This window comes from Agromyces lapidis (assembly GCF_009749405.1).
In the GTDB taxonomy this organism is placed as follows: Bacteria; Actinomycetota; Actinomycetes; order Actinomycetales; family Microbacteriaceae; genus Agromyces; species Agromyces lapidis.
In genome coordinates this window covers 338874-380086 of record NZ_WBIQ01000007.1, presented here as the reverse complement: position 1 = coordinate 380086, position 41213 = coordinate 338874, and the positions used below count along the sequence as shown (strand labels likewise).

The 41213-nt window shown below is 70.5% G+C and carries 45 protein-coding genes and 1 pseudogene (1 of these 46 only partly in view); 20 read left to right on the top strand and 26 right to left on the bottom strand.

Annotated elements, in window-relative coordinates:
* The 6 genes and pseudogenes from GQQ93_RS12770 to trxB form a co-directional block, all read left to right on the top strand.
* Positions 1 to 696 (top strand): IS256 family transposase (locus GQQ93_RS12770; protein ID WP_157424594.1); only part of this gene is annotated, 696 nt, incomplete at its 5' end.
* A 56-nt stretch (positions 697 to 752) separates the two neighbouring features.
* Positions 753 to 998: a putative PEP-binding protein gene (locus GQQ93_RS12765; protein WP_212277331.1), complete on the top strand. Its 246-nt coding sequence runs from the start codon at positions 753 to 755 to the stop codon at positions 996 to 998.
* Positions 999 to 1008: 10 nt separating this feature from the next.
* Positions 1009 to 1899: a metalloregulator ArsR/SmtB family transcription factor gene (locus GQQ93_RS12760; protein WP_157424593.1), complete on the top strand. Its 891-nt coding sequence runs from the start codon at positions 1009 to 1011 to the stop codon at positions 1897 to 1899.
* An 82-nt stretch (positions 1900 to 1981) separates the two neighbouring features.
* Complete coding sequence (locus GQQ93_RS12755; protein ID WP_157424592.1) at positions 1982 to 2389, top strand: arsenate reductase ArsC; 408 nt, start codon at positions 1982 to 1984, stop codon at positions 2387 to 2389.
* A gap of 2 nt (positions 2390 to 2391) precedes the next feature.
* Positions 2392 to 2857 (top strand): annotated as a pseudogene (locus GQQ93_RS12750) (low molecular weight phosphatase family protein).
* A complete protein-coding gene (gene trxB / locus GQQ93_RS12745) occupies positions 2850 to 3839 on the top strand; it encodes a thioredoxin-disulfide reductase (RefSeq protein WP_157424591.1) in 990 nt (329 codons plus the stop codon). The pseudogene GQQ93_RS12750 and the gene trxB overlap by 8 nt, the downstream one beginning before the upstream one ends.
* A gap of 35 nt (positions 3840 to 3874) precedes the next feature.
* On the opposite strand, the gene GQQ93_RS12740 is transcribed toward trxB, so the two are convergent.
* The 5 genes from GQQ93_RS12740 to GQQ93_RS12720 form a co-directional block, all read right to left on the bottom strand.
* Positions 3875 to 5266, bottom strand: a complete 1392-nt coding sequence (locus GQQ93_RS12740) for an MBL fold metallo-hydrolase RNA specificity domain-containing protein (RefSeq protein WP_246192311.1) — start codon at positions 5264 to 5266, stop codon at positions 3875 to 3877.
* Between the two features lie 5 nt (positions 5267 to 5271).
* Entirely contained in the window at positions 5272 to 5781 is a 510-nt protein-coding gene (locus tag GQQ93_RS12735) for a universal stress protein (protein WP_246192310.1), read from the bottom strand.
* 16 nt (positions 5782 to 5797) lie between these two features.
* Entirely contained in the window at positions 5798 to 6193 is a 396-nt protein-coding gene (locus GQQ93_RS12730) for a hypothetical protein (RefSeq protein ID WP_246192309.1), read from the bottom strand.
* Between the two features lie 148 nt (positions 6194 to 6341).
* Positions 6342 to 6983, bottom strand: a complete 642-nt coding sequence (locus tag GQQ93_RS12725; protein ID WP_157424589.1) for a response regulator — start codon at positions 6981 to 6983, stop codon at positions 6342 to 6344.
* Positions 6984 to 6996: 13 nt separating this feature from the next.
* A complete protein-coding gene (locus GQQ93_RS12720; protein WP_170296195.1) occupies positions 6997 to 8628 on the bottom strand; it encodes a sensor histidine kinase in 1632 nt (543 codons plus the stop codon).
* Between the two features lie 233 nt (positions 8629 to 8861).
* Between GQQ93_RS12720 and GQQ93_RS12715 the strand changes: the two genes are divergently transcribed.
* Genes GQQ93_RS12715 through GQQ93_RS12705 form a run of 3 tightly spaced genes read left to right on the top strand, consistent with a single transcriptional unit; the run spans position 8862 to position 11044 of the window.
* Positions 8862 to 9707, top strand: coding sequence for a universal stress protein (locus GQQ93_RS12715; RefSeq protein ID WP_157424587.1), 846 nt, complete (start codon positions 8862 to 8864; stop codon positions 9705 to 9707).
* An 11-nt stretch (positions 9708 to 9718) separates the two neighbouring features.
* Positions 9719 to 10549, top strand: a complete 831-nt coding sequence (locus GQQ93_RS12710) for a universal stress protein (protein WP_157424586.1) — start codon at positions 9719 to 9721, stop codon at positions 10547 to 10549.
* A gap of 51 nt (positions 10550 to 10600) precedes the next feature.
* Positions 10601 to 11044, top strand: a complete 444-nt coding sequence (locus tag GQQ93_RS12705; protein WP_157424585.1) for a pyridoxamine 5'-phosphate oxidase family protein — start codon at positions 10601 to 10603, stop codon at positions 11042 to 11044.
* Here GQQ93_RS12705 and GQQ93_RS12700 read toward each other — a convergent pair.
* The 3 genes from GQQ93_RS12700 to GQQ93_RS12690 all read right to left on the bottom strand — a co-directional run bounded on the left by GQQ93_RS12700 (position 11019) and on the right by GQQ93_RS12690 (position 14139).
* A complete protein-coding gene (locus GQQ93_RS12700) occupies positions 11019 to 11615 on the bottom strand; it encodes a DUF305 domain-containing protein (RefSeq protein ID WP_170296194.1) in 597 nt (198 codons plus the stop codon). The two genes, GQQ93_RS12705 and GQQ93_RS12700, sit on opposite strands and share 26 nt — an antisense overlap.
* A 34-nt stretch (positions 11616 to 11649) precedes the next feature.
* Positions 11650 to 12462: a universal stress protein gene (locus GQQ93_RS12695; RefSeq protein ID WP_170296193.1), complete on the bottom strand. Its 813-nt coding sequence runs from the start codon at positions 12460 to 12462 to the stop codon at positions 11650 to 11652.
* A 159-nt stretch (positions 12463 to 12621) separates the two neighbouring features.
* Entirely contained in the window at positions 12622 to 14139 is a 1518-nt protein-coding gene (locus tag GQQ93_RS12690) for a SulP family inorganic anion transporter (RefSeq protein WP_157424582.1), read from the bottom strand.
* 163 nt (positions 14140 to 14302) lie between these two features.
* Between GQQ93_RS12690 and GQQ93_RS12685 the strand changes: the two genes are divergently transcribed.
* Positions 14303 to 14707: a MerR family transcriptional regulator gene (locus GQQ93_RS12685; RefSeq protein WP_157424581.1), complete on the top strand. Its 405-nt coding sequence runs from the start codon at positions 14303 to 14305 to the stop codon at positions 14705 to 14707.
* Here GQQ93_RS12685 and GQQ93_RS12680 read toward each other — a convergent pair whose 3' ends face one another.
* Entirely contained in the window at positions 14708 to 15895 is a 1188-nt protein-coding gene (locus GQQ93_RS12680; RefSeq protein ID WP_157424580.1) for a Na+/H+ antiporter NhaA, read from the bottom strand. It abuts the gene before it with no gap.
* Between the two features lie 91 nt (positions 15896 to 15986).
* Between GQQ93_RS12680 and GQQ93_RS12675 the strand changes: the two genes are divergently transcribed.
* The 3 genes from GQQ93_RS12675 to GQQ93_RS12665 are packed head-to-tail and all read left to right on the top strand — an operon-like array spanning position 15987 to position 18522.
* Complete coding sequence (locus GQQ93_RS12675; RefSeq protein WP_170296192.1) at positions 15987 to 16742, top strand: TetR/AcrR family transcriptional regulator; 756 nt, start codon at positions 15987 to 15989, stop codon at positions 16740 to 16742.
* Positions 16743 to 16784: 42 nt separating this feature from the next.
* Entirely contained in the window at positions 16785 to 17729 is a 945-nt protein-coding gene (locus tag GQQ93_RS12670) for an ABC transporter ATP-binding protein (RefSeq protein ID WP_157424578.1), read from the top strand.
* Positions 17722 to 18522, top strand: coding sequence for an ABC transporter permease subunit (locus GQQ93_RS12665; RefSeq protein WP_157424577.1), 801 nt, complete (start codon positions 17722 to 17724; stop codon positions 18520 to 18522). Before GQQ93_RS12670 ends, GQQ93_RS12665 begins: the two co-directional genes overlap by 8 nt.
* Positions 18523 to 18562: 40 nt before the next feature.
* Here the strand turns inward: GQQ93_RS12665 and GQQ93_RS12660 are convergent, their stop codons facing one another.
* From GQQ93_RS12660 to GQQ93_RS12645, 4 genes are all read right to left on the bottom strand, one after another.
* Positions 18563 to 19336 carry an ABC transporter permease gene (locus GQQ93_RS12660; protein WP_157424576.1) on the bottom strand — a complete coding sequence of 258 codons (774 nt, stop codon included), beginning with the start codon at positions 19334 to 19336 and terminating at the stop codon, positions 18563 to 18565.
* Positions 19333 to 20076, bottom strand: coding sequence for an ABC transporter ATP-binding protein (locus GQQ93_RS12655; RefSeq protein WP_246192307.1), 744 nt, complete (start codon positions 20074 to 20076; stop codon positions 19333 to 19335). The genes GQQ93_RS12660 and GQQ93_RS12655 overlap by 4 nt, the downstream gene beginning before the upstream one ends.
* Positions 20069 to 20635: a TetR/AcrR family transcriptional regulator gene (locus GQQ93_RS12650; protein WP_157424575.1), complete on the bottom strand. Its 567-nt coding sequence runs from the start codon at positions 20633 to 20635 to the stop codon at positions 20069 to 20071. Before GQQ93_RS12650 ends, GQQ93_RS12655 begins: the two co-directional genes overlap by 8 nt.
* Positions 20636 to 20703: 68 nt before the next feature.
* The gene (locus GQQ93_RS12645; protein ID WP_157424574.1) at positions 20704 to 23106 is read right to left on the bottom strand and encodes a hypothetical protein; all 2403 of its coding nucleotides are present in this window, start codon (positions 23104 to 23106) and stop codon (positions 20704 to 20706) included.
* Positions 23107 to 23245: 139 nt separating this feature from the next.
* Between GQQ93_RS12645 and GQQ93_RS12640 the strand changes: the two genes are divergently transcribed.
* Positions 23246 to 25072, top strand: a complete 1827-nt coding sequence (locus GQQ93_RS12640; RefSeq protein ID WP_157424573.1) for a helix-turn-helix transcriptional regulator — start codon at positions 23246 to 23248, stop codon at positions 25070 to 25072.
* A 41-nt stretch (positions 25073 to 25113) separates the two neighbouring features.
* On the opposite strand, the gene GQQ93_RS12635 is transcribed toward GQQ93_RS12640, so the two are convergent.
* Complete coding sequence (locus GQQ93_RS12635) at positions 25114 to 25905, bottom strand: metal-dependent hydrolase (protein WP_170296191.1); 792 nt, start codon at positions 25903 to 25905, stop codon at positions 25114 to 25116.
* A gap of 68 nt (positions 25906 to 25973) precedes the next feature.
* Here GQQ93_RS12635 and GQQ93_RS12630 point away from each other — a divergent pair, with 68 nt between their 5' ends.
* The gene (locus GQQ93_RS12630; protein ID WP_157424571.1) at positions 25974 to 26471 is read left to right on the top strand and encodes a glutathione peroxidase; all 498 of its coding nucleotides are present in this window, start codon (positions 25974 to 25976) and stop codon (positions 26469 to 26471) included.
* Positions 26472 to 26565: 94 nt separating this feature from the next.
* Entirely contained in the window at positions 26566 to 27069 is a 504-nt protein-coding gene (locus GQQ93_RS12625; RefSeq protein WP_157424570.1) for a hypothetical protein, read from the top strand.
* 100 nt (positions 27070 to 27169) lie between these two features.
* Here GQQ93_RS12625 and GQQ93_RS12620 read toward each other — a convergent pair whose 3' ends face one another.
* From GQQ93_RS12620 to GQQ93_RS17950, 6 genes are all read right to left on the bottom strand, one after another.
* Positions 27170 to 28555: a dihydrolipoamide acetyltransferase family protein gene (locus GQQ93_RS12620; RefSeq protein WP_157424569.1), complete on the bottom strand. Its 1386-nt coding sequence runs from the start codon at positions 28553 to 28555 to the stop codon at positions 27170 to 27172.
* Positions 28552 to 29574: an alpha-ketoacid dehydrogenase subunit beta gene (locus tag GQQ93_RS12615; RefSeq protein ID WP_157424568.1), complete on the bottom strand. Its 1023-nt coding sequence runs from the start codon at positions 29572 to 29574 to the stop codon at positions 28552 to 28554. The genes GQQ93_RS12620 and GQQ93_RS12615 overlap by 4 nt, the downstream gene beginning before the upstream one ends.
* Entirely contained in the window at positions 29571 to 30698 is a 1128-nt protein-coding gene (gene pdhA / locus GQQ93_RS12610) for a pyruvate dehydrogenase (acetyl-transferring) E1 component subunit alpha (RefSeq protein ID WP_157424567.1), read from the bottom strand. The genes GQQ93_RS12615 and pdhA overlap by 4 nt, the downstream gene beginning before the upstream one ends.
* A 109-nt stretch (positions 30699 to 30807) precedes the next feature.
* Positions 30808 to 31302 (bottom strand): Lrp/AsnC family transcriptional regulator, encoded by a 495-nt coding sequence (locus GQQ93_RS12605; RefSeq protein WP_157424566.1) that lies wholly within the window; start codon positions 31300 to 31302, stop codon positions 30808 to 30810.
* A gap of 8 nt (positions 31303 to 31310) precedes the next feature.
* Entirely contained in the window at positions 31311 to 32144 is an 834-nt protein-coding gene (locus tag GQQ93_RS12600) for an oxygenase MpaB family protein (protein WP_157424565.1), read from the bottom strand.
* Positions 32144 to 33310, bottom strand: a complete 1167-nt coding sequence (locus tag GQQ93_RS17950) for an aggregation-promoting factor C-terminal-like domain-containing protein (protein WP_212277330.1) — start codon at positions 33308 to 33310, stop codon at positions 32144 to 32146. The genes GQQ93_RS12600 and GQQ93_RS17950 overlap by 1 nt, the downstream gene beginning before the upstream one ends.
* 79 nt (positions 33311 to 33389) lie before the next feature.
* Here GQQ93_RS17950 and GQQ93_RS12590 point away from each other — a divergent pair, with 79 nt between their 5' ends.
* Together GQQ93_RS12590 and GQQ93_RS12585 are read left to right on the top strand one after the other, a co-directional pair.
* A complete protein-coding gene (locus GQQ93_RS12590) occupies positions 33390 to 34562 on the top strand; it encodes a glycoside hydrolase family 3 N-terminal domain-containing protein (RefSeq protein WP_246192306.1) in 1173 nt (390 codons plus the stop codon).
* A gap of 112 nt (positions 34563 to 34674) precedes the next feature.
* Positions 34675 to 35238 carry a YceI family protein gene (locus GQQ93_RS12585; RefSeq protein WP_157424564.1) on the top strand — a complete coding sequence of 188 codons (564 nt, stop codon included), beginning with the start codon at positions 34675 to 34677 and terminating at the stop codon, positions 35236 to 35238.
* A 100-nt stretch (positions 35239 to 35338) separates the two neighbouring features.
* On the opposite strand, the gene GQQ93_RS12580 is transcribed toward GQQ93_RS12585, so the two are convergent.
* Positions 35339 to 36448, bottom strand: a complete 1110-nt coding sequence (locus GQQ93_RS12580) for a winged helix DNA-binding domain-containing protein (RefSeq protein WP_170296190.1) — start codon at positions 36446 to 36448, stop codon at positions 35339 to 35341.
* A 114-nt stretch (positions 36449 to 36562) separates the two neighbouring features.
* Between GQQ93_RS12580 and GQQ93_RS12575 the strand changes: the two genes are divergently transcribed.
* Positions 36563 to 38161, top strand: a complete 1599-nt coding sequence (locus tag GQQ93_RS12575) for an ABC-F family ATP-binding cassette domain-containing protein (protein ID WP_157424562.1) — start codon at positions 36563 to 36565, stop codon at positions 38159 to 38161.
* Positions 38162 to 38194: 33 nt separating this feature from the next.
* Here the strand turns inward: GQQ93_RS12575 and GQQ93_RS12570 are convergent, their stop codons facing one another.
* The 3 genes from GQQ93_RS12570 to GQQ93_RS12560 are packed head-to-tail and all read right to left on the bottom strand — an operon-like array spanning position 38195 to position 39611.
* Positions 38195 to 39034 (bottom strand): SURF1 family cytochrome oxidase biogenesis protein, encoded by an 840-nt coding sequence (locus tag GQQ93_RS12570; RefSeq protein WP_157424561.1) that lies wholly within the window; start codon positions 39032 to 39034, stop codon positions 38195 to 38197.
* The gene (locus GQQ93_RS12565; RefSeq protein WP_157424560.1) at positions 39031 to 39288 is read right to left on the bottom strand and encodes a hypothetical protein; all 258 of its coding nucleotides are present in this window, start codon (positions 39286 to 39288) and stop codon (positions 39031 to 39033) included. The genes GQQ93_RS12570 and GQQ93_RS12565 overlap by 4 nt, the downstream gene beginning before the upstream one ends.
* The gene (locus GQQ93_RS12560) at positions 39285 to 39611 is read right to left on the bottom strand and encodes a DUF3099 domain-containing protein (protein ID WP_157424559.1); all 327 of its coding nucleotides are present in this window, start codon (positions 39609 to 39611) and stop codon (positions 39285 to 39287) included. The genes GQQ93_RS12565 and GQQ93_RS12560 overlap by 4 nt, the downstream gene beginning before the upstream one ends.
* Positions 39612 to 39746: 135 nt before the next feature.
* Between GQQ93_RS12560 and GQQ93_RS12555 the strand changes: the two genes are divergently transcribed.
* Positions 39747 to 40457, top strand: a complete 711-nt coding sequence (locus GQQ93_RS12555; RefSeq protein WP_157424558.1) for a beta-ketoacyl-ACP reductase — start codon at positions 39747 to 39749, stop codon at positions 40455 to 40457.
* A gap of 90 nt (positions 40458 to 40547) precedes the next feature.
* Here GQQ93_RS12555 and serB read toward each other — a convergent pair whose 3' ends face one another.
* Both serB and glgC read right to left on the bottom strand, forming a co-directional pair.
* Positions 40548 to 41210, bottom strand: a complete 663-nt coding sequence (gene serB / locus GQQ93_RS12550; protein ID WP_157424557.1) for a phosphoserine phosphatase SerB — start codon at positions 41208 to 41210, stop codon at positions 40548 to 40550.
* On the bottom strand, positions 41207 to 41213 hold the end of the coding sequence (gene glgC / locus GQQ93_RS12545; protein ID WP_157424556.1) for a glucose-1-phosphate adenylyltransferase. The gene runs 1241 nt beyond the window's last position; only the last 7 of its 1248 coding nucleotides appear in the window; the start codon falls outside the window, past its right edge; the stop codon is at positions 41207 to 41209. Before glgC ends, serB begins: the two co-directional genes overlap by 4 nt.

Below are 41213 nucleotides of genomic sequence, written 5' to 3'. Positions count from 1 at the left end.
GTGTTGATCGCGACCGGCGTCAACGCCGACGGCCGACGTGAGGTGCTCGGGCTGCGCGTGGCGACCAGTGAGACCGGCCCGGCGTGGAACACGTTCTTCGCCGACCTCGTCGCCCGCGGGCTGACCGGGGTGCGGCTCGTGACGTCCGACGCCCATCAGGGGTTGAAGGACGCGATCGCGGCGAACCTGCCCGGCGCAACCTGGCAGCGCTGCAGAACGCACTACGCAGCGAACCTGATGAGCGCGACGCCGAAGAGCATGTGGCCGGCCGTGAAAGCGATGCTGCACTCGGTCTACGACCAACCCAACGCCCAAGCGGTGCACGCCCAGTTCGACCGGCTCCTGGACTACGTCGACGGCAAACTCCCCGACGCGTTCGAGCACCTCGACGCAGCACGGGCCGACATCCTCGCGTTCACCGGCTTCCCCGAAGGGCTCTGGGCGCAGATATGGTCCAACAACCCGAACGAGCGCCTCAACCGTGAGATCCGCCGCCGCACCGACAGCGTCGGGATCTTCCCCAACCGCGACGCGATCATCCGCCTCGTCGGCGCCGTCCTTGCCGAGCAGACCGATGAATGGGCCGAAGGCCGCCGCTACCTCGGGCTCGACATCCTCGCCAGAAGCCGCCTCACCCTCGTCCCCGACACCCGAAACGAGGTAAGCACCGACACCGTCCTCGAACTCAGCGCCTAACCCATCAGAACGAAGGACACCGCGCTACACCACCACCAGGGACTTGACCGGTCGCGATGGCGATACGTGCAGCCCACGCGGCGGGGATCAAGGTGGGCATCTGCGGTCAGGCGCCGAGTGACTACCCGGACTTCGCCGAGTTCCTGGTTCGTGAGGGCATCGATTCGATCTCGCTCAACCCCGACAGCTTCCTGCGTACGGCTGCCCGCGTCGCGGAGGTCGAGCGAGCGCTCCAAGCGTCACCGCGAAGCGGTTCAGACGATCGCTTCACGGGCTACCCGAAGGCGCGCAAGGTGAAATAGACTTGGGTCTATGAATCCGCGGCCGTCGGCGACGAACGAGCTTCGCCTCGTCGGAGACCCGACCCGGGCACGCATCCTCTCCCTGATCCTCGGGAGCGATGACCAGCGCGCCCTCGTCGGCGACCTCGCCGTGAAGCTCGAACTGAAGCAGCCGACCGTCAGCCATCACGTCAAGGCCCTCTTCGACGACGGCGTCCTGGAGCGCCAGCCGGATGGCCGGCGGGTCTGGTACTCGGTCGCACCAGCGCATCGCGACTGGCTCGTCGACCTTCTGGCGGGCGACCCCGGCGAGATCGCCGACGGCGCACTCGACCGAGTGGTCGGCAACCTCAGTGAACGGTTCGCCGGGACGTTCAACCCCGAGACCATCGAGCAGTACGTGCGCGAGAGTCGCGATCTCCTGATGGCGCGGGAAGGCAGTGGTCAGCACCTCGCCTCCCTCACGGCTCGATTCGCCGCCGAGCGGCTGGAGGCGCTCGCGGCTTCGAAGTCGGAGTACGACGGCGGTGTCCCGGAAGTGCTCTTCGTGTGCGTGCACAATTCTGGCCGCTCGCAGATGGCATCTGCGATTCTTCGTCAGCTCGCAGGCGAGCGGATCGCGGTCCGCACCGCAGGATCGGCGCCGGCCGCGGGCGTGCGCGGAACCGTCGTCACGGCACTCGACGAGATCGGCGTGCCGCTCGGTGGCGAGTACCCGAAGCCGCTGACCGATGAAGTCGTCCGAGCGGCGGACGTCGTCGTGACGATGGGGTGCGGCGACGTGTGCCCCATCTATCCCGGGAAGCAGTACCTCGATTGGGACCTCGAGGATCCTGCCGGGCTGCCGTTGGCAGGAGTGCGGGCCGTGCGCGATGCGATCGAGAGTCGTGTACGCCAACTTCTTCGTTCGCTCACGACCTGAACGGAATGCGAACACTTCCAATCTCGGCCGTCCGATGCATAGATGGTGGTCTATCATTGGAGAAGGAAGTGAGGAAACAACAATGACCACGAAACCCAGCGTTCTCTTCGTCTGCGTGCACAACGCCGGCCGCTCGCAGATGGCAGCCGGCTACCTGCAGGCGCTCTCAGGCGGTCGTGTCGAGGTGCTCTCGGCAGGCTCGGCACCGAAAGACCAGATCAACCCGGTCGCCATCGAGGCGATGGCCGAGGAAGGCATCGACATCGCCGCCAACGTGCCGAAGATCCTGACCACGGAGGCGGTCCGAGACTCCGACGTCGTGATCACGATGGGCTGCGGCGATGCCTGCCCCGTCTTCCCCGGCAAGCGCTACGAGGACTGGGAGCTCGAAGATCCGGCCGGCAAGGACCTCGAGACCGTGCGGCGCGTTCGCGACGACATCCGGAGCCGCGTGGAAGCCCTCCTCGCCGAGATCGCTCCCTCCGCGTAGTCATGTCCGACCTCAACACCGCCGGACGACGTGGATTGTCCGGCATCGGCTATCCGGAGCGATATCTGCACGACCTGTCGCTCCAGCTCGCTGAGCGCTTCGACGGAACGTTCAACGCTGAGACGGTCGAACGATACGTCCTGGAGTCGTACACGGCGCTGCTCCGCACCGCGACGGTCAAGGCGCACCTCGCGACCCGTGTCGCCCGTTTCGCAACCGACCGGATGACGGCTCTCGCCCAGACGAAGGGTGCCGTCGCCCGCGAAGTACCCGGTGCAGGCTGCCGACGTCGTGGTCACGATGGGCTGCGGCGACGCATGCCCGATCTACCCGGGCAAACGGTACTTGGACTGGCACCTCGACGACCCGGAGCATCTCACCCTCGACGAGGTGCGCCGGGTCCGCGACGAGATCCGCACCAACATCGAACAACTGCTGCAGACCCTGGAGAACGAATCCGATGAGTGACCAGACCATCGAGAACGTCGTCGTCATCGGCTCGGGACCCTCCGGCTACACGGCTGCGGTCTACCTCGCCCGTGCCGGACTCGCGCCGGTCGTGCTGGCGAGCTCCGTCGAAGCGGGCGGCGCCCTCGTCACGACGACCGAGGTGGAGAACTTCCCCGGCTTCGCCGAGGGGATCATGGGAACCGAGCTGATGGAACAGATGCGGCAACAGGCGGAGCGATTCGGGGCCCGCGTCGTCTACGACGACGCCACCGAAGTCGAACTCGCCGACGATGTCAAGACGATCCGCACCATCAACGGCGTCGAGTACCGGGCGCACGCCGTCGTGCTCGCCATGGGTTCCGCCTACCGAAAGCTCGGCGTCGAAGGTGAAGAGCGGCTCACCGGTCGCGGCGTGTCCTGGTGCGCCACGTGCGACGGCTTCTTCTTCCGAGGAAAGGACATCGCCGTCGTCGGTGGCGGCGATTCGGCGCTCGAGGAGGCGATGTTCCTCACCCGCTTCGCCGACTCCGTCACCCTCGTGCACCGCCGTGATTCACTGCGGGCCTCGCGCATCATGCAGGAACGCGCGCTCGCCAACCCGAAGATCCGCACCTACTGGAACGCCGAAGTCATCGCTGCGGAGGGCGCCGACGGGCTCGAACGCCTCCGACTCCGCGACACCACGACCGGTGAGGATGCCGCGCTCGACGCGACCGGTCTCTTCATCGCGATCGGCCACGACCCGCGCAGCGCGCTCGTCGCCGGCCAGGTCGACCTGGACGACGACGGCTACGTGAAGGTGCTGCATCCGTCGACGCGTACGAACCTCGAGGGCGTCTTCGCCTGCGGCGACCTCGTCGACAAGCGCTATCGGCAAGCCATCACTGCCGCGGGCACCGGATGCGCGGCCGCGCTCGATGCCGAGCACTACCTGGCGGCGCACGGCCTCGCCGACCCGGTCGAAGAGCAGGCGGCCATCATTCTGGAGGCTCCGCGGTAGACAGTGGTGCCGGTGCGGCATCCACCCCGAGCCGATCACGCGTCGGGCGCGGCGTCCTCCTCCGACGGAAGCGCAACCTGTTCCAGGTGCTCGGGCACCCGAGCCCGCCAGCCGAGTTCGCGCTTGATGCGCGCGCGAAGTGCGTCCGCAGCTGCGGCTTCTCCATGGGTGACGTACACCTGCCGTGGGTGCTCGGTCACGGCACCCATCCATCTGATGAGCCCGTCGGCATCGGCGTGAGCGGACATGCTGTCGAGGTCGACGACCTCGGCGCGGATCGGCACGTCGCGGCCGAAGATGCGGAGCGAGGCGGCGCCGCCGAGGAGCGCTGATCCACGAGTTCCGCCGGCCTGGTAGCCGGTGAGCACGATCGCGTTGCGCGGATCCGAACCGTAGGCCGCAATGTGATGCAGGATCCGTCCGCCGGTGAGCATGCCGCTCGCGGAGATGATGATCATCGGGCCGCCGCGCAGGTTCAGCAGCTTGGAATCGTCGACGGTGTGCACCTTGGTCGCCAGTGAATACATGCGATCGAGCTCCGCCGGATCCAGTCGGTGCTCGTCGGGGTGGCGTTGATAGATCGTCGCGACGTCGACGGCCATCGGACTGTTCAAGAAGACGGGGATGTCGGGCAGTCGACCCCGATCGCGGAGGCGCGAAAGGTGCAGCAGCACGGTCTCCGTGCGGCCGACGGCGAACGCCGGGATCAGGACGACCCCGTTCTGCCCGGCGACCCGGTGGATGACCTCGCCCAGTGCCGCCTCGGGGTCGCTGTTCGCATGGTGGCGGTCACCATAGGTCGACTCGGTAACGAGCACGGATGCCGGCTCCAGCGGTCGCGGCGGCCGCATCAGCGGGTCATCCACCCTGCCGAGGTCACCCGTGAACCGCACCGTTCGACTGCCCACGCGAAGATGCACGCCCGCGGCGCCGAGAATATGCCCGGCGGGAAGGAAGGTGAACTCCAGGTCCTCGGCGATCCGATGCGGTCGGTCGAAGTCGACGACGCTGAAGCGGTGGAGCGAATGCTCGGCATCCGCTGCGGTGTAGAGCGGCCGGGGCGTGCGGTGCGAGGACCACCGCCCTCTGGACGCGTGTCTGGCTTCCTCCTCGAGCAGGTAGCCGCTGTCGGGCAGCATGACTCCGCTGAGCTCGGCTGTGCCGGGGGTCGCATAGACGGGGCCGTTGAAACCGTCGCGCACGAGCGCGGGCAGGTAGCCCGAATGATCGAGATGCGCGTGCGTGAGCACGACCGCGTCGATCGAAGCCGGCGGCACGGCGAACTCGGCTCGATTGCGCTCTCGCAGCACCTTGTAGCCCTGGAACAGGCCGCAGTCGACGAGGATCCGTGAGCACTCGGTCTCGATCAGGTACCTCGAGCCGGTCACGCTGTCGGCGGCGCCGAGGAACTGCAGGGAGTCGTTCACCGTGCTCACCGTCCATGCACGACGAGCACCGGGCAGTGCGCGTGCTCGGCGCATGCGGCGCTCACCGAACCGAGGAGGAGGCCCACGAACCCACCGTGGCCACGGCTGCCGAGCACGATCATCTCCGCATATCGGGACTCCGCGATGAGCACCTCGGTCGGTCGGCCCCGTCGCGTGCGCAAGGTGAGCCAGTCGGGAGGCGCCTCATCGAACGATGCGAGTGCCGCCTCTCGGACGATTCGCTTCGCATCGTCCAGCGGGCTCCAGTCGAGCGCCGGGGAGAAGCCGCCGTCCATGAACGTCGGATAGTCCCAGACCGACAGGACGTGCAGCGGCAGGTTGAGCGCCGGCGCGAGCCCGGCGGCGTAGCGGACAGCGGCGACGGAGGAATCGGAGCCGTCGACTCCGACGACGATTGCGGGTGATCCCGGCGGCTCCTCATCGAGGTCTGGGGGATCCGGGTCGATCAGGATCTCTGGCATGTCTGCATCCTCCGGGGAGACGACACCCGACACCGGGCCCAAGGTCACATCATGCCGAGGCCCGGGCTGCGCCGGATCGGGGGCGGGCCGGGCGTCGCAGGAGCCCGAGCAGGAGCAGCACGAGGCCGAGCTCGAACGCGCCCGCGGCGAAATACACCGCCTGCAGCCAGCTGAACGGGATCAGGACCATCTGGACGAAGATCCAGACGAGGATCGCGTAGGCCGCCATGGCCGACATGAAGGTCGCGAGCGGTCGCGCGCGCAGCAGGAATACGAACGCGAGCGCCTGCAAGCCGCCGACGACTCCGGCCAGGACGAGGCCGGGCGCGGCGTACGAGTCGAACCAGGATCCGTCGAGGTACTCCGCGGGAGGCGTGATCGCCATGGCGAAGGTCGGATCGACCGAACCGAGCACGAGTGCGAGTCCGCCGATCAGCGCGGTCACGGCCACGAATGCCTGAGTGACCAACAAGGTCCGGCGCGCTCCGCGGTGGTTCTCCATCCGCCCATCATTCTGGACGGCAGCGACGCGAAACGGACCGAAGGTCCCGCGCATCCGAACCGCAGCTGAGGTCTGGAGAGGTGTCTACGCATCACAGGCGCGGGTCGTGCCGCTCGAACTCGTAAACCGCGGCCTGCGTTCGTCGCTCGAGCCCGAGCTTGCGGAGCAGCCCCGAGACGTAGTTCTTCACCGTCTTCTCCGCGAGCGACAGGCGATCGCCGATCTGCCGGTTGGTGAGCCCCTCGGCGATCAGCGCGAGCACCTGTCGCTCTCGCAGGTTGAGCGAGCCGAACCGGGGGTCGTCGCGATCCTCCGCGGGCGTCGGCGGAGGGCGAAGCCTCGAGATGAGCACGGGGGAGAGGAGGGAGCGCCCGGCAGCGACCGCGCGGATATCCTCGACGAGACGGGTGCCGGCGATCGTCTTGAGCACGTAGCCCGAGGCGCCGGCGAGCACCGCCGCGATCGCCGCCTCGTCGTCGTCGTACGCGGTGAGCATGAGGCAGCGGACCTCGGGGAACCGGGAGCGGATCTCTCGACAGAGCGTGATTCCGTCGTCATCGGGCAGCCGGACGTCGAGCAGCGCGACATCGGGTGAGAGCGCTGCGATACGCGCGAGCGCGCGACGAGCGTCGGGTGCCTCGCCGACCACCTCGAGGTCGTGCTCGCGCTCGAGCAACTCGGCGACCCCGCGCCGGACGATCTCGTGGTCGTCCACGAGGAACACCTTCGTCATGCCTCGTCCTCGCTCACCCGTCATGATCCTCCCCGAGCGGAGCGGACCACACCGCGGCCGTGCGGCCGGGTTCGGATGCGATCAGGAACGTGCCGCCGAGCGACTCCGCCCTGGCCGAGAGATTGGCGAGGCCGCTCCGCTTGCCGTCCGGCGCGATGCCCACTCCGTCGTCCTCGACCGATATCCGGACGTGGCCGAGCTCCGCCGTCACCCGAAGCTGGATGCTCGATGCCGACGCGTGCTTCGCGGCATTCATGAGCAGCTCTCGCACGACGGCGGTGACGTGCTCGGTGAGCGGTCCGGTGACCAACAGGTCCACAGGGCCGACGAAGCTCACCGCGACCGGCTGGGGCAGCCCGTTCGAGCACGCCGCGGCGATCTCGAGCACCTGGTGGCGCACCGACTGGCTGCGCTCATCACGCGGGGTCATGGCGAAGATGATCGTGCGGATGTGCGCGATGCTCTCGTCGAGCGTCGCGACGGCCGCCTGGAGCCGTGTCGACATGCCGGGGTCTGGAACGGACTCGGCGATCGCCTGCAACTCCAGTCCTGTGGCGAACAACTGCTGAATGACGTGGTCGTGGAGGTCGCGCGCGATGCGCGAGCGGTCGTCGACGAGCAACGCCCGCTGCCGCTGCTCGCGTGCGCGGGCGAGTTCGATCGACAGGGCGACCCGCCCGGCGAGATCGTCGGCGAGATCGAGTTCCGCGGTGCTGAACGCCGCCCGACCGGGCCTGCGCGCGACCGCGAGCACGCCCCAGGTCGTCGACCCGCTGCGGAGCGGGAGGAACATCACCGCTCCGGCGCCGCCATCCGCATCGACGATGGCGAAGGCGTCGGGGTCGGGATCGTGTCTGGCTCCGCGCCGGGTGCGGGGATCGCCGTGCTCGAACACGACGGACGCGGCGGTGCGCATCGCGGGGAGGAGGAGCCCCGCCAGATCTTCCGCGCCGTCGCCGCGTGCCTCCGCGACGTGCACCGTCAGGGGTTCCGCGCCTCGCAGCACCACGCACACCCGGTCGGCAGTGGTGCGCCCGATGAGTTCGTCGGCGAGCAGCGACAGGGCCGACTCGCTCGACGACTCGAGCAGGGTCGAGGCGATCTGCGCGGATGCTGCCGCCCACTGCTGTCGGAGCCGGGTCTCCTCGAACAGCCGGGCATTGGCGATGACGAACCCGGCGGTCGCGGCGAGCGCAGTGACGAGCTGCTCGTCCTCTTCGGTGAAGGCTCCGCGCCGCGGATTGGTGAGGTAGAGGTTGCCGTACACCTCGGACCGAATGCTGATCGGCACGCCGAGGAACGCGTCCATCTGCGGGTGGGCGGCGGGAAACCCGACCGAGCGCGGGTGATCGGCGAGGTGTTGCAGGCGAATCGGCATCGGGTCGTCGATGAGGGCGCCGAGCACGCCGCGTCCCTCGGGCAGGTGCCCGATCGCCGCCGCATCGCCTTCCGGCATCCCGACATGGATGAAGGATTCGAGTCCGTCGCGATCGGTGGCGATGACCCCCAGCGCGCCGTACTCGGCGTCGACGAGTTCGACGGCGGCACGGGCGATGCGCTCGAGGACGACGGGGAGCGTCTCGAGCTCGACCACCGCCTGGGTGGCCTTCAGGAGCGCCTGGAGCCCCGCTTGGGTGTGCGTCATGGACTCGGCTCGGGCGTCGAGTCGGTGCAGGGCCTGCCCGAGGCCCGAGAGCTGTCGGCCCAGGGGTGGTGACGGTCGTCGATTCGCACGGCACCTCCGCAGTGATGCACGCAGGCTACCACCGCGCCGGCGCTGCGGCATCCGAGTGCGTGGGACCTATGGCCCGGGCGGCGGAGGCGAGTCGCGCGAGCCTGTGAAGGCGAGCTGATGCAGGCTGCAGGGAGGGGTGTCTCGTGGCGACGGGGATCTTGGTCGGGATCGACGGCTCGATCGCGAGCCGGGCCGCGGTCGTCTGGGCGATCGAGGCGGCTCGCGCAACCGACGCCGAGGTCTCCTTGCTCCTCGTCGTCGACGATGAGTGGGGTACGGTCGGAGGCAGTGCGGTCGCGGAGTTGCAGTCGGAGGCCGCCGCGCTCACCGCTCGCGAACTCGAGTACGCCCGGGAACATGCCGGCGAGGTTCGAGTATCGGCGGAGTACACCGTCGGGTCACCGATGCTCGTCCTCGCGACCGAGGCCGCGGAGTACTCGACCATCGCGATCGGCACGCACAAGGTCGGTTCGTTCCATGGGCTCGCGCTGGGCACGCGGGCGATCCAACTCGCGGCGACGTCGCCGGTGCCCCTCGCGGTCGTGCCGGTGGCGTCGGGCGGACATCGCAGCGGGGTGGTGGTCGGCATCAGCGGCGCACCCGGAGAGGCGAGCGTCATCCGTGCTGCCATCGCCGAAGCCCGACGCCGGAACCAACCACTGGTGCTCATTCGAGCGAACGCCACGTCGGCCGCCATCAGCGCCGAAGCGGTCGACTGGGCAGTTCGGCTCGCCGAGGGCCTCGGAGTCCCGTCCGGCATCACCGTGAGGCGCGCGAGCGGCTCCGCGGGGGAGGCGCTCGCTTCGATGTCCGGGCGCGCGACCCTCACGATCGCCGGGCGACCGACGCAGGCCGGAGCACGCGGATTCCGGCCGCTCGGGCGGACGGTCGGAGATCTGGTCATGAATCTCGGCGGGCCGATACTCATCGTCCCGTTCCTCCTGGACAGCAGCCGGGCAGCAGCGAGTGATCCCGCGCAGGGAAAGTAAGGAGTGGCGTCATGTTCGAGCGCATCGTGGTCGGGATGGACGATTCACCGGCATCCGCGCATGCAGTGGAATGGGCGGCCGCGCTCGCGGTTGACGCGCAGCTGCTGCTCGTCCACGTCGAGCGCGATCGGGAGAGTGGGAGCGAGTACCTCAGCGCGACCTCGGACCGAGCAGGGGCTCGGGTCCGGGTGATGGACGAGGCCGAGCGGATCCGCTCAGCGCATCCAGGGATCCACGTGGTGACCTCCACGGAACAGGGGCCGGTGGTCGACCTCCTGCGCACGTTCCTTCGCCCAGGCACGCTGCTCGTCGTCGGGCGCGGTCAGGGGCATGCCGGACGCTGGTCGGCGGGGGTGCGACTCGCCGGCACGCACGGAGGCGGCGCGGTGGCGGTGGTGCCCGACGCGCCGAGCCAGGATGCCGCACTCGGGGTCGTCGCGGGGATCGACGGCTCGGTCCTGAGCCATGAGGTGCTGCGGATCGGCGCAGATCTCGCTGCCGCCACACGACAACCGTTGACCCTGCTGCACGCGTGGACCGCGCCCAAGATGTGGGAGCAGGATCTCGGCGCCTATGCGGGCGAGTTCGCCGAGTACGAGCAGATGCATCGCGACACGCTCGCCGAGGCCGTCGACAGCGGGATCGAGTACGGTGCGACCCCGCAGGCGCGGCTGGTGCACGGGCTGTCGGTCGATGAGCTGCTCGCGGCGTCGGAGCACGCCTCCGCGCTCGTGGTCGGCAGCCACAGCGGCAGCGCGGTCGCCCGCTTCCTGCTGGGCTCGGTGAGCCACGAGCTGCTGCTGCGCGCGCGGATCCCGATGTTGGTCGTGCTTCCTTCGTGAGCCCGGACGTCTTCAACCGCCCGTCGAACACCCACTGAGGAGCGGATCGATATGACCGACGAAGCGCAGCGACCGCCGATGCGCGAGATGCGATCGGCCGAGTGCTGGCAGCGGATCACCGAGGCGCCCTACGGACGGATCGCGACCGCTGCCGCAGGCGAGCTCGACGTCTTCCCGGTCAACCATGGAGTGGACCGGTACAGCATCGTGTTCCGCACCGCGGCCGGCACGAAGCTCTTGGCGCTGACGGTTCAGCGCAAGGTGGTGTTCCAGATCGATGGGGTCGACGGGGACGAGGCGTTCAGCGTCGTCGTGAAGGGCGACGCGGAGCAGATCGATCGGGCGCCCGAGCTGGAGGCGGCCGAGCGGCTCGGCGTTCGGTCGTGGGCGCCCGGCGAGAAGAACCGCTGGGTGCGAATCACTCCGCGCGACATCCAAGGGCGTGCCTTCGCACTTCCTCGGCCGGGCCCTACTCGTCCAGCATCTGCTTCATGAGCTCGATCTCGGCCGTCTGGCTCTCGACGATGGCCTCGCCGAGTGCCCGCACGTCGGGGTTGTCGGAGTTCAGGATCATCCGGGCCATCAGGAGCGCACCTTCGTGGTGCTCGATCATGCCCTCGAGGTAGAGCTGGTCGAACTCCGCAGCGGACGCGTCTTCCAGGGCGCGCATCTCCTCATCGCTGAGCATTCCACCCATGCCCATGCGATCGCCCATGTCGAGTCCATCACCCATGGGCATGCGCACCCCGGCATCGTCGAGCCAGCCCTCCATGATGGCGATCTCGGCGGTCTGCGCATCCCGAATCTGCTCGGCCAAGGCGAGCACCTCGGCGTCGGCGCTCGTCTCGATCGCGAGTTCCGACATGTCGACGGCCTGCTGGTGATGCGGGATCATCATCCGGGCGAACATCAGATCGGCGGGGTCGTAGCCCGCCGTATCGGCGTCGCTCATCATGCCCGATCGGCGGTCGCGGTCGTCGTCGGGGCTGTCGATGTTGATGGTGCAACCCGCCAGCGCGGCGCTTGTAGCGATGACGACCGCCATCAGGCCGACAGCTCGATGCATGCCTGCCAACATGATGTCCCCTTCCTGCTCCTGGTCAGTCGGCCCTATCGGCCGGCGCTTCAGTCACGACGAGGACCGGACACGGCGGGTCGAGCAGGAGCATCAGACTGACCGACCCGAGGAAGAACCGCCGAAGCGGCCCGTACCCGTGGCTGGCGACGACGAGGAGTGCGGCCGATCGGCCCGCCTCGTCGAGCAAGCGCACCGCATCACCGCGTTCGAGGCGGCCCGTGCAGTCGGTCTCGAGCCGGCGAGCACGCACCAGCGCTTCGTCGAGCACATTCCTATGCATCGACGCGAAGACCTCGAGGTCGGCCGCAGTGTCGCCGAAGACCGGGGTCCACGTCGAGGGCGGATGCCACGCATGGAGGATCTCCAAGGAAGCGCCGAGCCGCCGAGCCTCGCCTGCGGCGACGTCGACCGCGGCCGAAGACAAGGCGGAGCCATCGACTCCGACGACGACTCGGAGGCCGTCGCCGTCGGTGCGCTGCGGGATGACCGCCACGGTTCCCCCTCCGTGGCGGCCGGCCAGTCGAGCGCCGAGGCTCCAGCGAGATCCCCTCCGGTGCGACGGCGTTCCGACCACGAGGAGCGTGCCGGGCAGCAGGTGCTCGGCCAGCGCGACGTCGGCGGGGCCGATCACGCTGCGCTGCTCGACCTGCTGGAGTCGCTCGGACGTCTGCCGGCCCAGCACCGCCTCCATCTGGTCGTGGTCGAAGCCATCCTCGCCGCGCGGTGACGCGTTCATGACGACGATCGGCACCTCAGGGCCGTGACGCAGCGCCCAATCGAGGGCGGCCTCCGATCCCGGGCTCCCGTTCCAGCCGACGACCATGCGAGTGAACACATTGCACAGCATCTCTCCTCGTGTTCAGAGCAGGCGGGCCGAAGGTCACATCGAGTCTCCCGGCCTGCGCACCTCGCAGTTTCGGGAGTTCAGCGGGATTCGCGATCGCCGTCGTTCCGATCGCACGGTCGGGGTGCGTCATACGGCCGAACCCCGCAGTCAGTGCTCCGCGCCGAGGCCGCCCGCCAAGCGGGCGTGCATCGCAGCGCTCGCTTCGTTCATGCCGACGATGACGGCACGCTTTCCGTGCTGCTCGTACTTGGTGATGATGGCGTCGAGCGCTGCGACGGTCGAAGCATCCCAGATGTGGGAGTTCGACATGTCGATGACGACTCGTTCAGGATCGGCCGCGTAGTCGAACTGGGTCGTGAGGTCGTTGCTCGACGCGAAGAAGAGCTCGCCGACGACCGTGTAGTTCACCGTCGGCACGGTGGCCTCCTCGTCGACGGCACGTTCGACGGCGGTGAAGTGGGCGACTCGACGTGCGAACGCGATCATCGCCACGATGACGCCGACGATGACGCCGATCGCGAGGTTATGGGTGGCCACGACGACCGCGACGGTGGCGAGCATGACGATCGTCTCGCTCTTCGGCATGCGCCTCAGGGTGGCCAAGCGAATCGAATGCCAGTCGAAGGTCGCGACCGACACTATGATCATGACGGCGACGAGCGCGGCCATGGGAATGATCGCGACCACATCGCCGAGGCCGACGACGAGGATGAGCAGGAAGACGCCCGCGAGGAAGGTGGAGATGCGCGTACGGGCGCCGGAGACCTTCACGTTGATCATCGTCTGGCCGATCATCGCGCAACCGCCCATGCCGCCGAAGAAGCCCGACAGCACGTTCGCGGCGCCCTGGCCGAGGGCCTCGCGGGTCTTTCGGGAGTGGGTGTCGGTGACGTCGTCGACGAGCTTCGCCGTCATCAGCGACTCGAGCAGGCCGACGAGGGCCATCGCGAGTGCGTACGGGGCGATGATCGTGAACGTCTCCCAGGTCAGTGGCACGTTCGGGATGAACAGCTCGGGCAGGCTCTCGGGCAGTTCGCCCTGATCGCCGACCGTCGGCACGCTGAGCCCGGTCGCGATCACGGCCGCGGTGATCAGGACGATCGCGACCAACGGGGCGGGCACGACCTTCGTCAGCTTCGGCATGAACACCATGATCAGCAGGCCTACTGCGACGAGCGGGTACACCATCCAGGGCACATCGATCAGCTGCGGCAACTGGGCGGTGAAGATCAGGATCGCGAGCGAGTTCACGAAACCCACCATCACGCTGCGCGGGATGAACCGCATGAGCCGTGCCACTCCGAGCACTCCCATGAGGAGCTGGAACGCGCCGGCGAGGATGACGGTCGCGATGAAGTAGTCCATGCCGTACTCACGGGCCACCGGTGCGATCACAAGCGCCACCGCCCCGGTCGCTGCGGTGATCATTGCGGGGCGCCCGCCGAGGAAGGCGATCGTCACGGCCATCACGAACGACGAGAACAGGCCGACTCGTGGATCGACTCCGGCGATGATCGAGAACGAGATCGCCTCGGGAATGAGGGCGAGCGCGACGACGAGTCCGGCCAGCACCTCCTTGGTGAGGATCCGCGGCGTGCGAAGCGCAGTCAGAACCGACGGCTCGGCCTTGTATCGGTCGGGCGCGTCAGGCACGGTGATCGCCATTGTGATTCTCCGGTGGAATCGGGGCTCTGAGGAGCTCATGAATAGAGTCGAAGGGTCGAGCGCCACATCGCGCGCGAAGACCGACTTTCGGTCGGGACGCCGCATTCGCTGCGACGGCGACTGAACTCTACCTTAACGTTAGGGTAGAGTTGGCAATGGAAGGATGGACGCAGTGGTCGAGATCGGCATGATGCAGATCGGCGAACTCGCCGAGCGCACGGAGTTGTCGCTCCGGACGATCCGACACTATGACGAAGCAGGTCTCCTCAAGCCTTCGGGGCGCAGTGAGGGCGGCTTCCGTCTGTACACGGCCGCCGACCTCGAGCGACTTCTCGTGATCCGTCGCATGAAGCCCCTCGGCTTCACGCTCGACGAGATGGCGTCGCTGCTTCGGATCCTCGATGTCCTGCAATCCGATGTCGCAGAGGCGCGGGCGTCGGTCGCTGCCGACTATGCGCGGTTCGTGGGTGAGGCTGAGGATCGGCGAGCACGACTCCAACGCCAACTCGACATGGCCGACGAATTCCTCGAGCGTCTCCGAACGGTTGAGCAGCGCTCGGCGAGCTGATCATCCGGCTGCATCGCGGTCGCGCCGCTGTTCGGCTTGCAGACGAATCGCATGCAAGCGCCGGTAGTAGCGGGCTCGGAAGCTCACCAGGATCGCGGCGACGACGATGGAGATCGTGGAGCCGAGCAGCACGGCGATGACTCCCTCGTCGGCGACGTCCGGGTACTCGGCGAAGGCGAGTTCGTTCATCAGGAGACTGACCGTGAAGCCGATGCCACCGAGCGCGCCCGCGGCGAGCAGGTCGTCGAGTCCGAACGTCGGGTGCCGTCCACGCGCGGCCCAGGCGGCGAGTGACGCTCCGAGCGTGATCCCGATGATCTTCCCCACCGGCAGGGCGATGAGGATCGCCCAGAAGGGTGGAGCGAGCCCCTGCGGTTCGACGATGGGCAGGGGTACGAATGCAGCGGAGAATGCGAACAGCGGCAGGATGATGCCGTTGCTGACCGGTTCGAGAGCATGCCGCGCCCGGTGAGCTGGAATCCGTGCCATCACCAGTCCGAGCGCGACGCCGGCGATGGTCGGATGCACGCCCGACAGGAGGACGAGCAGCCAGGTCGCGATGGCGAGCAGCACTAGGACGCCGCCGATCGCCCAGCCGCCGCGCCTTCCGAGGAAACCGCTAAACCACCCGAACGCGGCGGCCGTGACCAGGGCGCCGACGAGCCATCCGACCGCGAGTCCGTCGGTGAAGAGCGCAGCGATGACCAGGATCGCGACGATGTCGTCGAGGATCGCGAGGGCGAGCATGAAGATGCGGAGCCGGGACGGAATGCCTCTCCCGAACACCGCGAGAATCCCGAGCGCGAAGGCGATGTCGGTCGCGGTCGGCACTGGCCAGCCGCGCGCGTACGCTGTGCCGGCCGTGACGACGAGGTAGATGATCGCTGGTACCACGACGCCGCCGAGTGCCGCGGCGGCCGGCATAAGCGCTCGAGCTGGACTGCTCAGTTGGCCGACCGTGAGTTCGGCCCTCAACTCAACTGCGACGACGAAGAAGAATACGGCCAGAAGACCGTCGCTGATCCAGTGCTCGATACTGAGGTGAACCGGCATTCCGGGTATCTGCAGGGCCGCATCGCGGAGTGCAGCGATCGTCCCGCCAACGGGGGAGTTCGCGGCGACCAGCCCGAGAATCGCCGCGACCAGCAGGAGTGCGGCGGCGACGCGTTCGGACCGGATGATGCTCAAATGCGCTCCCGTCTGGTCGGCCCGCCCGAGGGCGGGCGAACGCCGACCAGGCTTCCCGGCTCACCGATTCCATTCTACGAATCGAGTTGCCATGACGGGCGGGAGATGCTCGAACCCTTGCACAACGATTGAACAGTCGTTTAAGCTACTGAACATGCGTTCAAGTGAGTCTGATCTGACCACCCGGGCGCGGATTCGCGACGCTGCGGTCCTGCGCTTCGGGCGCGACGGTTTCGACGCGACCACGGTTCGGGGCGTGGCGGCCGAAGCGGGCGTGAGTCCCGGACTCGTGATCCACCACTTCGGTTCGAAAGACGGGTTGCGGGCGGCGTGCGATGAGTTCGTCGTCGCCGAGTTCCTGGGGCGAAAAGACGACCTGGGCGGCGACACTGCTGCCGCGCTCGCGCGCTGGCTCGCTGACGTCGACACCTACCGCCCGCTGATCGACTACGTGGCGCGCATGCTCACGGCCGGGAACGACGCGGCCGATGCGCTGTTCGATGCCCTGGTGGCCGGGACGGCGAAGATGGTCGACGAGCAGGTCGAGGCCGGAGTCATCCGCGAACCGCTCGACCGAGAGGTCACCGCGCTGTATCTGACGATGTACGGCGTCGTGCCGTTGGTGATGCAGCGGCAGCTCGCCCGCGGCCTCGGTCTCGAGCAGCTCAGCGAGCCCGGCCTTCGGCGTTCGACCGTTCCCATCCTCGACCTGTACACACACGGCCTCTACGCCGATGACCGGTTTCTCGTCGCCGCACAGGATGCCCTCGGCAGAACGCCGGGGCCCCGTTCCGACAAAGGGAAGAACGACCCGAATCAGGATCCGGATCCGCCGACGGCGCCCTGATCCCACCTCAACACGTTCTCACCTGTGGAAGGAGCAGGGACGATGTCCCATGCCATCGAAACGATCGATCTGAAGAAGAACTACGGGTCGCACGCCGCGATCCGCGGCCTGAGCATCACCGTCGAACCCGGCACGGTGTTCGGCCTCATCGGCCCGAACGGGGCCGGAAAGACCACGACGCTGCGCATGCTGCTCGACGTGATCCGGCCGAGCTCGGGCGTCGCACGGGTACTCGGCGAGACTCCGCAGGCCGGCGGGCCCGCACTCCGCCGGCGCATCGGGTTCGTGCCGGGGGAGCTGCGGCTCGAAGGCCGTATCCGCGGTCGTGCTCTGCTCCGGCACTACGCCGAGATCAGCGGGCAGGTCGCGCCCGGAGCCGTCGACGACCTGGCCGACCGGCTCGGCGTCGACCTGAACCGCGAGGTTCGGAAGCTCTCGAAGGGCAACAAGCAGAAGCTCGGCCTCATCCAGGCGTTCATGCACCGCCCAGAGTTGCTCGTGCTCGACGAGCCGACGAGCGGCCTCGACCCGCTCGTCCAACGCGAGTTCCTCACCATGGTCCGCGAGGCCCGAGCGAACGGGCAGACGATCCTCCTGAGCTCGCACGTGCTCAGCGAGATCCAGCAGACCGCCGACCAGGTCGCCGTGCTCAGTGACGGCCTGATCGTCGCCGAGGGCGACGTGGCGGCGCTCCGGCTCGGCCGCATCCGGCGCGTGCGGGCAAGCTTCACCGGTATCGCGGCCGCAGCTCTTCGACAGGAGCTCGACCACCTCCCGACGCTTCGCGACATCGACATCGACGTGACGGGAACGGAACCGGTACGGCTGACCGCCACGATCGATGGGGACATCGACCCGCTCGTGAAGTTGCTGGCGCGCCACAGCGTCCTCGACCTCGCCGTCGAGGAGCCCGACCTCGAGGAATCGGTGCTGCAGCTCTACGGCTCGTCCGCGAACGGGCGGAACGGGGAGGTGCGTCATGGTTAGGGTCCTCCCGGTGTTCCGGCGGTCGCTCGGCGATTCCTGGCGTTCGCTCATCGGATGGAGCGTGGGCGTCGCAGCGGCGCTGCTCCTGTATCTCCCGTTGTTCCCGAGCATCGGCGGCGATGGCGAGATGCAGCAGATCATCGAGAGCATGCCGCCGGAGCTCGTCAAGACCCTCGGCTACGAGCAGATCGCCTCCGGCCCCGGCTATACGCAGGGTACGTTCTTCGGACTGATCGGCTTCCTCCTCCTCGTCATCGCGGCGACGGCCTGGGGATCCGCGGCGATTGCGGGGGCCGAGGAGTCGGGGCAGCTCGAACTCACCCTCGCCCACGGGGTGAGTCGCAGCCAGTACGCGCTCGAGTCCGCCCTCGCGGTGCTGGTCAAGCTCCTCTGGCTGGGTCTGCTGGCGGCGGCGCTCATCCTGGCGTTGAACGAGCCATCCGAGCTCGATGTCACCGTGCTGAACGTGCTCGGCGCGTCCAAGGCGCTCGTAGGGCTGGCGTTCGTCTCGGCGAGCCTGGCCCTGCTGGTCGGCGCGGCCACGGGACGGCGAAGCCTTGCGACGGCGGCTGGTGCCGGCATCGCAGTGCTCGGCTACGTCTTCAACGCGATCGCGAACCAGGTGGCCGATGCCGACTGGCTTCGCGCGCTCTCGCCGTACTCGTGGGCGTACCACGAGATGCCGCTGTCCGACGGACCGGACTGGGCTGGGCTGGCTCTGCTCTGGGGGCTCGGGGCGGTCTTCGCCGCTGCGGCGACGCTTCTGCTTCGTCGTCGCGACATCATCGGCTGATCGCGACATGAGCGGGGCGGGGCGTCCGGCCCCGCCCCGCTCATGAGCGATCGAGTTGGAGGCGCCGCCAGGCCACCAGGGTGAGGGCCGCGAAGAGCAGAGGGAACAGCAGCGATACGGGAAGCGCCGCGCCATCGACCGATGCCGGGCTCATGGCCCACAGCGCCGGCGCAGCCGGTGGGTACCACGCGCCGGCTCCCGAGATCACGAGGATCTGCGCGCTCGCGACGAGGGCGATCGTCGCGGCGATCCCTCCGAGCAGGCCCCTGGTGAGGGTCGCCACCCATGCGGCCGGCACCGCCATCAGCGCCGTCAGCACGATCAGCACGAAGATTCGGCCGAGCGATTCGACGGCACCGGTGTCCGGCGAGCCGAGTCCCGTTGCGAGGCCGCCGAGGACGATCGCAGCGGTCGAGAGCGCCGAGACGGCGATCGCCCACGCGAGGAACACGAGCAGCTTCGCCGTGGCGATCATCGCGCGGCCGATCGGGAGGGCGAAGAGTCCCGTGATCGTCCCTTCGGCGAACTCCCGCCCGAACGACCAGCTCAGCACCACGCCGCACGCGAGGAAGCCCGCGGCCCCGATGACCTGCGTCGCAGAGGAGAGGTACCCGGTCCAGCCTCCATCGGCGACCAGTGGGCCGAGTTTGGCGACGAGTTCCGTGGATCCGCTCGCGACCGCGGTCGTCACCGATGTGCAGATCGCCGTGACGCCGGCGACGAACAGCAGCGCGGTGACGAGCGGAACCCGTGCAGCCAGGAGCTTGCGGCCTTCGACGGAGACGGCGACCGCGAACCTTCGGCGCGCCTTCATGCCGACGGTCCTCCGGCCTCGGAACGGGCTTCGTCATCGCGCAGCACGCTCTGGAAGAAGGCCCGCTCGAGGTCGTCGTCGTGCGGGTCGAGGCCGCCGATGATCCGGCCCGCGTTCATGACGGTGATCGTGTCGGCGATGCGCGCGACCTCATCGAGATGGTGACTCGAGATCAGCACCGCTGCCCCCTGTGAGGCGCGGCGGATCACCGCTTCACGAAGCAGGATGGTTCCGGCCGGGTCGAGTGCGTTCGTCGGCTCGTCGAGCACGACGTAGGCGGGCTCATGCTGCAGGGCGGCGGCGATGCCGAGCCGCTGCCGGTTGCCGAGTGACAGCGATCGAGCCCGACGATTCAGGTACTCGGTCAGTCGGAAGGCCGTCACCGCCTCGGCGATCATGGCCGGTCGTTCGATCGAGGGGACCCCGCGAAGCCGGGCGGCGATGTCGAGATTCGCGCGGACCGTGAGCTCGCCGTACGCGAGCGGCGTCTCGATGAGCTGACCCAGCTTCGACCAGGTGCGCGCGTCTGCGCGGCGGACGTCGACACCGCCGATCATCGCGGCGCCGCTGTCGGGTCGGAGCATGCCGAGGAGCAGCTTCATCAGGGTCGACTTGCCCGCACCATTGAGACCGACGAGCGCGTGGACCTCACCCGGACGGACAGCGAGCGAGACCTCCCGCACGCCCGCGCCGCCACGATACGACCGGCTCACCCGGTCCAGCATCATCGCGTCAGTCACGATCCGCGCCTCCGGCCACCGTGAGCGCCGCCATGAGGCGGTCATGGAGGCGCCCATCCGAGGATGCAGCCCATTCGAGGAGTCCCGCGGCCACCCCGGACATGACCGACGCGGCAGCCACCCGTGCGTCGAACGCGTTCGAACCGTCGGCGACCAGCTGCCCCACGACGGCGTCCTCCGTCCGCTCCATGTTCGCCCGCATCCCCGCCCGAAGCTCGGGCGTCGTCGCCACGATGGCGATGCGCCGCCGCACCTGCGCCTCCGCAGGCTCCGGCAACTCGGCCCACGCCTGTCGCATCCCCTCGGTGATGCGTCGCAGGAGGGGGCCTTCGCGACGGCCGGCGATCGCGTGGACGATGGCCGGATCGTACGGGTCGTCGAAGAGCACGCCCTGCTTCGTGCCGAAGTGTCGGAAGAAGGTCATCTCGGAGACCCCGGCGGCGGCGGCGATGCTCGCGGTCGTCGTGCGATCGAAGCCGTCGCGTTCGAAGAGGTCGAGCGCGACCTCGGTGAGGCGGTGGCGCGTGGCTTCGGCGCGTGAGCGATTGGCTTGGGTCATCCCCTAATGTTAGTCACTAACGTTAGGGGATGTCGAGCGCTCGTCGTGTTCCGCGAGTGGGCGATCGTTCAGGCCCGGCGACGGATGCCTCGGGCGGCCGTGATGACGAGCGCACCGAGTGCGAGGAGTGCCAGGGCGCCCGCGATGACCGCGACCGGCTCGACTCCCGTCTCCGCGAGATCCGACGCAGGGGCCGAACCGTCGGAATCCGAACCATCGGCGTCGGATCCGCTCGCGCCGCCCGAATCTCCGTCGCCAGGGCCGGCAGGCTCCTCCGCAGGCACCTCGATCACCGTCAGCAGCACCTCGCTGCCGTTCCAGCTGCGCTCGAGCGTCACGCCGTCGACCACGAACTGCTCGCTCGGCAGCGGATCGTTGCCCGGTCCGCTCGTCGTCACGACCGCGAAGACCTGGCCCTCGGCCGGAACGAAGCCGTCGACGAATGAGACCGCCCAATCGGCATCGGCGAGGGTCTGCGTTGCAGCACCGATGCGATCGAAGGCGCAGTCCTCGGCGCCGCCGAGCTCGATCTCGACCGTGCCCGCACCGCCGCCCACCTCACCGGTCGCGCCGAGGCAGCCGGGCGAGGCGCCGGGTGCGAGCCGGCCGCTGTCGAGCACGATGTCGCCGAGCGTGCCGGTGCCCTCGAGTCGCGCGGAGACGGTTGCGAGCGTGTCGGCGAACGAACCGTCGACCGCGACGGTGCCCTGCTCGACGTCGAGCCGCGAACCGGCCGCGAGTTCCGACCAGTCGCCCGAGAAGCGCTGCGCCCCGGTGCCGTCGTGAGTGATGGTCCCGCCGCCGCGCACGCTGCCGGCCCACGCCGTCTCGCCATCGCCGCCGAGGAGGAGGCCCGACTCGCCGTCGACGAGCAGCAGCGATCCGCCGCCGCCGGCGAGGGCGCCGACGCGCTCGCGGTCGTTCAGCACGAGCTCGCCGCCGTCGATCGTCACGAGCGCCGTGTCGGCGATGAGGTCGTGCAGTTCGGTGTGCGCGGTGTGCACCGTGGTGACGTCGGCCGCGGCGATCACGAGATCGCCGGGCACCGCGCCGTCGCGGTTCAGTGCGACCGTGCCGGTCTCGGCGAAGGTCGCGCCGACGTAGCTGGAGGTTCCGCCTGCGTCGAAGAGGATCGGCGCATCGGGGCCGTCGCTGTAGAGGTGCAGCTCGCCGGTGCCCGAGACGTCCGCGAGGCTGATCGCCGACGGCGAGGCCAGCGTCTCGACCTTCCCGCCGCCGACGAGTTCGAGGTGGTCGAAGGTGGCGGTCGCTGCGGGCGCGACCGTCGCGACCCGGGAGTCGGCGTCGACGCGCACATGCTCGCCGACGACGATGGTCGCGTCGACCCCGAGTGTCGCCCCTGCCTGCACGGTGGTCGGCGCACCGCCGACCGGCCCGAGCGCGATCTGGTCGCCGGCGACCAGCTCCGAACCGAGCCCGGTCACGGTCGTCGCGCCGTCGTGACCGAATTGGCCCTCGACGATGCGCAGGCGACCGGGGCTCGACTCGGTGCCGATGGTCAGTCCGGCGTCGGGTGCGCTGATGAGCGTCGCGAAGACGGGCAGCTCGCTCGATCCGATGAGCCCCAGCGTGGCCCCTGCCGCGATCGAGAGGCCCCCTGTGAGCAGCAGGGGACTCGCCTCGCCGCCGGCGATCGAGGCGCTCGAGAGCGCATCCACGCCGCCGTCGAGCGAGACGGAGTGGGGGCCCGTCACGATCGACGCGCCAACGGTGGGCCCGTCGGGTCCCAGTTCGATCGGGCGCGGGAAGACGGCATCGCCGGTGAACTCGAGCCGCGAGGCATCCGAGACCTGCAGGGTGCCGCTCGCGGCACCGCAATCGGCGCCGCCGCACGCGAGCACGGCGCCGTCCTCGAGCGCGACCGTGCCCGCGTAGGTGTCGCCGCCCAACTCGAGTCGGCCGTCTCCGCGCAGTTCGAGCCGCTCGGCCGAGCCGCCGAGGTTTGCGCCGATGACGGCGCCGTTCGTCAGGGAGACGATCGACACCGCGAGCGGTGCCTGGGCGAACCCGAGGTGATGGCCGGCCGTGACGGTGAGATCGGCGGCCACGTGCACGAGGTGCTCGCCTGCGGAGTGAACCAGCTCGAGGTCGGTGTCGAAGGTGGTGGGCGCCGACACCGTGAGGAAGTTCGTTTCGACCGGGTCACCGGCGACCGAGTACCCGCCGCCTTCGAACCGCACGTTCGAGAAGACCGTGCCGAACAGGTCGTTCACGGTGTCGAGCACCGCGGGCCCTGTGGGGAACATGAGTCGGTCGCCGTCGCCCGGTGCGGCGCCGGCGCAGCCCGACCAGTTCGCCGCCGACGACCAGGCGGCATCGGCGGCGGCACCCGTCCAGGTGCAGTCGAGGTCGAAGGCGTTCGCCGGTTGGGCCGCGAACGCCGCGGTGAGGATGAGGGCGGATGCCGGCACGGCCACGAGGGCACGGCGGGCAGGCGTCATTTGGGTCATGGCACGAAGCTACGGTCGGCAGAAGCCCTGATGCAGTGGGGGATTCCACGCACCGAGCGGTTCGAACCGGGGGATTCCACGGAACTCGGCGCGGCCCTAGTCTGGGTGCGTCGCGAGGGCGGCGGAATCAGGAGAGGACATGCAGCCGACGACGGTGCTGGTACCGGGGGAACGCGAGGCGCTCGCGGAGCCGGGCTTCGACCGCCTCGCGCTGGGCGCGGTCGGTGCCGCACTGGCCGCGGCCGTCGACCCCGCGACCAGCGTACGACTCGCCCGATACGAGCAGTTCACCGGCCGCGAGACCGAGGCCGACGCGCGTCTCGCCGGGGTGCTCACCGCACCCGGCACGCCGGCGGAGGTGGCGAGGGAGGCGGAGTCACTGCGCCGCCTCGGCATCGCGTTCGAGCCGGCGTTCGGCGAGCTCGACTGGGCGGGCGCCGCGCTCCCGCGAGAGCGCGACAGCGTCGGCATCCGTGAGCGCGTCTCGATCGCCTTCGCCCGCCTGGTCGCCGACGGCCGGGAGCCGGCGCACGGATGGGCCGACGATCATCGGGCCGGTGACTGGGATGGGCAACGTGCGATCGTCGACGATGCTGCGACCGCGCTGCTCGAGCTCCTCGCGAGCGAAGACCTCGACGAACTGCTGCGGGCGATCGACCTCTGCGTCTGGGTGCCGATGATCCAGCTCGCCCACGCCGACCACCAAGGGGTCGTCACCGTCGTCGCCGCTTCACGCGCGGCGCACGCGCGCACCGGGCTCCGCGTGCTCGAGGTCTTCTTCGACTACCTCGAGGGCATCGTGCGGGTCGCGATGCTCGACCTCGCCGAAGGCAAGCGCCTGCTCGACCTCGCCGTCGAGGGCTTCGCCGAGGCATCCGATCGCCGCTGGTGGATGCTCGGCAAGGCCGCACAGGCGCTCGTCGCCGTGCTCACCCACGAGCAGTTGCCGCCCGACCTCGACGAACTCGAGCGCATGCTCGTCTCCGGCAGCTGGCGGCGCGGCCGACGCTCGCTCGGGCAGGCGACCCTGATGCTCATGGCCATCGTCTTCGCCTCGAGCGGCGACCTCGAGGGCGCCAAGCGCGTCGCCCTCGCCGACGGCGGTCTCGACGAGCTCGTGGTGCCCGCGACCGACCGCATCGTCGTCATCGAGGCCGTCGGCCACGTCGCGCTCGCCGAGGGCGACCTCGAGACGTGCGCGCAGATGCTGCGGATCGCCGACCACATGATGGCCTCGCCGATCGTCGTCGCCGGCCGTGAGCGCCTGCGCGCGGCCTTCGAGGCGCGCCGGCTCGCGGGGCCGCTGCCGTCGTCGGCCGCCGAGGAGACCGCAGGGCGCTCCGCCCCCGAACCCGATGCGACGCTCGAGCAGCTTCGCACGAGATGGATGCTGCTCGCGCAGGCCGTCGAACTCGGTGAACGCGACGCGGCGTTCAATGCGCTCGCCGAGTTCGACGCCTTCGCCGCTCGCGCGCGAGCGGCGGCGGTGCGGCAGCGGGCGGTCCGCCTCTTCCATGCACGCACCGCGGAGTCGGTCGAGCTGAGTGCGCGCCAGCTCGAGGTCGCGAGCCTCGCGGCCGCCGGCCTCACCAACCGGGAGATCGCCGCACGCCTGTTCCTCGGCGTGCGCACGGTCGAAGGCTACGTCGCCGGGGCGCTGCGTGCGCTCGGCCTCACCCGGCGCAGCGAACTCGCGGGCGCGGCGCTGCCGATGCGGCTGGATGCCCCGGGCCCGGGCCCGGGCCCGGTCGCGGCGCGCGAGGCGACGCAGGCCGTCGTCGCGCCGGTGCTGCTGCCCCTCCGTCAGGGACAGGTCGCCGCGCTCATCGCCGCGGGGGCGTCGAACGCCGACATCGCGGCCGCCCTGGGCATCACCGAGAAGACCGTCGACAAGCACATCGTGGCGGTCAAGGAGCGCCTCGGCACCTCGACCCGCACCGGGATCGCCGCCGCGTTCACGAGCTGAGCCGGGCTGAGCCGGGCCGAGCCGCCGCGAACAGCGTGCAACTACCGCTCGAGCAGCCGGTCGAGGCCGACGAGACGCAGCAGTTCGTACCCGAGCCCGAGCGTGCAGTACAGCGTGAGCAGCCCGCCGAAGGCCTTCTCGCGCCACGAGCCGGTATCGCCGAGAAGCGGCAGTGCGAGGTAGCCGTTCGGCAGCCACAGGCGGTTCAGCAGCGGGATGTCGCCGACGATCTCGGGCGGGCGCGGCACCCACGGCCAGAGCAGGCCCGGCAGCCCGCCCGTGGTGAGCGCGTCGCCGGCGAGGTGCGCGACGAAGCCGAGGGTCACCGCGAGCGGGAACCAGGCGACCTGCTCGGGCGCGACGACGACGATGAAGAGCCCGAGGGCGATGCCCGCGAGCCAGGCGGTGAGCCACGACTCGACGAGGTCGCGCGCCTTCACGGCGAAGGCGGTGAGCGCCGCGGTGCCGAGGCCGGCGCCGATCGCGACCGTGCCGGGGTCGAAGCGGCCGATCGCGTCGACCGGAACGGTCAGCGCCGCGAGCGCCCAGGCGGCCGCTGCGACGAGCAGCACGGCGACGGGCGAGTGCGCGCCGTGGCGGTGCCCGCCCGAGAGCGCGCCGATGGTGCGCGCGGTGAGCGGCCCGAGGATCGGCACCGAGCGCGAGATCGTCGCACTGTGGTGGTCGGCGTCGGGCAGCAGCGCCGCGCCCGCGCAGACGGTCGCGCCGGCGACCACGCCGACCGGGTCGAGCGGGTACACCCCGGTGGCGAGCAGGGGAACGGCGCCGGTGACCGCGACCCAGGCGGCGGCGCCGCTGATCGCGTGATTCATGCCCATCATCGATCGACGATCGTATCCGCGACCGCCCACATCCCGGTTCCGCGTCGTAGGCTCTGAGGGTGGAACTCCGAGACATCCCCCTGACCACCATCGACGGCGACGCCGTCACCCTCGCCGACTACGCCGACGAGGTGGTGATGGTCGTGAACGTCGCGTCGAAGTGCGGGCTCACCCCGCAGTACACGAAGCTCGAAGAGCTTCAGCGCGAGTACGGCGACCGCGGGTTCACGGTGCTCGGGTTCCCGTGCAACCAGTTCGCCGGCCAGGAGCCGGGCGGGGCCGACGACATCAAGGAGTTCTGCTCGATGACGTATGGCGTGAGCTTTCCGCTGATGGAGAAGACCAAGGTGAACGGCCGCAACCGTCACCCGCTCTACGAGGTGCTCACCAAGGTCGAGGATGCCCGCGGCAAGGCCGGCCGGGTGAAGTGGAACTTCGAGAAGTTCGTGATCCAGCCCGGCGGCGAGGTGTTCCGCTTCCGGCCGACGACCGAGCCCGACGCCCCCGAGATCATCGCGGCGATCGAGCGCGGCATCTCCGAGCGGCGTGCCGCCTGAGGCATCCGCACCCACCCGGCGCGGTTCCTTGACCGCTCGACTGGCGCGGCCCACAATTGGGGGGTCTATCCGAATGCAGGGGAGCGGAGACCGAATGTCCGACGTGTACGCCCGTCAGAGTCACGACGACCAGCCCACGGTGCCCGACTTCGCGCCGCCGCCGCTGTCGGTCGATGACGTGACCGCCGCGCCGCCCGAGAAGGGTGCCGACGGGCGCCCGTGGAGCCGCGACCTGCGGTTCATGCTCGTCGTCCTCGCGGCGATCGTGGCGCTCTTCCTCGCGTTCGCGCTGCTCATCGCATTCAGCCCGACGGGCGCGGCGATCAGCGCCCTCGCGATCATCGCCGCTCCGATCGCCACGATGGTCGCCGCCTACTACGGCATCTCGCTCGCCCTGCGCCAGGTGCGCGACGCGCGCGACGCCGCCGAGTCGGCGGAGGCGCGTGCGCGCGCGGCCGAGACGAGCGCGCGCGAGTCCGATGCCTGGGCCGCGCAGATGGAGTCGGGGCTGCGGGTCTCGGTGGCCAAGCTCCGCGCGGCCGGTGTCGACACCCGCGACGTCGAGCGTGCAGCAGGCACGCCCGACGAGTTCTTCTGATCTCCGCGCCGCGCGGCGCCGAGAGATGAACGGCGCCGCAGCCTGCGGAGCGTGATCGCACGCGAACGGCCTCGCCCACCCGGGCGAGGCCGTTCGGCGTTCAGAGCTCGGCGAGCAGCGACAGCGGTTGTTCGATGCACCCGGCGACGAAGGTCAGGAACGCCGCAGCCTCGGCGCCGTCGCACACGCGGTGGTCGAACGACAGCGTGAGCTCGGTGACCGTGCGCACCGCGAGGGCGCCGTCGACGACCCAGGGCCGCTCGACGAGGCGTCCGATGCCGAGCATCGCGGCCTCGGGGTGGTTGATGATCGCGGCGGAGCCGTCGACGCCCAGCGTGCCGTAGTTGTTCAGTGTGAAGGTGCCGCCCGAGAGCGCCGCGGGTGCGAACACCCCGGTCGCGGCGGCCTCGGTCTGCGTGCCGATCGCGTCGCGCAGCTCGCGCAGGCTCATGCGTTCGGCGCCGTGCACGACGGGCACCATGAGGCCGCGCGGCGTCTGCGCCGCGAGACCGAGATTGACCGCGCCGTGCAGCACGAGCTCGTCGCGGTCGGCGTCGAAGCTCGAGTTGAGCCGCGGGTGCTTGCGGAGGCCCGCGACGACGAACCGGGCGACGAGGGCGGTCGTGCCGAAGCGTTCGCCGGTCGCCGCGTGCAACTGCTTGCGCGCGGCGACGAGCGCGGTCGCGTCGACGTCCATCCAGACGGTCGCCTCGGGGATCTCGCGGCGAGAGCGCGAGAAGTGCGCCGCGGCGGCGCGGCCGATGCGGTCGAGCGGGATCCGTTGGTCACCGGACGCGGGCGCAGCAGCGGTCACCGTCGCCGGCTGCGCCGGTGCGGATGCCTCGACGGTGGCCTGCGGCGTCCCCTGCTGCTCCCCGATGAAGGCCTCGACGTCGCGGCGCATGACGAGGTGGTCGGGGCCCGAGCCGTCGAGCTGCGAGGCGTCGAAGCCGTGCTGCCGGGCGAGGCGCCGCACGATCGGCGAGACCACGGGGGAGCGACGCGCGCTGTCGAGGCGTGAGGGGGCGGCGATGCCACCGCCGCTCGCACCGGTGCCGGGGCCGGAGCCCGTCGCGGCGCCGCTCCGACGTCGGCCGAATCGGGCCGGCGCGGTGGTCGCTCGCTTCGTCACGGTCGAGGTGCGGGTGCCATAGCCGATCAGCACGGCGCCCGACTCCTCGGTCGCGACCTCGGTGGGAGCCGCGACCCCCGGTTCAGCGGCCACGGGCGCCGCCGACGGTGCGGAGACCTCGGAGCCGAGGGTCATGAGCACCGTGCCCGCGTGCAGCGTCTCGCCGACCTGGCCGCCGAGCGACTCGACGACGCCCGCGAACGGCGTGGGGAGCTGCACGACCGACTTCGCCGACTCGAGTTCGACGACGGGCTGGTCGATGGCGACCTCGTCGCCCGGGGCGACGAGCCACGCGACGATCTCGGCCTCGGTGAGGCCCTCGCCGAGGTCGGGCAGGATGAACTCGCGGCTCATGCGTCCCACTCCCACGTGTCGAGCGCCGCGAGGATGCGGTCGGGGGTCGGCAGCTGGTGCTCCTCGAGCTTCGGCGAGGGGTACGGGATGTCGAACCCGGCGATGCGCAGCACCGGGGCGGCGAGATGGTGGAAGTTGCGCTCGGTCACCCGTGCCGCCACCTCGGCGCCGTAACCGCCGAACTGGGCGGCCTCGTGGATGACGGCGGCGCGCGAGGTCTTGCGCACCGACGCGCCCACCGTCTCGTCGTCGAAGGGCGAGAGGCTGCGGAGGTCGACGACCTCGATCGACAGGCCTTCGGCGGCGGCGGCCTCGGCTGCGTCGAGCGCGGTGCGGACGGTGGGGCCGTAGGCGAGCAGGGTGACGTCGTCGCCCGTGCGCACGACCTCGGCGCGGTCCATCGGCGCGGTCGTCACAGGCAGGGCGATCGGCGCCTTCGACCAGTACCGGCTCTTCGGCTCCATGAAGACGACGGGGTCGTCGCTCTCGATCGCCTCGCGCAGCATCGAGTACGCGTCGGCCGGGTTCGAGGGCATCACGACCGTGAGCCCGGGCGTCGACGCCCAGTACGACTCGGATGAGTCGGAGTGGTGCTCGACGCCGCCGATCGCGCCCGCGCACGGGATGCGGACGACCATCGGCAGGGTGACGCGGCCCTTGGTGCGGTTGCGCATCTTCGCGACGTGCGACACCATCTGCTCGAACGCGGGGTAGCTGAACGCGTCGAACTGCATCTCGACGACGGGGCGCATGCCGTACATCGCCATGCCGATCGCCGTGCCGATGATGCCCGACTCGGCGAGCGGCGAATCCCAGATGCGCTCGTCGCCGAACTCGGCCTGCAGGCCGTCGGTGATGCGGAACACACCGCCGAGCGGCCCGACGTCCTCGCCGTACACGATCACGCGGTCGTCGGCGGTCATCGCGTCGCGCAGGGCGGCGTTCAGCGCGCCCGCCATCGTGAGCTGCGTCGGTGCGGATGCCTCGGGGCGGGCGTCCTTCGTCGCGGTGGCGGTCATCGGGCGTCCTCCTGGTGGGTGCCTGCGGCGGCGAGTTCGGCGGCGAGCGCGGCGCGCTGCTCGGCGAGGGCGGCGCGCGGGCGCGCGTAGACGTGGTCGAACAGCTCGAGCGGATCGAGTTCGGCCTCGGCGGTCATGACCTCGCGGGTCGCCGCGGCGAGCTCCTCGGCCTCGTCGGTGATCTCGGCGCGGAGCGTCTCGGTGAGCGCGCCCTCGGAGACGAGGTACTTCTCGAGACGCTCGATCGGGTCGCGCCGCTTCCAGTGCTCGACGTCGCGGGCCGCGCGGTATCGGCTCGGGTCGTCGGAGTTCGTGTGGGGCTCGATGCGGTACGTCACGCCCTCGATGAGGGTCGGCCCGCCGCCGGCGCGGGCCCGCTCGACGGCGGCGTGCGTGATCGCGTACATCGCCGCGACGTCGTTGCCGTCGACGTGGAAGCCCGGCATGCCGTAGCCGACGGCCTTGTCGGCGAGGGTCGCCGCGCGAGTCTGCCGTTCGAGCGGCACGCTGATCGCGAACTGGTTGTTCTGCACGACGAAGACGGTCGGCGTCTGCCAGACGGCCGCGAAGTTGAAGGCCTCGTGGGCGTCGCCCTCGCTCGTGGCGCCGTCGCCGAGGAAGGTCAGCGCGACGATCGGGTCGCGGCGCAGCCGGGCGGCGTGCGCGAGGCCGACCGCGTGCAGCGCCTGCGTGGCGAGCGGCGTCGCCTGGGCCGCCGTGCGGAACTCGTTCTGGTCGTAGCCGTTGTGCCAGTCGCCGCGGAAGGACTGCAGGATGTCTGCGGGGGCGATGCCGCGGGTGAGCAGGGCGATGCTGTCGCGGTAGGTCGGAAACAGCCAGTCGACCCGGTCGAGCGAGGCGACGGCACCGATCTCGCATGCCTCCTGCCCGTAGGCCGAGGGATAGGTCGCGAGGCGGCCCTGCTTGGTGAGCGCGGTCACCTGCACGTCGAAACGGCGGGCGACGACCATCTTGCGGTACAGCCCGAGCAGGGTCTCGGTGTCGGGCAGGGAGAAGCCGCCGGTCGCGTGGCCGGTGACGGCATGACCCGCGTTGTCGAGAAGACGGAGGGGCTTCTCCGAGGGAAGGGTTCGGGTCGGTGCATGCTCGACATTGAGGCTCATGCAGCCATGGTGCGACATGCTCGACCCTCGAGGTCGGGCGTGTCATCCAAGCGTGAACGAACGGCTGCCGAGGGACGAAACCGATGCCATTCGTCCACCCGCAGACCGGTCAGGTGCGCCAGATGTCCAGCGTCTGTGCGGGCGGGTGGCCCTCGATCTCCTCGAGGATGAGGTGCGACCTGGTCGAGACGACGCCGGGCATGTCGTGGATGTCGCGGAGGATCGCCTGACTCAGTTGCTCGTGATCGGGCGCGCTCACGGTGAGGATGATGTCGATGTCGCCCGAGACCGCCTGCACCTTCTCGACGAAGGGGAGTGTCGCGAGCTTCGCGGCGATCTCCTCCCAGGAGACCTCGCCGATGCGCACCACGACGAGCGCCGAGATGTGCAGGCCGATCGAGCGGCGGTCGATCTGCGCGCCGAACCCCGTGATGACGCCGCGCTGCTGCAGCTGCTGCAGGCGGTTGTGCGCCGCCGTGCGCGAGATGTGCACCCGGTCGGCGAGGGTCCGCACCGACAGCCGGCCGTCGCGGCTCAGCTCGGCCACGATTCTGCGGTCGATGCTGTCGAGTGGTTCGTTGCGTTGCGGTGCTTGCGGGGTCATCGTCGTCCTCATGCTTCACGCTCAGCGTACCGGTTCGAGCGTCGCACCCGTTGGAGCGAGCGTCGCATCGGAGCGTGGCGGACCACGGCCGGGAGCAGCGGCCAGACGAGGGCGATGCCCCTGAGCCACGCCGCGCTCACCCGTTGAGCGCGAGCGGTCCACCGGAAGCCGTACGCCGCACGGATCGACGGGGGCAGGAGCGCCGCGGTGAGCAGGCGGACGAAGGGCAGGAGGAGCCGGGTGCCGGGTGGCAAGGACGCCGCGCCGCCGAGCAGCGTGCGGACGACCTCGCGCGCCTCGTCGCCGACCTCGAGCCCGGCGAGCCGCGTGCCCCACCACGCCTCGAACTCGGCACGGCTGTCGGGCCAGCCCTCGCGGCCGGCCTGCAGGCTCGCGCCGAGCGGGGCGTAGCCGCGCACGATGGCGTCGGCATCGGCCTCGTCGAGCTTGCCCCAGAGACGTTCCTCGAGCGCGAGCGCCGTCGCGAGAATCGTGGAGGCGACCCACCGCTGCGCGTCGGCGTCGAAGGCCGAGTACCGGCTCGCCGGCGTGTCGACGGAGCCGCCGCCCGCCTCGCCGCGCACCGGCGCATGACGGGCGTTCACCCGCCGGACGACGGAGCGCCTGACCTCCTCGTCGCCGAAGCCGACCGCGTAGACGTAGTCGAGCGTGCCGAACAACCGGTCGAGCGGGCGGCCCGCGAAGTCGCTGTGCCGTGCCACCCCGTGCGCGACGCGCGGATCGGCGAGCTGCAGCAGAATCGCGGCGCCGCCGCCGAGGAGGAGGATGCCGTCGGCGGCGTGGCGGCTGAACCGCTCGTGGTCGGTCTCTGCGGGGGTCATCAGTACCAGTTGTACTGCTCGGAGTGCGCCCATGCCCCGCAGGGCGCCCCGTAGCGGTCGCCGATGTACGACAGCCCCCACTCGATCTGGGTGGCGGCGTTCGTGCGCCAATCGGCGCCCGCCGACGCCATCTTGCTGCCCGGCAGCGACTGCGGGATTCCGTAGGCACCGCTCGAGGCGTTGTACGCGTCGGCGCGCCAGCCCGACTCGCGCGTCCAGAGCAGCACGAGGCACTCGTACTGGCTCGAGCCCCAGCCGTAGCGGCCGATCGCACGGGCCGCATAGGCTTTCGCCGCGGCGGGGTCGACGACGACGCCCGGCGGGGGAGCGCTCGAGCCGCCGCCGGGCTCCCCGGAGTCGCCCGACCCAAGCGAGTCGTCGTCAGCGTCTGCTGCGGCACGCTCCCGGGCCTCGGCTTCGAGCCGTGCCTGCTCGCCGACCCGGTAGCGTCGCTCGAGTTCGACCGTGCGATCGCGAAGGCTCGCGAGCTGGGCGTAGAGCGTGTCGAGCGCCGTTCTCTGCTCGGCGAGTCGCGCCTCCGCGGCGAGGTGCGCGTCCTCCGCCGCGGCCCTGGCGCGGTCGGCCTCCTGCGCGAGCCGTGACCGCTCCTGCTCGGCGACATCGGCCTGCGCGCTGACCGCCTGGTACGCGGCGCGGTCGGCTGCGGCCCCCGCCGCGACCCCGGCATAGACGTCGGCGAGCCGCGCACTCCGTGTGAGCCCGTCGAGGAGATCCGCCGCGCCGTCCTCGTCGCCCGTGAAGAGCAGGCGGAGCGTGACATCCGCGCCGCCCGTGCGCGCGAGCATGCCGGTGAGTCGACCGAACTCCGTCTGCGACTCCTGAGCGGACTGCCCGGCGGACTCGGCCGATCCTCGGAGCGCCTTCGCGCGATCGGCCGCCTCACGGCGCGCGGCCTCTGCGGCGGCCGCGACGGCGGCGGCTTCGACCGCGGCGTCGCCGAGCACCGCGGCCTCGCCCTCGAGCCGGTCGACCAGCGCCGTGATGCGCGACGACTCCGCCTCGCGTGCGGCGACGCTCCGCTTCGACTCCTCGACCTCGCCCCAGCTGGGGTACTCCTCGGCACCGGCCGGGGTCGCGACCGCGCCGAGTGCGATGATGAGCGCGAGCACGCTCGCGGCGCATGCGATCGGGCCTCCTCGGCGCATCGACTCACCCCCTCGAGGCGGCGAGTCTACCCACGTCGCCTCTCGGCGGCCGCTCGGACACGCAGCGTACACTCGGCGCGTGCGTTCGTCCCGGTTGCTGGCCCCGCTCCTCGTCACGCTCACCGCGATGACGCTCGCGGGGTGCGCGGGTGCCGCGCCGACGGTCGCCCCGGAGGCCTCGCCGACGCGGTCGGCAACCCTGACCCCGACCCCGACCCCGACGCCGATCGACTCGTCGGCCGCCTGGGTCGACGAGCGGCTGGCGGGACTCAGCACGCAGCAGAAGGCCGCGACCCTGCTGATGCTGCATGCGCCGGGGACCGACCCGGCGCCGTCGCGCGCGCTCATCGACGCGGGAGCCTCGGGCGTGATCCTCATGGGCGACAACATCGCGGGCGACGCGCCCTCGCTCGCGGCGCTCACGGCCGCACTCATTTCCGACCCCGAGCTGCCGCCGCTCGTCGGCGTCGACCAAGAGGGCGGCGAGGTCTCGAGACTCGACTGGGATTCCGCCGCGAGCGCGGCGACGCTGCGGGACGCGCCGCCCGCCGCGACCCGGGACGCGTTCGCCGCACGTGCCGCGAGCGTGGCCGCGGGAGGCGCGAACGTGAACTTCGGCGTTATCGCGGATGTCACGGGCGACCCCGGCTCATTCATCTCGGGTCGGGTGCTCGGCGCCGATCCGGCGGCTGCCGCCGAACGGGTCGGGGCCGCGGTCGCGGGGGAGCGGGGCACGGTGGCGAGCACGCTCAAGCACTTCCCCGGGCACGGGGCGGCACCGGGCGACTCGCACACGAGCATTCCGACCGCGCCGACGAGCCTCGCCGAGTGGCGGGCGGGCGCGGCACTGCCGTTCGCCGCGGGCATCGACGCCGGCGCCGAACTCGTGATGACCGGCCACCTCGCCTACCCGGCGGTCGACGCGGCACCCGCGTCGCTCTCGGCCGAGTGGCACCGGATCCTCCGGGAGGAGCTCGGCTTCGAGGGCGTCGTCATCACCGACGACATGCTGATGCTCCAGCACAACGGACTCGCCGAGTACGCCGATCCGGGCGAGAACGCCGTGCGCGCGGTCGCCGCGGGGGCCGACCTGCTTCTGTACGTCCTCCCCGCCGATCCCGCGGAGTTCGGCATCTCGGTCGACGGACTGGTGGGTTCGATCACGGCCGCGGTCGACTCGGGGCGCATCTCCGAGGAGCGCCTCGACGACGCGGTCCGACACGTGCTCACGCTGCGTCGTTCGCTCGCCTGAGCCGTTCTCGCGAACGAATATTTCCATGCATGGGAATAGATCTTCCCGGTGCGCGCGTTGACCCCCGATGAGCCGATCGGCTCAGTACCGAACTCTTGGGAGCAACCGCAACATGACGACCACCGCCTCGACGATCGAGATCCCCGGCTACCGCGCAGGAACCTGGACGATCGACCCCGCCCACAGCGAAGTGGCCTTCTCCGTCCGTCACCTCATGATCAGCAAGGTCAAGGGCAAGTTCGAGCGTTTCACCGCGACCTTCGTCACGGCCGAGAACCCGCTCGACTCGACCGTGACCGCGTCGGCCGAGGTCGCCTCGGTGACCACGAACGAGCCCACCCGTGACGCGCACCTGCGCACCGGCGACTTCTTCGAGGCCGAGACCTACCCGACGATCGACTTCGTCTCGACGGGCGTGCGCGTCGAGAACGGCGACTTCAAGGTCGACGGCGAGCTGACGATGCACGGCGTGACGAAGTCCGTGACCTTCGACTTCGACTTCGGCGGCTTCGGCGGCGACCCCTACGGCAACTACAAGGGCGGCGCGACGGCCAAGACCGTGATCAACCGCGAGGAGTTCGGCCTGCACTACAACGCCGCGCTCGAGACCGGCGGCGTGCTGCTCGGCGATCAGGTCACCATCACCCTCGAACTGCAGGCGCAGCTCGAGCAGTAATCGCTCGCGCGATCACCACAACGGGCCGGATGCCACGGGCATCCGGCCCGTCGTCGTATCCGCTGTGGTCCGGGGCGATCCCCGACGGCGCCGCGCAGGCTCACCCCTGCCGCACGGTGACCTCGCCGAGGGTCGTCGACCAGAACCCGGCCCACCGCTCGAAAGCGGGAGCGAACTCGTCGGCGTCGACCGACCCGCTGAACGGGGCGAGCTCGATCGCCGTCGAACCGCGCCGCTCGGGCGCGCGGCGCCAGGTGCCGACAACCTCGCCGTCGGCCACGAGGATCGGCAGGAACAGGCCGTTCTTGCCCGGCACGACGCGCCCGGCATCGGCCGGGGAGCAGAAGGCCGTACGGTCGCCATAACCGAGGAAGTACTCGTCGAACGGCGCGAGCACGTGCCGGCTCGGCGCGGATCGGGCCGGGCCGGGGTCGGCGTCGGCAGCGACGAATCGTTCGTCGCCCACCGCGACCACCGAGTCACCGGCGGCTGAGGCCCCGAGCCGTGCCTGGGTGAGGGTGAGCCCCGTCCACCAGGCGAAGTCGCGCGCCGAGACCGGCCCGTGGCCGCGCGCGTAGCCGGTGAAGAGCAGCCCGAGCGTCTCGTCGGCGTCGCCCGGCTCGCCCGAGCCGGCGGGCGACCATTCGTCGAGCAGCACGAAGCGCTGCCGGGCTCGGGTGTCGACCGGCCCGCAGCAGAGCAGCCCCTCGATCGCGAGGCGCCAGATCAGGTGGTACCCGCGCTGTCCCTCGATCGGGATGCCGGCGGCCGCCCACGCCGCCTGCAACTCGTCGCGGGACGCCGAGCGACCTCCCTCGAGCTCGCGGATCGCGACCGCACGCGCGGCCGCGTGCACGGCGTCGTCGATGCCCTCGTCGAGATGGATCTTCGACGCGCGCTGCATGAGCCGCGCGGCGGTCAGGCGGAGGATCGGCCGCAGCATCGACGGCTCGACGAAGTGCAGGGTGCCGCGCATCGGCCAGGAGCGCAGCAGCGAGCGGTCGTCGATCGCCGACTCCACGGCTGCCTCGCTCGACCCGGGCACCCTCGCGCCGATCACCCACTTCGCGGCGGCCAGGTCTTGCGCCTGCACGCACACGAGCCGTTCGAGCGCCGCGGCGGGCGACGCGAAGCCGCCTACGAGCCCCTGAGCGCGGAGTCGAGCGGCACGCAGCGCGACGATCGAGGGGTCGCTCGAGACATCGGTCATGCTGCGATTCTGCCGGGTACCGCCGACATCGACTTGACGCCGCCCCGCGAACGATAGACTGGACGGCTGTGCCGTTCGGCACCGATTCCCCATGAACGCCCAGGAGGCCCCGCCGTGCTCGCCGTCCACGATCTCGAGATCCGCGTCGGTGCGCGCCTCCTCATGGAGCACGTGAACTTCCGCGTCTCCGACGGCGACAAGATCGGCCTCGTCGGCCGCAACGGCGCGGGCAAGACCACGCTCACGAAGACCCTCGCCGGCGAGACCCTGCCCACCGACGGCAAGATCGACCGCACCGGCGAAATCGGCTACCTCCCGCAGGACCCTCGCTCCGGCGACCCCGAGATGCTCGCCCGCACGCGCATCCTCGACGCGCGCGGCCTCGGCTCGCTCGTGCTCGGCATGCACGAGGCATCCATGAACATGGGCAGCGACGACCCGGTCGTCGCCGAGAAGGCGATGAAGAAGTACGGCAACCTCACCGACCGCTTCAACGCGCTCGGCGGGTACGCCGCCGAGGCCGAGGCCGCCTCCATCGCCTCGAACCTGAACCTGCCCGACCGCATCCTCGACCAGCCGCTGAAGACGCTCTCGGGCGGCCAGCGCCGGCGCATCGAGCTCGCGCGCATCCTCTTCTCCGACGCCGACACGATGATCCTCGACGAGCCGACGAACCACCTCGACGCCGACTCCGTCGTCTGGCTCCGCGAGTTCCTGAAGAACTACAAGGGCGGCGTCATCGTGATCTCGCACGACGTCGTGCTCGTCGAGGAGGTCGTGAACCGCGTCTTCTACCTCGACGCGAACCGTTCGATCATCGACATCTACAACATGGGCTGGAAGCACTACCAGCGCCAGCGCGCCGCCGACGAGGAGCGCCGCAAGAAGGAGCGCGCCAACGCCGAGAAGAAGGCGGGCGTGCTGCAGCTGCAGGCCGCGAAGTTCGGCGCGAAGGCCTCGAAGGCCGCCGCCGCCCACCAGATGGTCGCGCGCGCCGAGAAGCTGCTCGCCGGCCTCGAGGAGGTGCGCGCCGTCGACCGCGTCGCCAAGCTGCGCTTCCCGACCCCGGCGCCGTGCGGCCGCACGCCGATCACAGCGAGCGACCTGTCGAAGAGCTACGGCTCGCTCGAGATCTTCACCGCCGTCGACCTCGCGATCGACCGCGGGTCGAAGGTCGTCATCATCGGCCTGAACGGCGCCGGCAAGACGACGCTGCTGCGCATCCTCGCGGGCGTCGACGCGCCCGACACCGGCGTCGTCGAGGCCGGCCACGGACTCCGCGTCGGCTACTACGCGCAGGAGCACGAGACCATCGACGTCAAGCGCTCGGTGCTCGAGAACATGGTGAGCTCCTCGCCGAACCTCACCGAGACCGAGGCCCGCAAGGTGCTCGGCTCGTTCCTCTTCACCGGCGACGACGTGCACAAGGCCGCGGGCGTGCTCTCGGGCGGCGAGAAGACGCGCCTCGCGCTCGCGATGATCGTCGTCTCCGGCGCCAACGTGCTGCTCCTCGACGAGCCGACGAACAACCTCGACCCCGCGAGCCGCGCCGAGATCCTCGACGCGCTCGCGCACTACGAGGGCTCGGTCGTGCTCGTCTCGCACGACCCGGGCGCCGTCGAGGCGCTGAACCCCGAGCGCGTGCTGATCATGCCCGACGGCACCGAAGACCACTGGAGCCGCGAGTACCAGGAGCTCATCGAGCTGGCTTGAGACCGACACGGCGCGTCGCCTCCGCGTGGAGCCTCACCGCCGGTCGAGCACCTGGTCCTCGTAGTCGGCGTCCTCGCCGCCGCGGCTCTGCGGCTTCGGCCTCCGCGGCGCGCGCCGCGAGTCGTCCGACGCCCCGGATGCCTCGGCGAGGCCCTTGCGCTCCTGGTTCGCCGCCCAGCCGAGCCCGATGAAGGCGAGCAGCGCGAAGACGTACCACTGCAGCGCGTAGGAGAGGTGCGGACCCTCGTCGCGCTCGGGGCGCGGGGCCGCGAGGGGCGGTTCGGCCGCGTCGTCGCCCGACTGCACGAGGATGCCGTAGGCGCCCGTGTACGCGGGCTCGCCGACGCGCTCGGCGAGTTCGTCGAGGTCGATCGTGGCGAACTCGATGCCGGTGCTCGTGCGGCCCTCGATGCGCCCCTCGCCGGCCTTCAGCCGGGCGGTCGCCTCGACCCGCCCGGCAGGCGGCGCCGGGATCTCGCTCGGCCGGCCGTCGGAGTTCTGCGCGATCCAGCCGCGGTCGACCATGAACACGGTGCCGTCGTCGAGTCGGAACGGGGTGATCACCTCGAAGCCCGTGCTGCCGCCGAGCGGGCGGTTGCGCACGACGACCTCCTCGGCGGGCAGGTACTCGCCCGAGAGCTCGACGACCTGCCAGCGCTGCTCGACGTCGAAGGCGGCGGGGTCGGGCAGCGCCTCGGAGACCGGGATCGGGTCGGCGTCGTAGTTCGCATCGATGCGGGCCACCTCGGCGAGCGCCTCGGCCCGGCGGTTGAGCTGCCACGTGCCGAGCGCCGAGCAGGCGATCGCGAAGACGATGGTGAGCGCGAGGTAGCCCGCCCACCGCGGTGCGAGGAGGAAGCGCCACTCGTTCACGCGCGGCCCCCCGCCGAGGCGTCCGACGGCGAACCCGAGGCAGTCTCGAACGCGGCGACCTCGACCGGGAAGGAACGCGACGTGAGGAACTCGCGGAGATAGCCGACGTGCTCGTCGCAGGCGAGCCAGGTCTTGCCGCGGTCGCCCGTGTGGATGCGGGGATTGCGCCAGTCGATCCGCCACACGGCCGCCTCGTGGCATCCGGCGCGCGAACAGCTTCCCTGGGCGGGAGCGCCGCCGAATCCGCCGATCATGCGGCTCCTCGTTCATGGTGCTCGTCCTGGGCGGTGCCGGCATCGCCGGGACCCGCCGCTGGCGGGGGAGTGCGCCGCACGAGCCCGCCGGGCCGGAGCACCCGACTCGTGCGCCTCGGGCTGCCGACGTTCGCGAGCACGACGGCGAAGTAGGGGAGGAAGATCGCACCGGCCGCGCAGACCGCGAGCCACCAGCCGTCGACGAAGAGCATCGCGACGATGCAGAGCACGCGGATCGACATCGCGATCGTGTACTTGATCATGCGCGAGTGCCGCTCCGCCTCGGGCGAAGGCGGCAGCGTGGTGATCGACTGCTGCTTCATGCTGGTCGCCGCAGGCCTGACGGCGCTCCTCTTCCCCTCAAGCCTACGTCGATTCCGGCCGGTCGGATGCCGCTTCGGACGAGCCTCTATGCTGGGACGGGCCGCACGGCCGAACCCGAAGAAACGGAGTCCAGCATGACGACGAGCCGCACTGTCCTCGTGACCGGTGGCAACCGCGGCATCGGCTATGCGATCGCCCGCGAGTTCCTCGCGCAGGGGCACCGCGTCGCGGTGACCGCCCGCTCGGGCGAAGGCCCCGAAGGCGCGCTCACGGTGCGCGCCGACGTCACCGACTCCGAGTCGGTCGACCGGGCGTTCTCCGAGATCGAGGCCGCGCTCGGCCCGGTCGAGGTCGTCGTGGCGAACGCCGGCATCACCCGCGACATGCTGCTCATGCGCATGAGCGACGACGATTTCACGAGCGTCGTCGACACGAACCTCACGGGCGCCTTCCGCGTCGTCAAGCGCGCCTCGAAGGGCATGCTCAAGGCGAAGTTCGGCCGCATCGTGCTGATCTCGAGCGTCGTGGGCCTCTACGGCTCGGCCGGCCAGGTCAACTACTCCTCGTCGAAGGCCGGCCTCGTCGGCATGGCCCGCTCGCTCACCCGCGAACTCGGCGCCCGCAACATCACCGCCAACGTCGTCGCGCCGGGCTTCATCGAGACCGACATGACCGACGAACTGCCCGAGGCTCAGCAGGCCGAGTACAAGAAGAACATCCCGCTCGGCCGCTTCGCCTCGCCCGACGAGGTCGCGCGCGTCGTCGCATGGCTCGCAGGCGACGACGCCGGCTACATCTCGGGCGCCGTCATCCCCGTCGACGGCGGGCTCGGCATGGGGCACTGACCGCACCCGTCGTCCCGGTCGGCTCAGGGTCGACCGAGCAGGAGGGCCGGTACGCGATCGCGTACCGGCCCTCCCTCGTCTGCGTGCGCGTCAGCCGCGCAGGCCGAGGACGGCGAGGACCGCGCTGAGGTCGGGGCGGTCGATCGCGAGGTCGGCCTGCGCCCGCACCACGGGCTTCGCGCAGAACGCGACGCCGAGCGCGGCCCGGTCGAGCATCAGCAGGTCGTTCGCACCGTCGCCGACGGCGACCGTTCGGGCGAGGGGGATGCCGCCGACCGCTGCCCACTCCTCGAGCGCGGTCGCTTTCGCCGCGGCGTCGACGATCGGGCCGTCGACGCGGCCGGTGAGTCGCCCGTCAGCTGTCTCGAGGCGGTTGGCCCGGCAGAAGTCGAGGCCGAGGCGCGATGCGAGCGGGTCGAGCAGCTCGTGGAACCCGCCCGAGACGACGCCGACGAGCCCGCCTGCGGCGTGCACGCCGTCGATGAGCTCCTGGACGCCGTCGGTGGGCGTCATCCGCTCGCGAGCGGCGGCGAGTACCGTCTCGTCGAGCCCGGCGAGCGTTGCGACGCGCTCGCGCAGGCTCGCCGCGAAGTCGAGCTCGCCGCGCATCGCGCGCTCGGTGACGGCGGCGACGTGCTCGAGACTGCCGGCCTGCTCGGCGAGCAGTTCGATCGCCTCCTCCCGGATGAGCGTCGAGTCGGCGTCGAGCACCACGAGGGGGCCGCTCGCGCGGCCCGGGACTGCGGGGCTCACGCG

What these genes read in the sequence shown, in the direction of transcription:
- GQQ93_RS12720 (WP_170296195.1), bottom strand. Translation starts at nt 8,628, where the DNA reads ATGACGCACACCCAAGCGGGGCTCCAGGCGCTCCTGAAGGCCACCCAG.
- GQQ93_RS12675 (WP_170296192.1), top strand. Translation starts at nt 15,987, where the DNA reads ATGACGGGCGGGAGATGCTCGAACCCTTGCACAACGATTGAACAGTCG.
- GQQ93_RS12635 (WP_170296191.1), bottom strand. Translation starts at nt 25,905, where the DNA reads ATGAATCACGCGATCAGCGGCGCCGCCGCCTGGGTCGCGGTCACCGGC.
- GQQ93_RS12760 (WP_157424593.1), top strand. Translation starts at nt 1,009, where the DNA reads ATGAATCCGCGGCCGTCGGCGACGAACGAGCTTCGCCTCGTCGGAGAC.
- GQQ93_RS12625 (WP_157424570.1), top strand. Translation starts at nt 26,566, where the DNA reads ATGTCCGACGTGTACGCCCGTCAGAGTCACGACGACCAGCCCACGGTG.
- GQQ93_RS12580 (WP_170296190.1), bottom strand. Translation starts at nt 36,448, where the DNA reads ATGACCGATGTCTCGAGCGACCCCTCGATCGTCGCGCTGCGTGCCGCT.
- GQQ93_RS12700 (WP_170296194.1), bottom strand. Translation starts at nt 11,615, where the DNA reads ATGCATCGAGCTGTCGGCCTGATGGCGGTCGTCATCGCTACAAGCGCC.
- GQQ93_RS12765 (WP_212277331.1), top strand. Translation starts at nt 753, where the DNA reads ATGGCGATACGTGCAGCCCACGCGGCGGGGATCAAGGTGGGCATCTGC.
- GQQ93_RS12650 (WP_157424575.1), bottom strand. Translation starts at nt 20,635, where the DNA reads ATGACCCAAGCCAATCGCTCACGCGCCGAAGCCACGCGCCACCGCCTC.
- GQQ93_RS12685 (WP_157424581.1), top strand. Translation starts at nt 14,303, where the DNA reads ATGGACGCAGTGGTCGAGATCGGCATGATGCAGATCGGCGAACTCGCC.
- GQQ93_RS12690 (WP_157424582.1), bottom strand. Translation starts at nt 14,139, where the DNA reads ATGGCGATCACCGTGCCTGACGCGCCCGACCGATACAAGGCCGAGCCG.
- GQQ93_RS12670 (WP_157424578.1), top strand. Translation starts at nt 16,785, where the DNA reads ATGTCCCATGCCATCGAAACGATCGATCTGAAGAAGAACTACGGGTCG.
- GQQ93_RS12600 (WP_157424565.1), bottom strand. Translation starts at nt 32,144, where the DNA reads ATGACCCCCGCAGAGACCGACCACGAGCGGTTCAGCCGCCACGCCGCC.
- GQQ93_RS12755 (WP_157424592.1), top strand. Translation starts at nt 1,982, where the DNA reads ATGACCACGAAACCCAGCGTTCTCTTCGTCTGCGTGCACAACGCCGGC.
- GQQ93_RS12555 (WP_157424558.1), top strand. Translation starts at nt 39,747, where the DNA reads ATGACGACGAGCCGCACTGTCCTCGTGACCGGTGGCAACCGCGGCATC.
- GQQ93_RS12640 (WP_157424573.1), top strand. Translation starts at nt 23,246, where the DNA reads ATGCAGCCGACGACGGTGCTGGTACCGGGGGAACGCGAGGCGCTCGCG.
- GQQ93_RS12565 (WP_157424560.1), bottom strand. Translation starts at nt 39,288, where the DNA reads ATGATCGGCGGATTCGGCGGCGCTCCCGCCCAGGGAAGCTGTTCGCGC.
- GQQ93_RS17950 (WP_212277330.1), bottom strand. Translation starts at nt 33,310, where the DNA reads ATGCGCCGAGGAGGCCCGATCGCATGCGCCGCGAGCGTGCTCGCGCTC.
- GQQ93_RS12615 (WP_157424568.1), bottom strand. Translation starts at nt 29,574, where the DNA reads ATGACCGCCACCGCGACGAAGGACGCCCGCCCCGAGGCATCCGCACCG.
- GQQ93_RS12725 (WP_157424589.1), bottom strand. Translation starts at nt 6,983, where the DNA reads ATGACGAAGGTGTTCCTCGTGGACGACCACGAGATCGTCCGGCGCGGG.
- trxB (WP_157424591.1), top strand. Translation starts at nt 2,850, where the DNA reads ATGAGTGACCAGACCATCGAGAACGTCGTCGTCATCGGCTCGGGACCC.
- GQQ93_RS12645 (WP_157424574.1), bottom strand. Translation starts at nt 23,106, where the DNA reads ATGACCCAAATGACGCCTGCCCGCCGTGCCCTCGTGGCCGTGCCGGCA.
- GQQ93_RS12660 (WP_157424576.1), bottom strand. Translation starts at nt 19,336, where the DNA reads ATGAAGGCGCGCCGAAGGTTCGCGGTCGCCGTCTCCGTCGAAGGCCGC.
- GQQ93_RS12620 (WP_157424569.1), bottom strand. Translation starts at nt 28,555, where the DNA reads ATGAGCCGCGAGTTCATCCTGCCCGACCTCGGCGAGGGCCTCACCGAG.
- GQQ93_RS12705 (WP_157424585.1), top strand. Translation starts at nt 10,601, where the DNA reads ATGACCGACGAAGCGCAGCGACCGCCGATGCGCGAGATGCGATCGGCC.
- GQQ93_RS12605 (WP_157424566.1), bottom strand. Translation starts at nt 31,302, where the DNA reads ATGACCCCGCAAGCACCGCAACGCAACGAACCACTCGACAGCATCGAC.
- GQQ93_RS12665 (WP_157424577.1), top strand. Translation starts at nt 17,722, where the DNA reads ATGGTTAGGGTCCTCCCGGTGTTCCGGCGGTCGCTCGGCGATTCCTGG.
- pdhA (WP_157424567.1), bottom strand. Translation starts at nt 30,698, where the DNA reads ATGAGCCTCAATGTCGAGCATGCACCGACCCGAACCCTTCCCTCGGAG.
- GQQ93_RS12560 (WP_157424559.1), bottom strand. Translation starts at nt 39,611, where the DNA reads ATGAAGCAGCAGTCGATCACCACGCTGCCGCCTTCGCCCGAGGCGGAG.
- GQQ93_RS12585 (WP_157424564.1), top strand. Translation starts at nt 34,675, where the DNA reads ATGACGACCACCGCCTCGACGATCGAGATCCCCGGCTACCGCGCAGGA.
- GQQ93_RS12710 (WP_157424586.1), top strand. Translation starts at nt 9,719, where the DNA reads ATGTTCGAGCGCATCGTGGTCGGGATGGACGATTCACCGGCATCCGCG.